Genomic DNA, 55,647 nt, shown 5'->3' with positions numbered 1-55,647 from the left:
TTCCTTAGCATGAGGGTTGAGATGTACGCCTCGCCGGTACCAGCGGCCATGACCATCCATCATGCAAATCCCCCGTGATGCTTTGCGTTAATCCACCAGACCCGCTTTAATCGCCGCACCGCCCCCTTCAAGGAACTGCAATGCGCCACACGGACGGCAAATCCCACCTACTTCGTGGACCAATTTTGATGCTACTGGCCGGCCTGGCGCTGGTCGGCTGCTCGCCCAGTGACTCTTCGCGCGCGAGGGTGATCAACGGCGAACAAAGCCGTGCCGGCGCTCAATTGGCCTACGAACACGAACTGAGCCTGGCCCTGCCCGGCGCCCTGCTCGCACCGCGCATGCAGGCCACCCGCGAAGCCTGCGAAACCGCGCGCTTTGGCGCCTGCAATATCCTCGGCATCACCGAAGACGGCAGTGGCGGTCAGATCATCCTGCGCATCGCGCCCACCGGTGTTGAGCCGATGGTCGCGATGGCCGCTGAAGGTGGCACGCTCGGCCAGCGCATTACCACCGCCGAAGACCTGGCCGATGCCGTTGCCGATGTGCGCCGTCGCCAGGATCGGCTGCAATCCCAGCAACTGCGCCTCGACGAACTGGCCAAGCGCAAAGACATCACCGTCAGTGACCTGATTGCCTTGAGCAAGGAACAGGCGGGCATTGAAAACGAACTGCAGGAACTGGCGCAGGTCGCCGCCGGCCAGCAACGCCGCCTCGACACTAACCGTGTGACCCTGAATTTCCGCTCCTCCGATGGTGCGAACCAGCAGTCACGGTTCAGCCGGATGTTCAACAACCTGGGCGACAACTTGGTGGAAGGCACCGCCGACGCCCTGGAGCGGTCAAGCTATGTGCTGCCGTTCGTGATCCTGGCATTCCCGGTGGTGTGGTTGTGGGTATGGCTGTGGCGGCGCTTTGTAGTGAGGAGCCGTCCTGTGGTGAGCGGGCAAGCCCGCTCACCACAGGAGCCCCGCTCGAACAAAAATTGATCAGCGTTTCAGGCAACGCTGATACCGCTCATCCACCCGCTTGGCGAACCAGGCGGTGGTGAGGTTGCGGGTGATCTTGGGACTCTTGAGCGCGATGCCCGGCAGGATCGCCCGTGGCATCGGCTTGCCCGCCGCCTTGTCGGCCAGGGCAAACACGCGTTTGTAGAGCGTGGTGTCCTCGAAATCCAGCTGCTCGCCCTGCTCCAGCTGGCTGCGGATGCTGGGGTTGCGCATGTCCAGCTTGGCGCCCAATGAACGCACCGCCAGCTCAGTAGTGCCCGGCAACAGTGAACCGTAGCGAATCAAATCTCCATCCAACGCCAACTCTTTGCCCGCCGCACGGCTGACGGCAGCCTGGAACGCGGCATTGCGACTGGCGTACCAGCCAGCATTGAAGTCGGCAAAGCGGTACAACGGCTGGTCATAGTTCACTGGGTAGCCGAGCAAATGCGCGATGCCAAAGTACATACCCCCCCGGCGGGTAAAGACTTCGCGGCGAATGGTGCCGTCCACCGTATAGGGATAACCCCGCGCCTGTTTTTGCGCAAAGTCGATACTCACCTGCATCGGGCCTGCGGTATGCACCGGGTTGAAACCACCAAACAGCGTATTGCCCAGGGGCACCATGCTGATGAAGTCATCAAAGATGGCGCTCAGGTCTTTCTCCGTGCGCGCGGCACTCAGGCGGTCAGCGTACGTCTTGCCGGTGGGCGAGCGCAGTTGCAGTGCGCTGCGTACGACGAACGCCGGTACGTGGACTTTTCCGGCACGCCGCAGGATTTCATCCTGGGCGATCTTGCCCATGTTCGGTACCGGCGGGTCGACCTGAAAAGTGGATTCCTGCTCGGTAACCGCCAGCACGGCGCAGATGTTTTCTGTGCTGGGGTAGATTTTTTGGGTGTCGAAGGCGGTGTAGATATCCTCGGCCCAACCTTTGCGGTCAGGCACCTGGGCCGGTAGCAGGCGCACGATCTGCGCCTTCACCTCGGCCTCGCTGCGCTCCGGCTGTTGCGGGTTGCGCGTGGTAGAGCAACCGGCCAGCACCAGCAAAGTGGCAAGGCAGAGGAACAGGCGGCTTGAATACATTGGGCTTCCTTGGATAGCGACGGGCCAGGCGTTGCAGATATCGACCGGCAAGTCTAACCAGGGTTCGCCCACCTTGTGCACTCGCCAGTGACCCGTAAAACGTGACAGGATCGGTCATCGACCATTCGTACACGGAGTTTGAATGCCATGCTCAGCCTGAACTTCCTGATTACCTGCCTGATTGTCGTATTGATCCCCGGCACCGGTGTGATATTCACGGTGTCCACCGGCCTCACCGCCGGCAAGCGCGCCAGTGTATTCGCAGCGCTGGGCTGTACCGCCGGGATCATCCCGCATTTGCTCGCGTCGGTACTCGGCCTTTCCGCCCTGCTGCACACCAGCGCATTGGCGTTCGATATGCTCAAGTACGCAGGCGTTGCCTACCTGCTCTACGTGTCATACGCCACCTGGAGGGACCGCTCGGCCTTTGCGGTCAGCGAAACCCCTACGCTGTCCAGTGCACGAAGCCTGATGTTGCGCGGACTGTTGATGAACATTCTCAACCCTAAGCTGACGATTTTTTTCCTGGCCTTCCTGCCCCAGTTCGTCACGCCTGGCAGCACTGCGCCGGCCCTGCAAATGCTGGTGCTGAGTGCTGTCTTCATGGGGATGACGTTTGCGGTGTTCGTGGTGTATGGCCTGCTGGCCAATGTATTTCGCCGCGCAGTGATCGAATCGCCACGGGTTCAGAATTGGTTGCGGCGCAGCTTTGCGGCGGCCTTTGCGGGGCTGGGGTTGAACCTGGCGTTTGCGCAGCGCTGACACACCGAAAAAACGGTAGGCGCTGGTTTGCCAGCGCCTACCGTGGGGATGGAGTTAGATCCCGGCCAGCGCCAGGTCCATCGCGAAGTAGGTGAAAATCAGGTCCGCACCTGCACGCTTGATCGATCCCAACGTCTCGCGCACCACGCGGTCCTCATCAATCGCACCCGCCTGGGCGCCGAATTTGATCATCGCGTACTCTCCGCTGACCTGATACGCCGCCACCGGCAGGCGCGAGGCTTCGCGGATGTCGCGGATGATGTCGAGGTAGGCACCGGCAGGCTTGACCATCAGCGCGTCCGCGCCTTCCTGCTCGTCCAGCAGCGACTCGCGCACCGCTTCGCGGCGGTTCATCGGGTTCATCTGGTAGCTTTTGCGGTCGCCCTTGAGCGCGCTGCCCCCGGCTTCGCGGAACGGGCCGTATAGGGCCGAGGCGAATTTGGTCGAGTACGCCATGATCGGGATATGGGTGAAACCGGCATCATCCAACGCGCGGCGGATCGCCTGGACCTGGCCGTCCATCGCTGCAGAAGGCGCAATAACGTCAGCACCGGCGCGGGCGGCAGCCACGGCTTGCTTGCCGAGGTTGACCAGGGTTGCATCGTTGTCGACATGGGCACCGTGCATCACACCACAGTGGCCGTGGTCGGTGTATTCACAGAAGCAGGTGTCGGACATCACGATCATTTCCGGCACGGCGTCCTTGATGATCGAGGACATGCGCGAGACCAGGCCACGCTCCTTCCAGGTGTCGCTGCCGCTGGCATCCAGGTGATGTGACACGCCAAAGGTCATGACCGACTTGATGCCGGCACGGGCATAGCGTTCGACTTCACCGGCCAGTTTTTTCTCAGGGATGCGCAATACACCGGGCATGCTGGTGATGGGCACGAAGTCGTCGATTTCTTCTTCGACGAAGATCGGCAACACCAGGTCGTTGAGGGTGAATTCACTTTCCTGAAACAAACCACGCAGCTCCGGAGAGCGGCGCAGGCGGCGTGGGCGGGCTTGGGGGAACTGGCTGGTCATGGCTTTCCTATCAGAAGGCAGAAATCTTTGGGGCGAAAGCTTATGCCCCTTCGCCCCGGCAGCACAAACGCCGAGGGGCCAATAGTGTATTGCGCCGCCCGTAACAATTCATTGATCTAGAGCTGCAGTCGCCCTTCGATACAGACGGCCACCGCGCCGCCAACCCAGATTTCATCGCCCTGACGCTCGACGCGAATCCGCCCCGCCCGTCCAATGGCCGTGCCCTGGCTGACCACATAACACTCAGGCGCCAGGCCCTCGGCCAGCAGCCATTGGGCGACGCCAGCGTTCAGGCTGCCGGTGGCCGGGTCCTCCGGGGCGCCATCACCCGCGATGAAGGCGCGGACCTCAAACTGCGCGTCCACATCGTCGTGAGCAGGGTCGCACGGTGCAATCACCCCCACTGCCAAACCGAGCAGTTGCGAATAGTCCGGTTGTAGAGCCAGTACCTGATTGCGGTCAGCCAGCATCACCGCCAGCCAGCCCGCGCCGTTGTCGACCCATTGGCTGCGCACGATGGCCTCGGGTGCAAGGCCCAGCGCCAAGCGCACGCGTTCAACCAACGAGGCCTCCAGCGGCCCGGAGCGCAATAACGGTGGCGCGATAAATGCCAGTTCTTCGCCCTGGCGACGGATACGCACCAGGCCGATTTCGCACTCCTGGATGATCTCCTCGCCTTTTGAGACCCCGCCGGCCTGCAGCCACGCGTAGCAACTGCCCAGCGTCGGGTGCCCGGCGAACGGCAGCTCCGTCAAGGTGGTGAAAATTCGCACCCGATAGTCAGCCCTTGGATCACGCGGTGTCAGCAAAAACGTGGTTTCACTGAGGTTGGTCCAATTGGCGAAGTCCGCCATCTGCTGGTCAGTCAGGCTGTCTGCACCGAACACCACCGCCAGCGGGTTGCCTTTGAGCGCCACACGGCTGAAGACGTCCAGCTGTTTGAAATCGAAAGTCGGCATGCTTTAACTCGGAATATTGAGGCCACGGATCACTGCCGGCCGTGCGACGAAACCGTCCAGCGCGCGCAGCACGTTAGGGAAGTCGGCAATGCCCACGAGGTCACCGGACTCGTAGAAGCCGATCAGGTTGCGGATCCACGGGAAGGTCGCGATGTCAGCGATGCTGTACTCGTCTCCCATGATCCAGGTACGGCCCAGCAGGCGTTTCTCCAGCACGTCGAGCAAGCGCCGGGATTCGGCGGCGTAACGATCGCGGGGACGCTTGTCTTCGTAGGCCTTGCCGGCGAATTTATTGAAAAAACCCAACTGGCCAAACATCGGGCCGATACCGCCCATTTGGAACATCAGCCATTGGATCGTTTCATAGCGGGTGGCCGGGTCTTCGGGGAGCAGTTGGCTGGTTTTTTCCGCCAGGTAGATCAGGATCGCGCCGGACTCGAACAGCGCCAGTGGCGAACCGCCGGGGCCATTGGGGTCGATGATCGCGGGGATCTTGTTGTTGGGGTTCAGGGACAGGAACTCGGGAGACAACTGGTCCTGTGTCTCGAAGCTGACTTTGTGCGCTTCATAGGGCAGGCCCAGCTCTTCGAGCATGATTGAGACTTTCACTCCGTTGGGCGTCGGCAGTGAATAGAGTTGCAAGCGCTCGGGATGCTGAGCAGGCCATTTGCTGTTGATCGGGAAAGCGGCGAGTGGGTTCATCGCAAGTACCTGGGCAGAAAGCAACCATGATAGTCATCTACCACGCGTCCTGCATGAGTCATCAATGCGCAATAACTGCTGGCTATTATCCCGTTTGGGCGAACCAATAGGCCCGCGGGCACTCTCAAGTACGCTCAAACAGTGAATGGAGGCAACGCGTTATATCGACAGGGAACACCGCAGGACGCCGGATGCTTTACTGGGGCCGGGCTTGTCCGCCTTAACCCGATGCACTGAAGACTCGACACTAATGACCATCAAGCCTTTGTGCCTTGCGCGACATCTGAAACGATATTCATACATCATGTTGCCGCTGTTATTGGTTGGCGGCGCTCTCGGCCTGACCCTGGAATCGCGCATCAGCAGCGCCGAACCCGTGGATGGCGTGCAAACCCTGGTGTTCCTGCGCCATGGTGAAAAACCCGCCGGGGGCCTGGGGCAACTCAATTGCCAGGGCCTCAACCGGGCAATGAACCTGGCCACGGTATTGCCAGACAAATTCGGCAAGGCCGATTTCGTCTTCGCCGCCAACCCGACACGCAATGTGGAAGAAGGCGAGCTGGACAATTCCTACAGCTATATTCGACCGCTGATGACCATCAGCCCCAGCGCCATCAAGCTGGGCCTGCCGGTGAACATCAAGTTTTCCGCGAATGACACCAGCGCCCTCGCCGACGAGCTGGTGGAAGACAAGTACCACAACGCCACCATCTACACCGCATGGTCCCACGGCTACCTGCCGGAGCTGATCAACAAGGTGGCCAGTGAAGCGTCGGGCGAAAAACACACCATCACCGACGACTGGTCCGGCAGCGACTACGACACGCTGTATGTACTGACGCTGACCTGGCACAACGGCAAGGCCTCCTTGCTGAGCCGCAACTACAAGCAAGGCTTGAACGACGGCGCCGAAGGGTGCCCGGCACCGACACAAGTGAGTGCCGATAGCTGACAGCGTATGATGCGTCGCTATTGACTCACCTGCGGACTCACACCATGCCCAACGTCACTTCATCCCAGCCCAACCGAGGCTGGTCTTTCTGGTGGAAACCAGCGCTGTTCCTGCTGATTGCCTGTGTTGGCCTCTACTACGTGAAGTGGTCGCCCTACTACCTCAAGGCCTTCGTGGCCGCCGACAACCACAGCATCGGCGCTTCGATCCTCAACGATCAGCAAAGCGCGCCACTGGCCGCTGCGCTGGCCTATGCCCAAGTGTATTTCCTCGCGATCTGGAAGGCCGCCGTGCTGGCGGTGATCCTCGGTTCGCTGTTGCAAGTGCTGATACCCCGCGATTGGCTGCTGCGCCTGTTTGGCCGTGCCGGACTCGGGTCTACCTTGCGCGGCGGGCTGTTTGCCTTGCCGGGGATGATGTGCAGCTGCTGCGCGGCACCGGTTGCGGCAGGCATGCGCCGCCAGCAGGTGTCCGTGGGCGCGGCGCTGGCCTTCTGGATCGCCAACCCGGTACTCAACCCTGCCACCCTGGTATTCATGGGCTTTGTGCTGGGCTGGGGCTTTACTGCATTACGCCTGGTGGCAGGCATTGTGTTGGTGGTGGGTGTGTCGCTGGTGGCGCAGCGCATTTCGCGGCCGGATCAGGTTCCTGAGCCAGCGCTGGAGGCGATGGCCGAAGTCAGCGTTGTCGAGTCCCAACCCTTCCTGAGCCGCTGGCTGCGCACCCTGTGGCAACTGTTCTGGAGCACCATCCCGGTCTACATCCTGGCGGTGCTGATCCTGGGCGCGGCGCGGGTGTGGCTGTTCCCGCATGTGGATGGGGCCATGACCAACAGCCTGGTGTGGCTGGTGCCGTTGGCGATTGTCGGCACGTTGTTCGTGATTCCTACGGCGGCAGAGATACCTATCGTACAAACCATGATGGCCCTGGGCATGGGCACCGGCCCGGCCGTGGCCCTGTTGATGACCTTGCCCAGTGTGAGCCTGCCGTCACTGCTGATGCTGCGAAAGGACTTTGATGCGCGAGTGCTGGCAACGGTTGCCGGATTGACCATGCTGGTGGGAGTGGTGTGTGGGTTGATCGGAGCGGTGCTTCTTTAGATTTTGGATGAGCTTCAGGCGCTCATCGAAGGCACGCCAGCTTGCACGTTTGACGGTGTTCACACACCAGCCTGTGGGTGCCGGCGTGCCTGCGATGGCACCCGAAAAGTTCACCCCATTCGTTCGCGCAGATACTCCACCACCGCGCCCTGCTCCCCGGCAAACTCGATCCGCGCGCCTTTGCTTTCACGCTGGAACGCGTACATCGGGTCGTAGTACTCGCGCAGCAGCCCCTCGATCCAGACCCGATGCAAATCCACTGCGCCACTGCGCGCCTGCTCCGCCAGGGCGTCCTGCATCACCGCTTGCAGTCGCTGGAAACGTTCGCCACCGAGGCGCTTGTGAATATTGGCCAGGCTCTGGGTCAGCCGCTCGGCAAACAGCGCGTGGCCCTGCTCGCCAAATACGTCGACGAACTCCGCACACAGGTCCACGACATAATCGCGCAGGATGCGTTCGACTCGCCCCTCGACGCTGTCCTCCAGCCAAACCATGGGATAAGTCTGCATCCCCTTGTGCAACGGCAACGGCAACGCACAACTGCCAATCATGCGGCTCTCGTCCTCGACCACGAATCCCTCGATGCCGCCGGCACGTTTCTTCAGCAGGTCCACTGCCAGGCGGTTTTCAAAGTCGATGTTGGACGGCTGGCCCGTAGCACGCTTACCGAAGCTGGAACCGCGATGGTTGGCATGCCCCTCCAGGTCCAGGGCGTTATGCAACTGGCCGAGTACTTCGGTCTTGCCGGTGCCGGTCATACCGCCCAGCAACACGAAATCACATTGTGTGGCCGCTTGCTCGACGGTCTCCAGCAAAAAGGACCGCATGGCCTTATAGCCGCCGCCGACACGCGGGTATTCAATGCCCGCCTCGGTCTTGAGCCATTGCTGCACGATCTGCGAACGCAGACCGCCGCGAAAGCAGTACAGGTAGCCCTCGGGATTGGCCTGGGCGAACTGCGCCCACTGTTCGATGCGTTGCGCCTTGATCGCGCCGGACACCAGTTCGTGCCCGAGCACGATTGCCGCTTGCTGGCCCTGCTGCTTGTAGCAGGTGCCGACACGCTGGCGTTCATCGTCGGTCATCAGCGGCAAGTTGACGGTCCCAGGGAACGCGCCTTTGACGAATTCGACCGGCGCGCGGGTGTCCATCATCGGCCGGTCATTGAGGAAGATGTCGCGGTAGTCAGTGATGTCAGTCGCCATTAAAACACCTCTACCGCGTGGCGCTGTCGCTCAACCAATGCGCCGATAGGCTCAAGGCTCAGGCCCAGTTCCGCGGCCACTGAATGGAACTCGGCATCGCCCTCGGGGGTGACCGCTATCAAAAGCCCGCCACTGGTCTGCGGATCGCACAGCACGCGCTTATGCAGCTCCTGCAGACGCCCGAGCTTGCTGGAATAACTGTCAAAGTTGCGCAGGGTCCCCCCCGGCATACAGCCCTGCTCCAAGTAGTCCTCAATCCCAGGCAGGCGTGGGACTTTTGCGTATTCGATGCGTGCCGACACCCCGCTGCCGTCAGCCATTTCCACCAAATGGCCCAAGAGGCCGAAGCCAGTGACGTCGGTCATGGCCGTTACCCCCGCCAGTTTGCCGAAACGGCTGCCAGGCTTGTTAAGGGTACACATCCAGTCACGTGCCAGGCCGATGTCTGCCTCGCGCAACTTGCCCTTCTTCTCAGCGGTGGTCAGGATGCCGATGCCAATGGGCTTGGTGAGATACAGGCGGCAACCGACGGTAGCGGTATCATTGCGCTTCATATGGCGCTTTTGCACGATGCCGGTCACCGCCAGCCCGAAGATCGGCTCCGGGGCGTCGATGGAGTGACCGCCCGCCAGGGGAATACCGGCTTCATCGCACACCGAACGGCCGCCACGGATCACCTCCCGGGCAATCTCCGGTGCCAGCACATTGACCGGCCAGCCGAGAATGGCGATGGCCATCAGCGGGTCGCCGCCCATAGCGTAGATGTCGCTGATTGCGTTGGTGGCAGCAATCCGGCCGAAATCGAAGGGGTCATCGACAATCGGCATGAAGAAGTCAGTGGTCGAGACCACGCCGCGCTCGTCATCAATCGCGTACACCGCCGCGTCATCGCGCGACGCGTTGCCCACCCACAGGTTGGGATCGAGGTTCTGTGCGCCGCTACCGGCGAGGATCACCTCCAATACCTGGGGCGATATCTTGCAACCGCATCCCGCGCCATGGCTGTACTGGGTAAGACGAATCGGCTCGTTCATGGTGGACCTCACGCTATCAAGTGCGCGAATTCTAACAGACAGCAAAAGCCGGCTGGGCTCTTGTGAGCGCAGCCGGCCTATTGGGTGCAGCGGTTACTGACGGGCAGCCAGCAAACGCTTGTGACGGTTACGTCGGGCGATGTTCAGGCACTCGATCGCCGCCGAGAACGCCATGGCCGCATACACGTAGCCTTTAGGCACATGGGCGCCGAAGCCTTCGGCGATCAACGTCATACCGATCATGATCAGGAAGCCCAGGGCCAGCATTACCACGGTCGGGTTGTCGTTGATGAACTTGGCCAACGGCTCGGCCGCCACCAGCATCACGATCACCGAGGTCACGACGGCAATGATCATGATCGGCAAGTGCTCGGTCATGCCCACGGCGGTGATGATGCTGTCGATGGAGAACACCAGGTCGAGCAACAGGATCTGGCCGATGGCCGCGGCGAAACCGATGGCCACGACGTTGCCAGCGCTGGTTTCCTTCTCTTCCGGCTCCGGGTCCATGCTGTGATGGATCTCGGTGGTCGCCTTCCACACCAGGAACAGGCCACCGGCGATCAGGATCATGTCCTTCCACGAAAACGCCTGGCCAAACACTTCGAATACCGGCGCGGTCAACTGCACGATGAACGCGATGGTACTCAACAGGCCCAGACGCAACACCAACGCCATGCTGATACCGATGCGCCGCGCCTTGGCTCGATGCTGCTCCGGCAGCTTGTTGGTGAGGATCGAGATGAAGATCAGGTTATCGATGCCCAGCACGATCTCCATGACGATCAAGGTCGCCAGGGCAACCCAGGCGGTGGGGCTGGCGGCCAGTTGTAAAAGGTAATCCATAGGTCAGTCCTGACGTTGTGCGGGAAAATTAGGCTTCTTTGCTGTTCGATTCTGTTTCTTTCTCTTCCTGATCATCCTTCTTCTGTGGGTTGATCAGGCCATTTGTCGCTTCACTCAATGCCTGCTCGGCCGCCTTATGCGTGTCATCGATGGCTTGCTTGGCCGATTCGGTGGCCTTGCCCAGCACCTGCTGCGCGCTTTTTTCGACCTGATCGCAGCCGCTGATCACCACCAATGAAAGCGCAAGCAACGATGCCGCGCCCAGGGAATTGAGTTTCATGATGTCTTCCTCGTTAGAACCATTGGGTCCAGATAGTGGCCCCGCGATAGCGAGGCATTCTATGCAGGTGAACAGTTCAGGAAAATTCGTATTTTTCTCGCGTATACTTCGATTTTTACGAAGTGATGGTTGCCATGCTCAATTACCGACAACTGCACTACTTCTGGGTGGTGGCCAAGACTGGCAGCATCGTGCGTGCGTGTGAGCAGCTTAACCTCACGCCCCAGACCATCAGCGGGCAGATTAGCCTGTTGGAACAAACCTTTGGTATCGCGCTGTTTCAGCGCGTCGGCCGTCAGCTGGAATTGACTGAAGCCGGACGCCAGGCCCTGCCCTATGCCGAGCAGATGTTCCAGACCGGCAATGAATTGGAGGCCATGCTGCGCGCGCAGCCCAATGAACAGCAGATCCTGTTCCGCGTCGGCGTGGCGGATGTGGTGCCCAAGTCCATCGTCTACCGGCTGATTGCGCCGACCATGGAGTTGAGCGAGGCGATCCGCATTACCTGCCGCGAAGACAAGCTCGAACGCCTGCTGGCCGACCTGGCCATCCAGCGCCTGGACCTGGTGATTTCCGACAGCCCCATGCCGACACACTTGGACATCAAGGGCTACAGCCAGAAGTTGGGCGAGTGTGGCATCAGCTTTTTCGCCACCCAGGCGTTGGCTGACACATACGGCGGGGATTTCCCACAATGCCTGCACGGCGCGCCACTATTGATTCCAGGGGCGGAAACCGTGGTCCGCAGTCGTTTGCAGCGCTGGTTTGCCGAACAGCAGATCCAACCAAAAATCATCGGTGAATTCGACGACAGCGCCTTGATGCAGGCATTCGGCCAATCCGGCAGCGGGATCTTTATCGCCCCCAGCGTGATTGCCGATGAAGTGGTGCGCCAGTACGGCGTGGCGCTGATTGGCCAGACCGTGGCGGTGACCGAGTCGTTCTACGCGATCTCGGTGGAACGCAAGGTCAAGCACCCCGGCATCGTGGCGATTACCGAAGGCGCTCGACGGGAGCTGTTCACCACCCTGCCCTGACGGCTCAGGCCTGGGAGGCGACCGGTTGCTTGGCGGTCATCAGCCACAACGCCAGCAGGATCGACACGAGGATAAACCCGGACGCGGCAAAGCCCAGGCTGCCCAAGCCGAGGGTGTCGATCACATGGCCACCCACCATGGCGCCCAGGCCGATTCCCAGGTTGGCCCCGGCGATGTTGAGTGACGCCGCAAATGCCGGTGCATGAGGCGCGGCCTTCATCAAGCGCACATGGCTGACCAGAAACATCGCCGCCTGGGTCACGCCCCACACGGCCATCGCCGCCGCCAGGCCAATGGTGGAATGGATCGCTGGCACCAGCGCGACCATGCCCGCAATCATGAAGCCACAGAACACCATCGACGCGATCAACGGATGGCGATCCACCGCACGCCCGCCCAACGAATTGCCAATCAGCCCGACGGCACCGAAGCCCATCAGGCACCAGCCCACCAACGTACCGTCGAAACCGGCCAGGCGCTCCAGGATGTCCGCTAAGTAGGTGTATGCCGTGAACATGCCGCTGAACACCAAAATCGACAGCAGGATATGCCCCTGCATCAGCGGGTTACGCAGGATCTTGAACTGCGAGCGCAACGTCACTTCATCATTCTTGGGCTGGGTCACCGGCAGGTAGATAAACAGCAGCAAGGCCTTGGCCAACGCCACCACCGCGAGGATGGCAAACGCGGCGCGCCAGCCGAACATATCGGCAATCAAGGTACCCACCGGAATGCCGAAGACCGTGGCGCAGACGATACCAAAGCCGATCTTCTCGATGGCACGCCCGGCGAATTCCGGGCCGACGATGTCCACCGCCGTCTCGCTGGCCAACGCCCAGAACACCGGCAGCCCCAGCGCCGGGATCAACCGCGCCAATGCCATCACCCAGATATTCGGTGCCAGCGCCGCCACCGTATTGGCCACGCCGAACAGGATCAGGATGCTGATGAACAGCCGTTTGCGTGGGAAACGCGCGCAATAGGCTGTCAGAAACGGACCAAAGGCCGCCACGGTAAACGCGAACAAGGTCACCAGCAGCCCAGCCTGGGACACACTCACATTCAGGTCCCGCGCGATGGAGGGCAGCAGGCCGACAATGACGAATTCCGTGGTCAGCACCGTAAAGCCGGCGGCTGACAGCAGCAGGATGGGAAACAACATGAAAACTCCAGAAACGACGACATCAACGACAGCCCGAAGGGCCCGCTGACGGAAGGAAAGATGAGAGGACGGAATCTTAACAGGATTTTGCAAAGACTGGGACGGGCGGGTGACGCAATGCCGCACAGGCGAGGACATTTCCTACAGCGTGCTAGACTTCGCGATCCGCGTCCTACAGCCATTTCTGCGTACGCCGCTGTGCCTCCAAAAACTAGAGACAAGTGTTATGACTGCTGCCCCATCCCTCCTGCAACGACTGGCGCGCGTCAGCCTGGTCACGCAAATCGTCATCGGCCTGATCGCCGGCATCCTGCTCGCCCTGCTGCTGCCCGAGGCGGCCAAGGCCACCGGGTTTATCGGCAAGGTGTTCGTCACGGCGCTCAAAGCCGTGGCACCGATCCTGGTGTTTGTGCTGGTGATGGCGTCGATCGCCAACCATAAGCACGGCCAGGAAACCCATATCAAGCCGATCCTGTTCCTGTACCTGCTGGGCACCTTTGCTGCCGCCGTCGTCGCGGTAATTGCCAGCATGTGGTTCCCCTCCTCGCTGGTGCTGGCAACCCATGATGCAACGGTCAGCGCACCGGGCGGCATTGGTGAGGTGTTGCAAAGCCTGCTGTTGAGCGTGGTGGACAACCCGGTCAGCGCGCTGATGAACGCCAACTTCATCGGCATCCTGGCCTGGGCCATCGGTATGGGCGTAGCCATCCGTCATGCCGGCGAGACCACGCGCACCGTACTCGACGACCTGTCCAACGGCGTCACGCTGATCGTGCGTGTGGTGATCCGCTTTGCGCCGTTGGGCATTTTCGGCCTGGTAGCCTCGACCCTGGCCACTTCCGGCTTTGGCGCCCTGCTCGGCTACGCCCACCTGCTGGTGGTGCTGATCGGCTGCATGTTGTTCGTGGCGCTGGTGGTCAACCCGGCCATTGTGTTCTGGAAACTGCGCCGCAATCCGTATCCATTGGTGCTGATGTGCCTGCGTGAAAGCGGTATCACCGCGTTCTTCACCCGCAGTTCGGCGGCGAACATCCCGGTCAACCTGGCCTTGAGCAAACGCCTGGGCCTGCATGAAGACACCTACTCGGTGTCGATCCCACTCGGTGCCACCATCAACATGGCCGGTGCTGCGATCACCATCACCGTGCTGACCCTGGCCGCCGTGCACACCTTGGGCATCGCCGTCGACCTGCCAACTGCCGTGCTGCTCAGTGTGGTCGCGGCCATCTGCGCCTGCGGTGCTTCCGGCGTGGCGGGCGGCTCGCTGTTGCTGATCCCGCTGGCGTGCAGCTTGTTTGGCATTCCCAGTGACATCGCCATGCAAGTAGTCGCCGTGGGTTTCATCATCGGTGTGCTACAGGATTCGGCGGAAACCGCGCTGAACTCGTCCACCGATGTACTGTTCACTGCCGCCGCTTGCCTGGGCAAGGAAGAACAGCCGGCTTAATCGCCAGCCACAAAAAAGCCCGGGGCCGTTCACTGAAGAACGACCCCGGGCTTTTTTGTGGCTGGATGCTTAGAAAGCGCCCATGTAGTCGCGCTTGCCCACTTCCACGCCATTGTGACGCAGCAGAGCGTAGGCGGTGGTGACGTGGAAGAAGAACTGCGGCAGGCCGTAGGTCAGCAGGTAGGACTGGCCGCTGAAGCGCTTTTCTTTCGGCGTGCCTGGGCGAGTGATGATCTCGATGCCTTCCTTGCCGTCGATCTGCTCGGGCTTGATGGTGTCGACAAAGGCCAACACTTTGGCGATCAGGGCTTGCAGGTCGGCAAAGGTGACTTCGGTATCTTCATATTTCGGCACTTCGATCTCTGCCAGGCGTGCGGAAACGCCCTTGGCGAAGTCGACAGCGATCTGCACCTGGCGAACCAGTTGGAACATGTCCGGGAACAGGCGTGCCTGCAGCAAGGCGTTCGGCTCGATGTTCTTGGCGGTGGCGTGGGCTTCGGCTTTGGTCAACACACCGCTCAGGGCGGTGAGCATTTGCTTGAAGACCGGGATGGAGGCGGCGTACAGGGAAATAGTCATGGCAGTCTCTGGGTAATGTCACGGTTTGAACCAGCGGCGATTATAGACATGCCGGGCGCTTGTCTTTTATTTTTTCCGGCTTACGCTAGTGAGCTCACTGCATAGGGAAAGCGCGATGACCGCCGAGCACGACACCGAGACCCCTGAGCCGCGCCTGAACAGCACGGAAATCCGCATCCTGGGCTGCCTGATCGAAAAACAGGCGACCAACCCGGAAACCTATCCCCTGACCCTCAATGCCCTGGTACTGGCCTGCAACCAGAAGACCAGTCGCGAACCCGTCATGAACCTCAGTCAGGGCCAGGTCGGCCAAAGCCTGCGCGCATTGGAGGGCCAGGGTTTTACCCGCCTGGTGATGGGCAGCCGCGCCGACCGTTGGGAACATCGGGTGGACAAGGCGCTGGAACTGGTGCCAGCCCAGGTCATCCTGATTGGCTTGTTATTCCTGCGAGGGCCGCAGACGGTCAACGAACTGCTCACCCGCAGCGGGCGCATGCATGATTTTGAAGATACTGAGCAGGTGGTGCACCAGCTTGAGCGTTTGATTGCGCGAGGGTTGGCGCTGCTGGTGCCGCGTCAGGCCGGGCAACGGGAAGATCGGTATACCCATGCGCTGGGTGACCCGGCGGACATCGAGACGATTATTGCGGCGCGGGGTAGCCCGGCAGAGCGTGGGGTTGGGGTTTCCGTGGACCGGATTGAAGAGCTGGAAGCGCGGATTGCAGCGTTGGAAGAGCGGTTGGCGCTACTGGAACAGGCCTAAAACAGTCAACGTGTGGGAGCGGGCTTGCTCGCTCCCACGTTCGTTCCAGGCAAGGCTTCAGTTTCGGGCGAAGGCCACTGCCGCCTGAAACTGCTCATCGGTCGGCCGCACGCCGGTATAGAGCACAAACTGCTCCAGCGCTTGGATGGCAATGACTTCCAAGCCGGTAATCACCCGCTTGCCCTGGGCCCTTCCACGCACGATCAATGGTGTTTCCGAGGGGATCGCAACCACATCGAACACAGTCTCCGCGACATCCACCGCATCAGCGTCAAACGCCAACGCGTCTGCCTCAGCCCCGCCGGTCATGCCGATGGGCGTCACGTTGATCAGCATCTGCGGACGCATGTCCGCCAATTCGGCTCGCCACTCATATCCCAGGTTCTGCGCCAGCGCCCGGCCTGCTGCTTCGTTGCGCGCAACGATTACGCCATTGGCGTAACCACCGTCACGCAAGGCACTGGCCACGGCCTTGGCCATACCGCCGCTGCCACGCAGAGCGAAGGTCGAGTCCTTAGGCACGGCATGCTTCTTCAGCAGTTGCTCGATGGCGATGTAGTCGGTGTTATAGGCCTTGAGGTGCCCGTCGGTGTTGACGATGGTGTTCAGGGAGTCGATGGCTTGAACCGAATCGTCCAATTCATCCACTAAGGCAATGGCAGCCTCCTTGAAGGGCATGGAAACCCCGCAACCCCGTACGCCCAGCGCGCGGATACCACCGATCGCGCCGGGCAAATCCTGGCTGCTGAAAGCTTTATAGTAGAAGTTCAGACCCAACTGCTCGTACAGGTGGTTATGAAACCGCAGGCCGAAATTCCCGGGGCGCGCCGACAGAGACATGCACAGTTGGGTGTCCTTGTTGGGGTGCATCTGCATGGATAACTCCTTTGAGTAAGCAATTGGGTACAGACCTTACACAACCTTTACCTAGCGGCTGTGCTGTTTTTCAGAAATACGTTGTCTTAAAAGTATCCCCGCGACATTACTTGAGTCTATTGATTGCAGACCACAAGCGCTGGGGCTAACCGAGGAATGACCATGATTCGTACAATCCCCAAGATCGCCTTGCTGGTTGGCGCACTCGCGATGGCAGGCCAAGCCTCCGCCCATGGTGGTGGTTGGGGTGGCCCGGCCGTATTGGGTGCTTTAGTCGGCGCAGCCGTCGTGGGCTCCGTGGTTGCAAGCCAGCCGCGTGACGTCTACGTGCAGCAGCCGGTGTATGTGCAACCGCAGCCGGTGTACGCCGCGCCGCCACCGGTCTACTACGCACCGCCGCCACCGGTGTATGTGCAACAGCAGGTTTATTATCGTCCGGCGCCGGTGTATTACGGCCCACCGCGTGGCTATTACGGTCCACCACGCGGCTACTACGGCCCTCCCCACGGCTATTACGGTCGCGGCTGGTAAGCGGATCGTCTGAAACAGGCCTCGCCGGATTGCGGGGCCTTTTTTTGCCTGGAAAGTCCGGATTCATGCCGTCAAGGTCGCTCTGAGGACAATGCCCGGTGCGCAATCGCACATCATCGACACCAATGTCTACTTGCTCGAACCGGCCTTGCGCTGTCATGTTTGTGTCACGACAGCCTTCCACTATCGATCCTGTCCACCCAATAACAACAAGGACGACTGACCATGCCCACGCAAAACCCGCACCGCACCGCTGGCCTCTGCACATCCAGCAAAGTCTACAGCGCCCTCACCGAACTCAAGCACCTGGAGGGCCACCGCAGCGCCAAATTCCTCGCGCTGCTGGCGGAAAACCTGGTGCGCAAGGGTCTGCTCAGCGAGCAGGAAGTGGTGAACATGCTCGATCAAGTGGTGGACTGACGTCTCGCGTCGATGTCGACTATCGAGCCAGGTGATTTTTCCTAGATCAGCCTGCCCCGTACAGTGACCTCCATAGCAATCGGAGGTCCTTATGGCCACTATTCAGATCATGTCCGTCATCGGCAGCGCCGTCCCCGCCCCTCTTCGCCAGCTGGGCTTGCTCGCCTGCTGGTACCTGGTACGCGATGGCGAAGCCATCAGTGGTCCTTTTATAAGCAGCCGTGAAGCAGCTGCAAGCCTCAAGCTTGAAGCTGCCTTTTAGGGCAACGGCAATTTGACTCGCGGCTTGCTCTCCACGAACAACGCCCAACTGGACATGAACAAGGCCGCCACCAGCGGCCCGATCACGAAGCCGTTCAAGCCAAAGACCGACAAACCGCCCAGGGTCGAGATCAGGATCAGGTAATCCGGCATCTTGGTGTCCTTGCCCACCAGGATCGGCCGCAACACATTGTCCACCAGGCCGATCACAAACACGCCAAACAGCGCCAGCACCACGCCCTGCCAGATTGCGCCGCTCAATAAGAAGTAGGCGGCTACCGGCCCCCAGACAATCCCCGCGCCCACCGCCGGCAACAACGACAGAAACGCCATCAGTACCGCCCAGAGCAATGCACTGGGAATATCCAGGAACCAGAAGATCAACCCGCCGAGCGCACCCTGGGTCACGGCCACCAGCACGTTGCCCTTGACCGTGGCACGCACCACCCGATTGAACTTGAGTTGCAACCGGCGCTTTTGTGGCTCGGCCAACGGCACCGCGGTGCGCACCTTACGTACCAGTTCAGGGCCATCGCGCAGCAGGAAATACAGCAGATACAACATGATGAAAAAGCTCACCAGGAAATCAAACGTACCCTGGCCGAAGCTGAATGCCTGAGTGGCAAAGAACTGACTGCCTTGCATTGCGCTCTTGACGATTTTCTCGCGCAACCCTTCAAGGTTGCCCATGCCGAAACGGTCCAGCAGGTGCTGGAAGTACGGCGGCAACACATTCTTGAACTGCTCGATATACCCGGCCACGTCCAGCTTGCCGCTTTCGATGTTCTTGTAGAGCGTCGCGCCCTCTTGCACCAGCAAGGCGCTGGTGATGATCACCGGCAGGATCGCGATGATCAGGCAGGCACTCAAGGTGGCCAGGGAAGTGAGGTTGCGGTTCCAGCCAAAGCGCTGCTGCAGGCGCCGCTGCATCGGGGCAAAGATGATGCCGAGGATCACCGCCCAGAACACCGCGCCGTAGAACGGCAGCAATATCCAGATAAACGCGATGGTCACCAGGCCCAGCAACAACAGCAGGGTCTTGAATTGCAGATTGGTTTGATTCATGTCCGGTCCATGTCAGAAAAGCAGAGGTCCCTTGTAGACCCTGTTGCTTAGTCCGCAGCGAAACCTGGGAGTGCCCTCGGTTATTGAACAAGCATAGACCGCATCACTGAATGGCCTTGGCTTCGCTCAACAACGTCTGGATCATCTGCTCCTGCGCGTCATAACGGCCTTCGCCGAAGTGGGTGTAACGCACTTGCCCCTTGGCATCGATCAGGTAATGGGCGGGCCAGTACTGGTTGTCGAAGTTGCGCCAGATCGCGTAGTTGTTGTCGATGGCCACCGGGTAGGTGATACCCAGCTTGCGCACCTGGTCCTTGACGTTGCCGATGATGCGTTCATAGCCGTATTCCGGGGTGTGCACGCCGATCACCACCAAGCCGTCCTTCTCGTACTTCTTCGCCCATTGCTTCACATACGGCAGCGTGTGCTGGCAGTTGATGCAGTCATAGGTCCAGAAGTCCACCAGCACCACTTTGCCTTTCAAGGATTCGCGGGTGAGTTCAGGTGAGTTGAGCCACTCGACCGCGCCGGCCAGCGACGGCATGGCACCGTTGGCATTGTCCTGGCCAGGGTCGGCCTTGACCTTGCTCACCACGTAATCCACAACTTTGGGCACGTTTTCCAGTACGCCCTTTTCCAGGCTGCTGACACCTTCGGACGACGTACCGGCGAGTAAGGTTTTGTCCGCACCGGTGGAGATCACCACTGCTGCAGCCAGTACCGCCACACCTGCCCCACGGCGCAGCCAACCGGTCACCGGAATCGAGGCCTTGAGTCGATTGACCAAGCCGCGCCCGGCAAAGATCAGCGTGCCCAGGGACAAGGCGCTGCCCAGGCCGTAGGCCACCAGCAACAGGCTGGTCTGTGCATTGGCGCCTTGCAGCATCGCGCTGGTCAGGATCACGCCCAGGATCGGCCCGGCGCACGGCGCCCACAGCAGGCCTGTGGCGACGCCGATCAGGACCGACTTCAGCGGGCCGGACAGCGTGCGGCTGTCAGGATCGAGACGGTTGCCCAACACCACAAAGGGGCGTGCCAGCCATCCACCGACCCGTGCCGAGATCAGCGACAGCGCAAACAGCCCCATCACGATCAGCGCCACATGGCGACCGGTGTTATTGGCCTGTATTACCCACTCCGTACTGACCACAGCCAAGCTGGAAATCAGCGCGAAGGTCAGGACCATGCCGCCGAGGGTCAGCAGGATCGAACGGCGGGTGCGGTCGACGCCGGCGAACAGAAACGGCACCACCGGCAGGATACAAGGACTGAGGACGGTCAGGACGCCGCCCAGGAATGCGATGAGTAGCATGGTGTTCACCTTATCGAGTGGGGAGACGGCTTCACGCCGTCTGGTGGTCCAGCGCCTGGCCAAGCGGTGTGCGACGGCTGCCGTCCTCCACCAGCAGGTCTTGGCCGGCGCCGTGTTGCACCGGGGTCAGTTGGAAACACGTGCTGGCGGCGCAGCTGCTTTTCTCCACCGCGGCGTTGGCGTGCACGGCAGTGCCGGCGAGGGCAAAGGCGGTGGCGGTCAAAAAGCGGGTCAGATGGTTCATGGCGGTTTTCCTGTGGCAAAAAATGGGAGAGGTCAGCGCGACTCAGTTGTCGCCGATGCAGCCGTCGCCGAACTTGAGGTAATCCAGCACCTGGGTCTTGTCGTGGGAGTCCAGGTAGGTCATGCGCGCATTCACCACGCCACAGGCGGGCTTGGAGTCCTGGCTCATCGACACCACTTGCTTGATGTCCAGGTGGGTGCCGTAGGTGTAGGTTTGCGCGGCAGTGGCGGCTTCGGCGCGGGCCGACAAGGTGCAGATGTTCAGGGCGGCAAACAGGCAGGCGGCGTAGATGGCTTTGGTGTTCATGGCGGTTGACTCCAGGTTTTCAGGGTTGGAGGCGGTGTGCCTCGTTGGAATCAATTAGAAGCCCCTGAGGTAGCGCGCCTGTGTCGGAAAACCGCGCGGATAAATCGATACGTATCCACAGCCCCCGCCGATACACAGCGATACAAAAAGCCCAAAGGACGACCTGGATCAATAAACCGCCCTCGCCGCTCGGCTACCTTCGCGACCTTTTGCGACCCGTGCCCATGCCTCCCATCCTCGCCCCCGAACTGCTCGCGCCCGCCGGCACCCTGAAAAACATGCGTTACGCCTTTGCCTACGGCGCCGATGCCGTCTACGCCGGCCAGCCGCGCTACAGCCTGCGGGTGCGCAATAACGAGTTCGATCACGCCAACCTGGCACTCGGCATCCAGGAAGCCCACGTGTTGGGCAAGCGTTTTTATGTGGTGGTGAACATCGCGCCGCACAACGCCAAGTTGAAGACCTTCCTCAAGGACCTGGCCCCGGTGATCGCCATGAGGCCGGACGCGCTGATCATGTCCGACCCTGGATTGATCATGCTGGTGCGCCGGCACTTCCCGCAGATGCCGATCCACTTGTCGGTGCAGGCCAATACGGTGAACTGGGCCAGTGTGGAGTTCTGGCAGCAGCAAGGCATCTGCCGAGTGATTCTGTCGCGGGAGTTATCTCTGGAAGAAATCGATGAGATCCGCCAGCAAGTGCCGGCCATGGAGCTGGAAGTGTTTGTGCACGGCGCGTTGTGCATGGCCTATTCCGGACGCTGCCTGCTCTCGGGCTATATGAACAAGCGCGATGCCAACCAGGGCACCTGCACCAATGCCTGTCGCTGGAAATATCAGGCGACCCCGGCTGTGGAAAACGCCACGGGGGATATCGTTCAGCAATGCCAACCCACCCTGGGCACTGGCGCGCCCACCGATCAGGTGTTCCTGCTGCAAGAGGCCAACCGCCCCGATGAACAGATGCCCGCCTTCGAAGACGAGCACGGCACCTACATCATGAACGCCAAGGACCTGCGCGCCGTGCAGCACGTGGAGCGCCTGACCCGGATGGGCGTGCACTCACTGAAGATCGAAGGCCGCACCAAGTCGCACTTTTACTGCGCGCGCACCACCCAGGTGTATCGCCAGGCCATTGATGATGCGGTGGCCGGTCGCGCCTTCGACCGCAACCTGATGACCGACCTCGAATCCCTGGCCCAGCGTGGCTACACCGAAGGTTTCTTGCGCCGCCATGTGCACGATGAATACCAGAACTACCAGAACGGCAGCTCAGTGTCCGAACGCCAGCAGTTCGTTGGCGAGCTGACTGGCGAGCGCCGGGGCGGGCTGGCCGAGGTCAAGGTGAAAAACCGCTTCGCCCTTGGCAATCACCTGGAATTGATGACCCCTGCCGGCAACTTCCACTTTGACCTGGAGAGGATGCACAACAGCCAGGGCGAGGCTGTGAAGGTCGCGCCGGGGGATGGGCACACGGTGTACGTGCCGGTCCCGGCGGAGATGGATGTGCGCTTCGGCCTGCTGATGCGCGACCTATAACGGTCTCGCGTTCAACCAGACACTGAAGCGGGTCGGCCCGTGACAGGAGATGAGCCCTCTTATGGTTGATCAGATCCGGAACTGGCCGACCAACTGCCCCAGGCGCTGACCCAGCTCCGCCAAGCTGCGGGACGTCTGGGCGCCCAATTGGGTTTCGTCGGCGACGCTGTCCACCGCCACAGCGATCTGATGCACGCTGCGGTTGATTTCCTCGGCAACGGCGGTCTGCTCTTCGGCGGCGCTGGCGATCTGGGCGTTCATCGAATTGATGGTGCCGATCAACTGCGCCATGGTGTCCAGGGAGGCTCCGGCTTCGTTGGCCTGGGCCGAGGTGCCGTCGCCGGCATCGCTGGAACGGCGCATGGCCTCCACCGCGGCCTCGGTGCCTTTTTGCAGGCGGTCGATCATGCCCTGGATTTCCTGGGTGCTGGTCTGGGTGCGGCTGGCCAGGGCGCGTACTTCGTCGGCCACTACCGCAAAACCACGCCCGGCCTCGCCTGCCCTTGCGGCTTCGATGGCGGCGTTGAGTGCCAGCAGGTTGGTCTGTTCGGCGATGGAACGGATCACGCTGAGCACACTGACGATGGAAGACACGTCCTGCTGCAGGCTGTCGAGGGACACGCCGCTGCTGCGGATGTCGTTCACCAGCGCGTGGATCTGCGCAATGCTGCCGTCCACCACACGCTTGGCGGCCTGGCCTTCGGCATCGGTTTGCTGGGCAGCGACCGAGGCACCCTGGGCACTGCGCGCCACTTCTTGCGCAGCCGACGACATCTGGTTAATCGCGGTGGCAACCTGGTCGGTCTCGTGGCGCTGGCGTTCCATGGCCTGTTCGGAACGCTGGGCCTGGTCGGAAACCTGACTGACCAGGCCGGTGAGTTGGCTGGTCATCTCGGTGATCTGGCGCACCAGGCCGTGGATCTTGTCAACAAAACGGTTGAACGCCCCCGCCAGATCGCCCAGTTCGTCCTGGCTGGTGATGGCCAGGCGGCGGGTCAAGTCACCTTCGCCGGCCGCGATGTCGTCGAGGTTGGCTTTCATCAAGTGCAGTGGACGCAGGATAGTATTGGCCAGCAGCATGCCAACGGCAGCGATCACCAACAGCAGCACCACGGCCACGCCGAGAATGCTCAGCAGCACGCCCTCCATGCGTTTCTGCACCTTGGCTTCGACCACCGCGACCTGGGCTTCAATACCGTCCAGGTTTACCGACGTACCGATGACCATGTCCCATTTCGGCAGGTATTCGGTGTAGCCCATCTTGGGCACCAATTCGGTCTGGCCCGGCTGGGTCGAGCTGTATTGCAGGTAGTGGGTGCCGTCCTTGCCGACCTTGACCAGGTCTCGGTTGACGTACACGCCATTGGGGTCTCGGTTGTCCTTGAAGCTCTTGCCCACGCCGTCGGGGCTGTTGCCCTTGAACAGGCGGATGGTCTCGGAGTCGTAGCCGAAGAAGTAGCCGTCCTTGCCGTAGCTCGTGTTGGACAGCAGTTTGACCACCTGCGCACGCGCAGCGGTATCGCCAGGCGCGGCCGCGTCGTAGAGCGGCTTGATGGTGCTCATGGCCACTTCGACATAACTTTGCAGGGTGGCCTTGGCGTCGTTGAGCAGGCGCTGGCGGGTTTCTTCCACCTCGTTGCGCGCCTGGCCCTGCAAAATCCACACGGTGGTCAGGCTGATGACCACGGCAAACAGCAGCACCGGCACTACGGCGAGGGACAGGACTTTGGCCTTGAGGCTCAGACGCATGGCTTTTCTCTCTCTTATTAGTGGCGACTTGAGAGGTTAACGGCCAATCGCGCGGATTCTGTAGGACCCCAACGTCTGATGGCGCGCGCACTTACTGCTCCAGCTCGGCCATTGCGGCGTTCAGGACAGATATTTTTCCACCAGGGCCAATGCAACGGCCTCGGTCTCGGCATCAGGGATACCCGAGATACCCGCAGGCCGGAAATGCATCTGGAACGCCCGGATGACCTGGCGGGTTTCGTCGTCCAACACGCCGCTCTGCGGGATCGTGTAGCCATAAGTGGCAAGGGCGCGTTGCACAATGCTCACGTCAACCGTTTGAGATTCAGGACGCCCGGCCAGGTGCTTGTGTACCGTGACTGCGTCTGGCCATGCGCCGATACCGTGTTCGGAAAGCGCCTGCCAGGGAAACAACGGACCGGGGTCGGATTTACGCAAAGGAGCAATGTCACTGTGACCGACAACGTTTTGCGGCTCGATGGCGTAGCGCTTGATCACGTCCGCGGCGAGGTGCTTGACCAGCGCCAGTTGCGCTTCAGTGTAGGGGAACCACAGCCGCCCGGTGGGGCCTTCAATGAAGCCAGCGTTGACGATCTCGATGCCGATGGAGGTGTCATTGAGGTTGGCCCGGTTTCCCCAATGACTGACGCCGGCGTGCCAGGCGCGTTTTGCCTCCGGCACCAACTGCAAAACCACCGGTAGGTTGTGGTGCTTGTGCGGAGTGCTATAGGCGAGGTAATGCGCGCTGGCGGTGCCGTTGGTCAGCGCATCCAGGGAGTTTTTGTCGTCAAAGACCGTGTAATGCAGGACTAAAAAACGAATCCGCTCGTTCTGGTTTGGGGAGGTGTGTGTGGTGTCAACGGCATAGCCGTTTTTTACAATCAGATTTTCCGGCGCCGTGACGCAGGCTGTCATCATCAGAATGGCGAGCAAAAGGACGGCTTTTTTCATCGGAGTACGTCAACGTCGGGTAAGAAGCTCCGGAATATAAAGACCATCGACAGTCCAACGATCTTCCCCTGCCGAGTGCAGGTCGATTTCAGAAAATCACTACCCAAGCCCGAGACTCTTCCGACAAAAGGCGGCGGCAGGCGCCGCCACCGAGACGAATCTGCAGATATGCGCGGCGAGGCTGTTAGAGCGTCATCGCCGCCAACCAGCCAAACGCCAGCAACGGGAGGTTGTAATGCAGGAACGTCGGTACCACCGTGTCCCAGATATGGTGGTGCTGGCCGTCGACATTCAGGCCGGAGGTCGGGCCGAGGGTGGAGTCCGAGGCCGGCGAACCGGCATCACCCAGTGCACCGGCGGTGCCGACGATGCACACAATGGCCACCGGGCTGAAGCCGAGTTGCACGCACAGCGGCACAAAAATCGCGGCCAGGATCGGCACCGTGGAAAACGAAGAACCAATGCCCATGGTCACCAGCAGCCCCACCAGCAACATCAGCAACGCGCCCACGCCACGGTTATGGCCGATGAACGCCGCCGAGGTTTCCACCAGCGAGCGCACGTCGCCGGTGGCCTTGAGCACTTCGGCAAAGCCCGACGAGGCAATCATGATGAAGCCGATCATCGCCATCATCTTCATGCCTTCGGTGAACAGATCGTCGGTATCGCGCCAGCGCACGATGCCCGACACCGAGAAAATCAGGAACCCGGCCAGGGCGCCGATGATCATCGAGTCCAGCCACAGCTGGATGATGAACGCCGAGGCAATCGCCAGGCCGGCCACCAGCAGCGTCAGCGGGTTGTATTGCACCGCCACTTGCTCGACCCGCTCGATTTTCTCCAGGTCGTACACGCGCTTCTTGCGGTAACTGATAAACACCGCCACCAGCAAGCCCACCACCATGCCGAGTGCCGGCAGGCTCATGGCGTGGGTGACGTTGACCTGGCTGATATCCACGCCGCTCTTGGCCACGTTGGCCAGCAGGATCTGGTTGAGGAAGATATTGCCGAAGCCCACCGGCAAAAACATGTAGGGCGTGATCAGGCCGAAGGTCATCACGCAGGCGATCAGGCGGCGGTCCAATTGCAGCTTGGTCAGCACGTAGAGCAGCGGCGGCACCAGCAACGGAATGAACGCGATGTGGATCGGCAGGATGTTCTGCGAGGCAATCGCCACCACCCACAGCAGGCCGATCAGCAGCCATTTGACGTGGCCGCCGCCACTGGCGTCCTGGCGGTCCACCAGCAGCAGCGCCTTGTCAGCCAGGGCGTGGGCCAGGCCGGATTTGGCAATTGCCACGGCGAAAGCGCCGAGCAAGGCGTAGGACAACGCCACGGTCGCACCACCGCCCAAACCGCCATTGAAGGCTTTGAGCGTGGCGTCTATGCCCAGGCCACCGGTCAAACCACCCACCAGGGCGCCGACGATGATGGCGATGACCACATGCACGCGGGACAAACTGAGCACCAGCATGGTGCCGACCGCGGCAATGACTGCGTTAATCATGGTTACCTCAAGCAGAAAAACATAAAAAACAGGCATGCCCGCGCCCAGGCGACCATCGGGTGGCAACCAGCGTGCAGGCGTGAAGGAGGTCTTATTAGAGGGCGCGCACTGTGCAGCAGGTGGGCGCTCATGTCAAAAGCAGGGAGTGAACAAGGCGTTTTTGTGGTGAGCGAGCACCTCATCACAAAGCAAGTTTAAATTGATCGTTTGAATAAAGAAAAGTTGAAATCAGCCGATAACCGAGCTCTATGTGTTTTCAGGTAAGGACGTACCGATGTCGCTTAGGCAGCTCTCCATTCAATGGAAAATCACCCTGCTCGCTGGCCTCTGCCTGCTGGGAATCGTGACCCTGCTGGTGGGTCTGTCGCTGTATCGCATGGAGCAGAGTTCGCAGCAGGTCAAGGCGTCCAGCATGCAGATGCTGGATGAAGCCGCCCAGGCGCGCATCGAGGCCCAAGGCGAAGTGCAGGCGCTGGGCATCCGCCGCCAGTTCATGGACGCCTATCAGTATGGCCATGGTTTTTCCCGCCAGGTGCTGTTCCTGCGTGAACAGGCCGAGAAGCGCTTTCTCGATGCCTTCGACACCCGCGAAGACCTGACCCGCCAGGTCAAGGCCGCGCTGCAGGCCAACCCGGATCTGCTCGGCCTGTCCCTGGTGTTCGAAGCCAATGCCCTGGACGGCAAGGATGAGTTGTTCGCCGGCCAGGCTGAACTCGGCAGTAACGACAAGGGCCGCTTCGCCCTGTACTGGTCGCAGCCGACACCCGGCAAGTTGGAGTCGATGGCGCTGCCGGAAAGCGACATGTCCGACACCAGCGTCGGCCCCAGCGGTGAAAAGGCCAACGCCTGGTTCACCTGCCCACGCACCCTGCTCAAGCCGTGCGTCATCGAGCCATACTTCTACAGGATCAACGGGCAAAACGTGCTGATGACCAGCATCGTCTTCCCGTTGATGGCCAACGGCAAAGTCATTGCCTCGCTGTCGGTGGACATCAACCTCAACAGCCTGCAGGCCGTGAGCCAACAGGCCAGCCAGAAGCTGTATGACGGTCAGACCCAGGTCAGCATCCTCAGCCCCACCGGTTTGCTCGCCGGCTATAGCCCGGACGCGAGCAAGCTCAGCCAGCGCCTGGATCAGGTCGATACCGCCAACGGCGCGCAATTGATCGACGCTTTGGCCAGCAGCACGCATATTCGTAGCCTGCGCACCGATCATCAACTGAAGGTATTGGCACCCTTTGCGCCCATCCCGGAGGGCAAGCCGTGGGGCGTGCTGCTGGATGTGCCGGAGAAAGTCCTGGTAGGCCCGGCTGAAGCGCTGAAAGCCCAAATGGACGCCGAGAACACCCGTGGCACCTTGCTGGAATTGGGCCTGGGCCTGCTGGCTGCGGTGGTCGGCTTGATCCTGGTGTGGTTGATGGCACGCAGCGTGACCCGCCCGATCCTCGGTGTGGCGCACATGCTCGAAGACATCGCCAGCGGCGAAGGCGACCTTACCCGCCGCCTGGCCTACGACAAACAGGACGAATTGGGCCAGTTGGCCGGCTGGTTCAACCGCTTCCTCGACAAACTGCAACCGATCATTGCCGAGGTGAAACGCTCGGTTCAGGACGCCCGTGGTACTGCGGACCAATCCGCCGCCATTGCCACTCAAACCAGCGCCGGCATGGAGCAGCAGTACCGCCAGGTCGACCAGGTGGCCACGGCGTCTCACGAAATGAGCGCCACCGCCCAGGATGTGGCACGCAGCGCTGCGCAGGCCGCACAAGCCGCTCGCGACGCCGACCAAGCCACCCGTGATGGCCTGACAGTGATTGAGCACACCACTCACAATATCGGGGCGTTGGCGTCGGACATGAGCACGGCCATGACCCAGGTCGAAGGCCTGGCTGCCAACAGCGAAAAAATCGGTTCGGTGCTCGAAGTGATTCGCGGCATCGCCGAGCAGACCAACCTGCTGGCCCTCAACGCCGCCATCGAGGCCGCCCGCGCCGGTGAGGCCGGCCGTGGGTTTGCAGTGGTGGCCGACGAGGTACGCAACCTGGCGCAGCGGACCCAGGAGTCGGTGGAAGAAACCCGCCTGGTCATCGAGCACCTGCAAAACGGCACCGAAGCGGTTGTCGGGTCCATGGGTAACAGCTATCGCCAGGCCCAGGGCAGTGTCGAACAGGTCGGGCAAGCCGTGACGGCCCTGCGCCAGATTGGTGATGCCGTCACGGTGATCAGCGACATGAACCTGCAGATCGCAAGCGCCGCCGAAGAGCAAAGTGCCGTCGCCGAGGAAATCAACAACAACGTGGCGACTATTCGCGATGTGACCGAGTCGCTGTCGGAACAGGCGAATGAATCGGCACGGGTGAGCCAGGCGTTGAACAGCCTGGCGAATCAGCAACAAGGGTTGATGGATCAGTTCAGGGTCTAACCAGACAATTGTCGAGGCGCCAGGTTTATCCTTGGCGCTTCGGCAATTCGATCAGCACTTTCAACCCACCCAGCTCGCTTTCCTGCAACTGCAACACCCCGCCCCACACCTCGACGATGTCCCGCACGATCCCCAACCCCAAGCCATGACCATGGATCTGTTCATCCAGGCGCGTGCCACGGCTGAACACCTGGTCACGCTGGGTTTCGGGAATGCCGGGACCGTCATCCTCCACCGCCAACAGGTAGTTGCGGCCAGTCTCCGTGACGGTCAGGCGCACCTCGGCATCCGCCCATTTGCAGGCGTTGTCCAATAGATTGCCGAGCAGCTCCAACAGGTCTTCACGGTCCCAAGGCAGTTGCAGGCCGGACGCGGCGTGGTAGTTCAGGTCCAGGTGTTCGCCATGGATCATGCTGAGGGTGGCGAGCAGGCCGGGCAGTTCTTTTTCGCAGTCAAACAGCACGCCCGGCAGGGTTTCCCCGGCCAGGCGCGCGCGGTTGAGTTCACGGTTGAGGCGTTGTTGCACGTGCTCCAATTGATCGCGCAACAGCTTGCTCAGCTCGGGGCGATCCTTGAGCGCGTCGCTCGACGCGGCACTCAACAGCACGGCTAACGGGGTCTTGAGGGCATGGCCGAGGTTGCCCAAGGCATTGCGTGAACGCTTGAGGCTGTCTTCGGTGTGAGCCAGCAGGTGGTTGATCTGCGCCACCAACGGTTCCAGTTCCAGCGGTACCTGGGTATCGAGCTGTGAACGCTGGCCCTGTTGCAGTTGGGCGATCTGGTTGCGCGCGGTTTCCAGCGGGCGCAAGGCGCGCCGTACGGTGATCCGTTGCAGGATCAGCACCAGCAGCAGCGCCGCCAGCCCTAGCACCAGACCGATCTGACGCATGAGACGGAAGCTTTCCCGCACCGGGGTGTAGTCCTGGGCCACGCTGATGGAAATCGGCTGGCCAAAGCGTTTGTAGTCCGAGCGCAGCACCAGCAGTTGCTGGCCTTCCGGTCCCAGTTGCAGATTGCCCTTGATCCCGACTTCGGGCAGGCGCGGCAGTTCCTGGTCCCACAGCGAGCGGGACCGCCAGTGGGTGTCGGCAAAGTCGATGCGGAAGTAGTGCCCGGAAAACGGACGCTGATAGGCTGGCGACAGGCGTTGTTCATCCAACTGCACACCGTTAGGACCACGCACCAGCGCCACCAGCAGGTTCTCGGCGTCGTTGCGCAACCCGGCTTCCAGGTAACGCTGCAAACCGGCTTCAAACAACCACAAGCTGGTTTGTGCCAGCACCACGCCGACGATCACCATGACACTGACCAGGCCCAGGCTCAGGCGTCGCTGGATCGACTTCATGCAGGGCTGGCGCCAAACCGGTAACCCTGGCCGCGGCGGGTCTCGATCACGCTGCGGCCCAACTTGCGCCGCAGGTGGTTGACGTGGACTTCCAACACATTCGAATCGCGCTCGGTTTCGCCGTCATACAAATGCTCGGCCAAATGGCTTTTCGACAGGATCTGTTCGGGGTGCAGCATGAAGTAGCGCAACAGGCGGAACTCGGCGGCGGTCAGCGGGATCTCTGCGCCATCGCGCAGCACGCACTGGCGGCCTTCATCCAGGTGCAGACCGGCGGATTGCAAGGTGGGCTGGTTGGCCTGGCCGTGGGAGCGACGCACCAGCGCTTGAATGCGCAGGTACAGCTCCTCGGGGTGAAACGGCTTGCTCAGGTAATCATCGGCGCCGGCCTTGAGCCCTTCGATGCGCTCGGCCCAGGAATCGCGGGCGGTGAGGATCAGCACCGGGGTGGCCAGCGCGGCGGCACGCCATTGCGCCAATACCTCAAGCCCAGGCAAACCGGGCAGCCCGAGGTCGAGGATGATCAAGTCATAGGGTTCGCTACGCCCCTGGTACGCGGCGTCGCGACCATCGGCGAGCCAATCGACGGCATAGCCCTGGCGTTGCAGCCCGGCCAGCAGTTCATCGGCCAGGGGGACGTTGTCTTCCACCAAGAGCAGGCGCATCAGTCTTCCTCATCTTTGATCAGCACACCGGTGCTGGCGTCCAGCTTGATCTCGCGCACCACGCCTTCGGTGGTCACCAGCTCCACTTCATAGGCATATTGGCCGTGCTTCTTTTCCAGTTCGGCTTCCAGCAGGCGGGAACCCGGATACCGCGCCATGGCCTGGTGCAACAGCTGCTCCAGCGGCAGGATCACCCCCTGCTGGCGCAGCGACAAGGCTTCATCCTGATTGAGGTCGCGGGCCGCCAGGCTGGAGCAGAATGCCATGAGCACCAGCGCGGCACGACTGCTGGCGCATAGATTAACCTTCATTACGTTTCCTGATGATTCTTGAGAACCTGCCCGGTGAGCGCGTCCAATTCAACGTCCCATTCGATGCCCTGGGCATCTTCCAATTCGACCTCGTAGACGTACTTGCCGTAGGCCTCGTCCAGGTCGGTATCCAGCAGCGTCGAGCCGGGGTGCAGGGCCAGGGCCGCGGCTTCCAGTTTATCGAAGGCGACAATAGTAACAGTGGCAGGCACTTTCAGTGGCTTGTCGGGGTCCACGGCTCGGGCCTGGGTCGCCATGAGGGCGATCATACCGGCGGCGACCAGAGCGGTGAGGCGCTTCATGATATGTCTCCGTTACAGGATGTTTTCCTACGCCGGTCACCGTACGCGCTGCAACTTAACTGAAACTGAATTGCCACCATGGCAATTCCCGGCAAGGCCTTTTCACACATTCCGCGAGATTTTCTATAATGTCCCGCTCGCTCGAACAGAGACCGGTATGACAGCTATCCACATCAAGTTTCCCGCCCTGACCCTCAAGGCCGGCAAACGCGCCTTTGCTCGTATTCGTGCGCAAGGCCTCACACCGGCCGACGTCGGCATCCTGCCCGGCGCGGCCGGCGGCCCCAAGGCATTGGGTATCCAGGGCCTGGACCTGGCGCTGTTCGGTGACTGGTTGCCCCGCGCGCCACGGGAACGGGCGCTGATCGGGGCTTCCATCGGCTCCTGGCGGTTTGCCAGCGCGTGCCTGCCTGACCCGGTGCAAGGCCTGCTGGACCTCGGTCGTCTGTACAACGAGCAACGTTTTGCCAAAGGCGTGACCATGGCCGAGGTCAGCCAGAGCTGCCAACGCATGCTCGACGACCTGCTGGCCGGTCGCGATGCACAGCTACTGGATAACCCGAACTATCGTCTGAACATCATGGTGGTCAAGAGCCACGGCCTGCTCGCCGATGACCACCGTGGGCGCCTCGGGCTGGGCCTGTCGTCGGTGATCGCCGACAACCTGCGCGGCCGCGCGCGGCTGTCGCGGCACTTTGAGCGGCTGATCATCCACGACCCGCGCCAGGCGCCACCGGTGCACCCACTGAAGGATTTCCCGTCGCGCTTCCTGGCCCTGGAACTGGGTAACCTGCGCCAGGCCCTGCTAGCTTCGGGCTCGATCCCCATGGTAATGCAAGGCGTGCGCGACCTGCCGGGCGCAGGCGCCGGCACCTACCGCGACGGCGGCCTGCTGGACTACCACCTCGACCTGCCCTACCACGGCGACGACATCGTGCTGTACCCGCATTTCACCGACCGGGTCATCCCCGGCTGGTTCGACAAGGGCCTGCCGTGGCGGCGCAGCAACCCGCAAGGTCTGCAGGACGTGTTGCTGCTGGCACCGTCCAAGGACTACCTCGCCCGCCTGCCCCACGGCAAACTGCCAGACCGCAGCGACTTCAAGCGCTTCATGGGTGACGATCCTAGCCGCAACAAATACTGGCAGACCGCGATGAGCGAAAGCCAGCGGCTGGGCGATGAGTTTCTGGCATTGGCGGACAACGGCCGATTGGGCGAGAGCCTACAGCCCCTGTAGGTGCCACCTCACCGCTAACCACGATGCGAAGCGAGCGGCTCTTGCTCTTGCTCTTGCTCTTGCTTTTGATCTTAGGCGCCCCATCAAACACGCTGGCCGGAATTCGACAGGGATTTGGGGGGTAAACCGGCAGGGATGCCGGTTTAGCCGCCCCGCGCCATGGATGGCGCGTGGCGGCGGCCCCGCAAATCCCTGTCGGATTACGGGCACACCGAGCCTAGGCGAGGTGCCGAGTGTTGGGGCAAGAGCGCTTTGGTTACTTTCGCGCTTTTCGAAAGTGACCCGCCGTAAGGGCGGAACCAATAGCAGCCTTTACCTAAATAACGGATATATACCCGGTCAGACTCAACATCCAGGCCGGCTGTCAGGCCGCCTTCGCAGGCAAGCCAGCTCCCACATTTGGAGTGCGGGGTAACACTTAGATTGTGGTCGTCTGTCAGGCCGCTTTCGCGAGCAAGCCCGCTCCCACATTTGGTTTGCGGCGTAATAGTTAGATTGTGGTCGGCTGTCAGGCCGTCTTCGCAGGCAAGCCAGCTCCCACATTTGGAGTGCGGGGTAGCAGTTAGATTGTGGTCGTCTGTCAGGCCGCCTTCGCAGGCAAGCCCGCTCCCACATTTTGGATCGCGGGATAACAGGTAGATCGCGACCGGCTGTCAGGCCTCCATCGGTAGCAAGCTCCCTCGCCACCTGCACTCTACATTTCGCCCGCAAGCCGCGCCCTACAGAGGGACGGTATGCGCAGCGACGGATCAAGCTGTTAAACTCGCCGCCTGCCAGACACCGACCGAGCTGAAAACACTGTGGAAATCTTCAAGGAATTTACATTCGAATCCGCCCACCGCCTGCCCCACGTACCGGAAGGCCATAAATGCGGGCGCCTGCATGGGCATTCGTTCAAGGTGGCGATCCACCTGAGCGGCGACCTGGATCCCCATACCGGCTGGATTCGCGACTTCTCGGAGATCAAGGCGATTTTCAAGCCGCTTTATGAACGCCTCGACCACAACTACCTCAACGACATCCCTGGCCTGGAAAACCCGACCAGCGAAGTGCTCGCCAAGTGGATCTGGAATGAGTTGAAACCTCTGCTGCCTGAGCTCAGTGCGATTCGCATCCACGAGACCTGCACCAGCGGCTGCATCTATCGCGGCGAGTAATCGACTGCGTCCATAAAAACCACCTTCGGGTGGTTTTTTTGCGCCTGGCATTTATCCATGTAAAGCGACCTTGACACCTTAATGGCCCGCACTTAATGTAAAGCACCCTTTACTTACGGAGATGGCTATGTCGGTCAAACGCTTCTTGGTGGAATTCGCGGTGACAATGCTGGCGTATATGCTGTGCGTGGTGGTTTCCAGCGCCTACATGTCGTCCATGCCCAACGGCGCCGCCCGAGTTGCCCTGGCTTTGCTGCCGGTCATTCCGATGATCGCGATGGCAATTGCGATCATCCGCCGGCTCAACGCCATGGATGAAATGGGCCGCAAGATCCAGTTGGACGCACTGGCCGTGGCCTTTGTGTGCACGGCCCTGACGACCTTCAGTTACGGCTTCCTGGAAACCGCTGGCTTCCCACGGTTGTCGGCCTTTATGGTGTGGCCGATCATGGGCGGCGTCTGGTGCGTCGCCACGATCATCGGCACAAGGCGCTACCAATGAACAACCTGATGCGCCAGTTGCGCTCGGGACTGGGTTGGTCCCAGGCCGACCTCGCCGAACGCCTGGGTGTGTCACGCCAAACCGTCAACGCCATCGAGACCGGCCGCTACGATCCGAGCTTGCCCTTGGCGTTCAAGATCGCCAAGGTGTTCGAACGACCTATCGAAGACATCTTCGAAGCGCCGGCAGACTGATCGACTGTCCAGAGGAGCCCGCTGCAATTTTGCCGAACACCAGGCGCTGGATGCCGGCTTCGCGGCCATTCGTCTATACACCAACGCAGCCATGCACGAGAACATCACGCTGTACACCCGTCGTGGCTGTATCGAGACCCACCGGGCCGAAAAACATGGCCTGCGGCGGGTGTACATGACCAAGCAACTCCGGGAGTAACCCATGGAAAACACCTGGCTGGCCCAGGCCAAACGCTTGCAGGCGTTGGCGTCCACAGGGCTGCACTTTTGTACCGATGATTTCGAGCGCGAGCGCCTGGAAGAAATTGCCGAGATTGCCCACAGCATGCTCGCGCAGCTGGGCAATGTGCCCTTGGAGCGCATCACCGGGCTGGTCACGGATTTTGCCCAACGCTACTCGACGCCGATGATCGACGTGCGCGGGGCGGTCATCCAAGACGATCGAATTCTGTTGGTACGGGAGTTGACCGATGGCTGCTGGGCGTTGCCGGGAGGTTATGCGGATATCGGTTTGTCGGCGGCGGAAAATATCGTCAAGGAGATTCGCGAGGAAGCCGGGCTGACGGTGACGGCGCGCGCCCTATACAGCGTGACGCACAAGGCCAAGGGCTTGTATCGGCCGGATGTGCGCGACTTCTATAAGCTGTACTTCCTCTGTGAACCGGTAGATCAGTCGGCTCCGATGGCAGGGTTCGAGACCACCGAAGTGGGCTTTTTCCGGCTGAATGACCTGCCGCCACTGTCTCGTGGGCGCACCATCGAAAGTGATCTGGAGGCTGCATTTGCCTTCCACCGTGGCGAGATCACCCAGACGCTGTTCGACTGATCCAATTTGTATCACGGCTGCACCGCTTTCGTGCCCGATTGGGCACGCCGAACACTCTTTCCCGCGCTCCTTCCCGTTTTGGCTATAAATACTGTGCACAGTGCACAAACCCTACCGTGCGTGTGTCACTGCTGCCCGATGTGGCACGCGCGGTGCAATAGGCCTGCGTCACTCATTCAGGAGCAAGGCACATGACGCAGCAAGAACCGGGCAACGATTACCCCCTCAGCGAAGTCCCGATGCATGCGCGCAAGGGCCTGGCGTCTACTGCCATGGTGCTGCTGGGTTTTACCTTTTTTACCGCGACCATGTTTGCCGGCGGCAAGCTGGGAGTGGCGTTCAGCTTTACCGACATGCTCGGCGTCGTCGCCCTGGGTAACCTGCTGCTGGGTATCTACGCCGCAGGCCTGGGTTACATCGCCTTCAAGAGTGGGCTGAATTCGGTGCTGATGGGACGCTTCTGCTTCGGCGAAATGGGCAGCAAGCTCAGCGACTTGATCCTCGGCTTCACCCAGATAGGCTGGTACGCCTGGGGCACCGCCACTGCCGCCGTGGTGCTGGGCAAATATTTCGAGCTGGGCCAGGGCAGCGTACTGGCGTTGATGGTGCTGTTCGGCCTGGTGTTCTGCGCCACGGCCTACGTTGGTTATCGCGGGCTGGAAATCCTGTCCTACATCGCGGTGCCGGCCATGGGCATCCTGCTGTTTCTGTCGATGTGGGTCGCCACGGTCAAAGTCGGCGGGCTGGATGGGCTGCTGGCGGTGGTGCCGAGCGGTGAGCTGGACCTGTCCACCGCGATCACCCTGGTGTTCGGCACCTTTGTCAGCGGCGCGACCCAGGCCACCAACTGGACGCGTTTTTCGCGCTCGGCCAAAGTGGCGGTACTGGCGAGCCTGATCGGCTTCTTCATCGGCAATGGATTGATGGTGCTGATTGGCGCCTACGGTGCCATCGTCTATCAGCAACCGGACGTGGTTGAAGTGTTGCTGCTGCAAGGCTTTGCCATGGCGGCGATGGCCATGTTGCTGCTCAATATCTGGAGCACCCAGGACAACACGATCTACAACTTCGCTGTGGCCGGCTGCAACCTGTTGCGCACCAAACGCCGCAAGACAGTCACCCTGGCCGGCGCCGTGATCGGCACCCTGCTGGCGTTGCTCGGCATGTACGACATGCTGGTGCCTTACCTGATTCTGCTGGGCACGGTGATCCCACCGATTGGTGGGGTGATCATGGCGGACTTCTTCTATCGCTATCGCGGCCGCTACCCGCGCCTGGCGGATGCGCGCCTGCCGGCATTCAACTGGCCGGGGCTGGCGGCCTATGGCGTTGGCACCGTGCTGGCGTTCAATTCGCCCTGGGTCGCGCCGTTGGTGGGTATCGTTGCAGCGTCGCTGACCTACATCGTGCTCACCGCCGTCCTACGCGTGCGTGCGCCTCTGGCTGATGCCCAGGCATGAGCTTGACCATTGCCGATGTATTGGCGCTGCCGGGCCTGGAATCCATGCGCCTGCGCGCTGGCGAGACCGGGTTGGATAACGGTGTGCGCTGGCCCTATGTGGCGGAAAACAGCGGGATTGCGGAATGGGTGCTCGGTGGCGAGCTCGTGTTCGTCACCGGGATCAATCACCCGCGCGACGAAACCAACCTGTTGCAATTGCTTGAGGAAGCCTGCGAGCGTCAAGTGGCTGGCTTGGTAGTGCTGACCGGGCCTGCGTATATCCAGGCGATTCCCCAGCGTTTACTCGATGCCGCCGAAGCCGCCGGCATGCCGTTGATCGAACAGCCCTACTCGCTGAAAATGGTGCTGGTAACCCAGGCCATTGGTTCGGCGCTGATCCAGTCCGAACAACTGGGGCGCTCGCGGCATGATGTGCTTGAGCGCTTGCTGACCGGCGACTACCAATCCCTGGAACTGTTGCTGCACCGGGCCACGCAATTGGGCATGCCATTGGCCGGGTATTGGCAAGTGGTGCAACTGCAGTTGGAAGGCAACGAGTTGCTGTTTGCCCAGGGTGATGCGGCTTCGGTGGAAGCGCAACTGGCGCGACAACACGACGTTATCAGCCGTCGACTGCGGCAATTCTCGGCCGGTTTGCCGGTGCAGGGACGAGCCGGCCAATGGACAGTCCTGCTGCCCGCGCCGGATGCCGTGGCGGCGTTGACCAACCGCCAACAGCTAGCCCATTGGCTTAATCCGCTGAATCTACGCTTGGCGCCGCTCAAACTGTTTATCGGCCTCAGCGCCGCAGCGCACCCACCGGCACACCTGGCCCAGGCGCAGGATGAAGCCCGCCAGGCACTGGCGGCTGCGCGGCGCTTCAGTGAGCGTGCCGGGCTGTGCGTGTACGACGAATTGGGCGTGCTCAAGCTGCTCAGCGGCGTGCGTGATCGCGCCCTCCTCGATCAATTCCTGAATGAACGCCTCGGCCCATTGCTGCGCCACGACTTGCACCATGGCCCCAACCTGATGCCCACCCTGGAAGCCTGGTTCCATGAGAATGGTAACCTTGTGGCCGCCGCCCAGCGGCTGGCCGTGCACCGCAATACATTAACGCACCGTGTCCAGCGCATCGAAGCCCTGTGCGGGCTGACGCTGGATAACGCTTATGATCGCCTGGACATCGGTATAGCGCTGATGATCTGGCGACTGTCTGCCTGATTGTTTTTAGCCAAGAGGAACTTGCCCATGCACATCATCAACGCCCGCCTGCGCAACCGTGAAGGCCTGCATGATCTGCACCTGGAACATGGCCGGATCGCCAGCATCACGCCACAAACGACAGCGCCCGTACTGGCATCTGGTGACCTGGACGCCGCCGGCAACCTGGTGATTCCACCCTTCGTTGAACCGCATATCCACCTGGACGCCACCCTGACGGCCGGCGAGCCCCGCTGGAACATGAGCGGCACCCTGTTCGAAGGCATCGAGTGCTGGGGCGAGCGCAAAGCCACCATCACCCAGGAAGACACCAAGACCCGCGCCAAGAAGACGATCCAGGCCCTCGCCGCCCACGGTATCCAACACGTGCGCACCCACGTCGACGTCACCGATCCGGACCTCACCGCGCTCAAGGCGATGCTGCAAGTGCGCGAAGAGAGCAAGCACCTGATCGACCTGCAAATCGTCGCCTTCCCCCAGGAAGGCATCGAGTCGTACCGCAACGGCCGCGAACTGATGGAAGAAGCCATCCGCCTGGGGGCCGACGTAATCGGCGGTATCCCTCACTTTGAATACACCCGCGACCAGGGCGTGAGTTCGGTGAAGTTCCTGATGGACCTGGCCGAACGTACCGGCTGCCTGGTGGACGTGCACTGCGACGAAACCGACGACCCCCATTCACGTTTTCTCGAAGTGCTGGCCGAAGAAGCCCGCAGCCGCGATATGGGTGCCCGCGTCACCGCCAGCCACACCACGGCCATGGGCTCCTACGACAATGCCTACTGCGCCAAACTCTTCCGCCTGCTGGGGCATTCGGGGATCAGCTTCGTCTCTTGCCCCACCGAAAGTATCCACCTGCAAGGACGCTTCGACAGCTTCCCGAAACGCCGTGGCGTCACCCGGGTCAATGAACTGCTGGAGGCCGGCATGAACGTGTGTTTCGGCCAGGATTCCATCGTCGACCCTTGGTACCCCTTGGGCAACGGCAACATCCTGCGGGTGCTGGAGGCCGGTTTGCATATCTGCCACATGCTCGGCTACCGCAACCTGCAAAGCGCCCTCGACCTGGTGACCGACAACAGTGCCAAGGCCATGGCCCTGGGTGACCGCTACGGTCTGGAACCCGGACGCCCCGCCAACCTGTTGATCCTTTCGGCGGACAGCGACTATGAGGTCATCCGCAGTCAGGGCTTGCCGCTGTACTCGATCCGCAACGGCAAAGTGCTGATGCGGCGTCAGCCGGCGCAGGTTGAGTTTGTGTAAAACCGGGTTCAGACAATTGAGTCGATATCCAGCGTTTGCGCCCTCCCCCATGCGTGAAGCTGCGCGGGGGGGATGCTGGCGACTTGCGACGGCTCACGGTTTTCACGGTGGCTGAACCAGCGCTTGAGGCTGGGTTGCACGTTGGCGCTATGGGCTTGACTGCCGTAGACATCACGGGCTTCCAGGCGGCGCCAGCGCAGAGTCGCAAGGCGCTCACGGCTGGTGTGCAAGCGGTCGATCTCGCTATTCAGGGCTTCGTTGTGTTCATAGCCTCGGTCGTTGGCAGACCTTAGGCGGGCCAGTTCCCGGCGCTTGTTGCGCAGTTGTTGGCGCATGGTCTCCAGGGCCAGGTCGAGCAGCTCGAACTCGCTTGGCGTGACCAGTGGGCCGTTGCTTTCCTGGGTTTGCTGCCAGCGACGTAGCGTTGCCCACGCCGCCGGAATGTAGCTGGCAGTCATGAAGTGCTGGTTGGCCTGGAACAGCTGTCTCAGCAGGTTATCCCGCTCGGGCATGTCGCCACGCAGTTGCAAGGTTCGGTTGCAACCGGCCTCTTGGATGGATTCACAACCGGGTTTCCACAACACCGAAGACTGTGTGCCATCCGGCAGCATGATCGGCATGAAATGGTGCTGTTCGCCGTGGTGTTGGTAAGGGTTTGCGCCAAAACGCACCAACCCGGCGGCGAACAGCAGGCCGCCCGGTGCAGGGGCGCTGAACAGTGTGACGGCGCCTGGGATCCAGAGTTTGGCGGTGGTGTTCATCCAAGGGGCCGGGACGCTGGGGACGGGATCGTTGTGGTTGACGATACGGTGGTGGACCAGGGTTGAAGCACCTTGGGTGAATTCAGAGTCGGCGGCGCGGGGGGCGCCGTAGGTGTAGAGGAGGATGTTGTAGTTGCACTCCGGAGCCCTGCGCAGACCTTCTGCGAGGAGTAAAGCGATTGCGCCGCCCAGGCTGTGGCCGCAGATGATAATTCGTTGGCCGGTATGGAATTGGTCGAGGTAGTGCAATACGAAATCGCGCACTGCCCGGTAAGCCTGATAAAAACCTTGGTGGGCCTTGCCGACTCCTTCCGTGTAAGGGACCTGATGAGCGTTTGCATCTCGCATCCCGTCCGCACCACTGGCGGTACCACGCACCGCGATCAGGATTACTTCATCGTGATGGGTAATAAACGCCTGAGTATCCGTACCAAGCGCTTCATCATCGAAAAAGTGCACATTCGCTGGATGTTCCTGCTTTTCCTGCAGCTCCGGTTGGTTTTGTGGGTATAGCTCTGGATCGAAGGGCAAAATCTCAAAACGCTGGGAGTAAGGGACCTCTTCGTAAAGGGGGAAAAAACGGTCGACTTGTTCTGCATCAAATCGCCAGGCCTCATGGAAACCCGAAAGCTCTTCGGCAAATAGATGCCCGATGCTGGGATCAAGGGGAAAGCGAACGTGGTCGTGGGGCTTTTCAGGTGGCACTTGGCCGAAGTTGCAATAACTCAAGGTGGCCATCAATGCCAACTGATAAAGGTTCAAGGCGCAGAAACCGTCGTCGGTTGAAAGCATCGGGCGAAAGGCCCTGAGTGGTCGAACTTCCAGAGCGGTGTGGTTGTTGGGAAACAACACGACTCCTACCAAGTTTGATTGAGGTGGTCCAAATCCCAGCTCACCCATCATGTTCAACGCGTGTCGCAGGGGTTGATGACTCCGCTGCGCAACCGGTGGCAAATGGGCGACATGGCGGACCAAATCACGCACTTCCACTTGATAGAACCGGTTGGCCTTGTGCTGAGCAGGATTACTGTCGAGGCGCTGGCCATCAGAGGCGGCAAACCGAGTCTGTTCAGCCCGAACTTGAAGCTCGGTGATAGGAAGTTTGTAGGTGGGGCGCAACATCAGTTGTAGATAGGGGGGCTCTGTTCCTGAATACAGATCGTCGAGAACAAGTACCACAGGCCCACAGAAAATATTGTCTAGCTTGGCAAACCCTTCTCCATTCAGCCTGCCTTTGTACTCCTGCCCTGCACTATCGTGGACGGTGTATGGCAGTCCCCCATACGCCGCTCCCACGCCCAGTTCGTCGACCAGGCAAAAGCTCACCCAATGCCCGCGCAGTGAACAGGCTGGCTTGCTATCACTGAAAAAAGATTGCTTCCATGCATCCTGCTTCATGACCTTGCTCCTTGTTATTGACACGATGGATAAACATCACAAACGCGACCATCCGGCATTTTTATCGGTTTAAAGTCGGAGGTGTTGCCGTTACAAAACGCATAAAGGTCTTCAAAGCTTTTACCTTTACAACGCTTCCAGCCACCCGGAACGACCACCCAGTTATCACCAACAGCCGGTTCTTCCTTGTCCGTGACCGTCAGCACCAGCCTGAGCGTTTTCCCCGCTAACTGATCACGTTGAGCAGCACCACCGGCCAGGGACTCCTGCAACGGCCCTATTGCATTATTCGAACGACATTGCAGAAGTTTCCTGATCGCATGAAACGGCCCCACCGTCCTGAAGCGCCACTGACATTGCCCAATCAGTTCCTGCACACCTGACTCGGGCATGCCAGGTTGATCATTCCAGCGATCTCGAATGGCGATGCCTGCACGATCGCCTCCCACATCCGTATCTCGCTTACCCCACTTCGCATACATATCAAAATCGACACTTCGCAAAACCGTAGGGCAACCTTCAATCACCTCACTCAACGGCAGTTCAACACTCACGCGTTCGGCCACAGGCTTGTAACGTGCAATAAAAATCTTCCGCTCCGGCCTCTTGCCCCGACGCCTTGGCAGCGTGCAGGTTTCCCCAGTCGCAGGCCCGTAGTTGGCTCCCCCGATGAAGCGGAACTCCGCCGGCAGATCCACCTCCAGCGTAAAGTGGTCAACCGGCTTGCCCGCACAGCCTGTCAGCGTCAGCATTCCCACCACAACCCACGCACCAAGCCTTCGCCTATTCATCCTTTCCCTCCATTGATCGCCACTGCTCCACCACCCGTTCAAAATGATCACCTGGCGCTTCCCCAACCAGCGGTTGCCACCGAATGAGACTGTTGCGTGTGGCCTCCTCCAACCGTCGCACCACCAGAAACTCCAATTGTTCCGGCCCTCTCCATTGCCAGACACGCGCCAGCTCCAAGACTTGGCCCAGCCAGATTCTCGGGTCCTGGAATTCCACCAAAGCGACCAGTTCTTCGCTGTGTACAGCCAACAGGTAACGCAGAATATTGGCGTGCAGGATGGCTTCGGCGTTCGGGTTGGGCGTGTTCAGCCAAGGAACCGGGTCAGGCAGCGGATACTCGCCGACAGCCGGGTTGTCAGCCGTGCGCCAGCGGTCTTCGTGCCAGTAGCACACGCTGATCAAGGGGCCAAGAAAGACCGGCCAGTGGTCCGCACCCAGATAGTCCAGCGCACGTGCCAGGGTACGGTTGTCGTGAAAGCGGTACAGCGATTGCTCGCCCTCCGGTCCCGTCAGCAAACGGTCGCGCCAGTGCCGAGTCACGCCAGTCAGGTCCTTGCACGACAAACTGCCCAGCCAGCCCCAGTTATTCTCAGGCTGTAGCAAGAGGTCTCGTAATGCAGGCTCGCTCATCTGTTTCAACAGCAGGATCACGGGGCCCTCCCTCATGAGATCCGCCAGCGCAGTCTCGGCATAGAGGCTGCGATAGTCTGACAAACTGCGCACCGCCAGCAGTGGCTGACACGCGGCATTCTGCCCATCGAGGATCAGACACAGGCTTCGCCCTGCCTGCTGCTGTTGGTTTATCCATTGACTTGGCGAGTTCTGCATCAGGCCGCCCTCCCTGGCAGATCACACAGGCCTTCGCGACAATGCTCACACACCGGGCAATAGTCCGCTCCCAGTTGCCTGGCCAAGTTCATGATCGTGCCTTGTACCTTGGAGACCTCAGGCATACCGGCCACCCTGAAAGCGCCCGCCAATTGGGTAACAGACGCCGAACCGCCCAGCGCGATGGGACGACTGCTGAAAATGCCACCCGCCTGGATGACCAGATGCTCTCCACCCGCCTTGAGGCTCAGTTCTGCCCCGGCATCAATCACCAGGCTGGCACCCGATTTAAGGTGGAGCTGCTGCCCTGCCTCAATGACCAACGTCTGTGCCACGTGGGTCCGGCTATCGCCATGCACATCAAGGTAGTCGCTCGCCTTGAGCAGCACTTTGCGGTCGCCGGTGACCTGACGATGCTCTTCGCTTTTCAAGTGAGTCGTGCTGATCCCGTGGATGACTTCTTGCCGTTCCCCTGCGACCTCCAGCCGACTGTCATGGCCGATCCGTTGCTCCAGGTCCCGCTGCGCACGCAGGTAGACAAGTTCCTCGCCCCGACGATCTTCCAGGTACAGCTCGTTGGAGCCTTCGCCGCCAAGGGAACTGCTGCTGCGCAAAACGCTGCGAGTCTTGTGCAGTGGCAAGGGATAGGTCGGCCGATGCAATGCATTCGGCAGGCAGCCGTTGATCAGGGGGCGGTCGGGATCCCCGTCCAGGAAGGTCACCAGCACTTCCATGCCCACACGCGGGATCATCGTTGCACCGAACCTGTCACCGGCCCATCCGGACGCCACCCGCAACCAACAACTGCTTTTATCATCCGCCTCGTCCAGGCGGTCCCAGTGAAAGCGCACCTTCACTCGGCCATACACATCGCAATGCACGTCCTCACCGGCGGGCCCGGTCACGGTTGCGGTCTGGCTGCCATTGATGGTCGGCTTGGTATGCCTGAGAGAGGGTCGATGCACGGCCTGCCAGGGTGTTGCGGTAAAACGATTGCGATAGCCCTGGAATACGTCGGTTGCCGGCGTCGCTTCCTCCAGCACCTGGGGTTGATAACCCTCATGACGCACCGACGTGATCAGCCACAGGTCGTTGCAGGAGGGGTCGGGATGATCGCGTATCTCAAGGAAGTGCCCACTGCGCAGCACTGGCTGATCACTCTTGCCCAATGCCCGATACCGGTCGCGCTGGTGAAGCTCCAGACTCCGCCGTGCCAACTGCTTGCCACGGGTATGACCGGTGAATCCTGCGGGATACTGATAGTCCTCAAGTGGGAGTGTCGACGCGGCGCCCGCGCTGTCGTGCAGGTGCACGGAAGGATGTTCGAAGTCGTAATCACGACGCACCGTCTTCTGGCTGCGGATGCCCAGGCGCACGTCGAAACGCTGGATAACCGGCGTATCGGCGTGCGGCCCGCCAGGAGCGCTATAGCATTGCACGGGCAAACGCGGGAACACCGTTTGGTCATCGCCAAATACCAGCAGGTGGGCGTCCACGCTGTGACGGAAATGATAGTGAATGCCCTCCTCTTCACACAGCCGCTGGATGAAGTGAAGATCACTCTCAGCGTACTGAACACAGAACGTACGCGGCGGATAAACCACGGGGCCAAGTTCGAAGGCGTAAGCATCCGCCAGGATGCCATGCTGCTCAAGGACCTCGGCGATGATCTGGGGCACGCTGCGCTGCTGGAAAATCCTCTGATCGCGTCGGTGCGCAAGGTAAGCCAGGCGGGGCGCCAGGGTCAGGTGATAGCGCGTGGTGCGCCGACCTGGGTCATCCCGGCCAACGGCGTAGACCTGCCCATGCAAACCGTCGTCCGCTTCGCCGAAAGCCAGGTAGGCGGGTTGGTGGAGCAGCGCTTCCAGATCAAGGGAAGGGTTTTCGCTGACCACCTGTATGTGAATGAAAAACGGTTGATCGAGGACTTCACTGCCTTTGAATGCCAGGACTTGCAAGTCGATATCTATATGTGGAAGAACCAGATTGAAACGTGACAAAACAAACGCGTTAACCATCCGTTGTTACCCGCCGTTAATAAATGAACACCCGGAGACAGGCCCTCTCGCCAAACAGAGAATTAGTTATCGAGAAAAGGCGCTGGAACGTCTCAAAGCTTAGTCATTTCGGGGAGGAATCGACCGTTTTCAAATAAAAAAGAAGTTTCGTACAACTAAGCTGGAAGTGTCTTTTACACAATAATAAAACGAGCCAGCGTGCCATTTCTTAATAACAAGAAATGCCCTACACCGACTTACATCGGCATGACTAACTGACATAGAAATGGCTGACACCGGTTAACAGTGTCAGCCGTTAAACAACTTCATGCTTGCAACTGCGCAGTGCCGAACAGACTGACGCTCAGCAACGTTTCGGCCTGGGTGTGCAAGCGAACTTGCGCAATGCCACCCGGCATCACCACTGCAACCTCACCACTCTCCACCCAGCCCGCCCGCCAAGCGGCACAAGCCACCGCACTGGCGCTGGTTCCGGAAGACGCGGTGGGCCCCTCCCCCCGTTCGAACACGCGCGCGATGATTCGATTGCCGGGCTGGCGCGCCGCCCATTGCAAGTTGACCCCTGCCGGACAGGGCCGACCACCACCCGCCGGGGGAGCAAACGCAATGGTCTTCAAGGGCTCGTACAGTGCGGGTTGCTGCATCTGAGTGTTGTCCGGCAATGCCGACACCTGCTCGACCAGTGTCACGCAATGGGGGTTGCCCACCCGCACAAATTGGCTGGCCGCCCACTGAGGGTTGATCGCCGCCAACTCGCTCACATGACTCAGTTCAGTTTCATCCACCTCCATCTGCGCCCCCACCACCTCGGGCCCGAAACCAGGTACCCCCAACTCAAGCCAGAACCCCGCAACCTGTTCACGGATTGCCGGTTCAACCCATGTCGACACGGGTGATACCGCGTCCGATTTGTCGTGGTGCACCCTCAACTCACAGGCCCCGCTTAGCAGGCCCTGGTCAGTGAGTGCCTGGGCAAAAATCGTCAGGCCATTGCCACTGCGCTCGGCCAAGGAACCGTCGGTGTTGACAATCATCAAGTCAAAGGGCGGCTCGGCCTGAAACGGCCCGACCAGCAAGCCATCGCAGCGATGAGACTTGGCACTGGCTGGACGCGGCAGCGAGCCCCAACTACATTCGGAGGCGATGGCCGCCGACGTCCAGTTGCTGCGCGTACGCGCAGCCAGCTCAGCGCTCTCGGGTACAGCAATGCCCGCGTCTCTCAACGAGGCCGGGCTGACCACGCCATACATATTGCCGCGGGCGTCGTAGAACAGGGTCATGGGGGTCGTCCACCTGTGCATGCGCTGAAGAAGGGGCAGATTGTGTGGGATCTCGACGCTGCACACCATCCTGCAAGCACTACACGTTCAATCCCCTGAACGGACGTTTTCATCAGGCCGAAGTCCGCGCGCCGTCGCCATGGTCTTTTGCGACAGTGTGCGCCGAGGAGGTTGAAGTCAGCGTCGATAGGCAAACGCCTGCCTGATAGGGTTTCGGAGGCGGCCTGGAAGGTGGTAATCCGCCGCGAGGGCCCAGGGGTTCAAAAGCCCCCACGGGGATTACGCACCTTCCAGACCGCCTCGTACACACTCGATACCGTTTGTGTGGCGACGAACCCTCCTGACGTTCCGGGTTTGTAAAAATAAAATTCACGACCACGACTTCCCCCAGGGAACCCGGCTCGCGCACCACGACCTGATGTGCAAGGATGTCACGCCGGACATCGTTCGTAGAACGCAAAACCAAGGATTTTTCATGACTGCCATTCCCACCTCAGCGCCCGTGGTTCCCGGGCGGTTAGAGCAAATGTCGACCCGTATCGCTTTCTTCATTGCTGGCTTCGGCATCGCAGCCTGGGCGCCGCTGGTGCCCTATGCCAAGGCCCGTGCCGATCTGAGCGAAGGCACCCTGGGCCTGCTGCTGTTGTGCCTGGGCGTCGGTTCGATCATCGCCATGCCCGCCGCCGGTGCGTTGGCGTCGCGCTTTGGCTGCCGACGCGTGCTGAGTGCCGGAACGATCATGATCTGCCTGGCGTTGCCAACGCTGGCGACGGTCAGTTCGATTCCGCTATTGATGGCGGGGTTGTTCCTGTTTGGCGCTGGCCTCGGCACCGTGGATTCTACGGTCAACCTGCAGGCGGTGATCGTCGAGCGAGCCAGCGGCAAGACCATGATGTCGGGCTTTCACGGGCTGTTCAGCCTGGGCGGGATTGTCGGTGCAGCGGGCATTTCGGGGCTGCTGGGGCTGGGACTGTCGCCATTGCAGGCGACGCTGGTGGTGATTGTGATCACGCTGGCGGCGCTGCTCAAGGCTGCACCGCATTTGCTGCCTTACGGCAGTGAGAGTTCCGGTCCGGCGTTTGCCGTGCCCCACGGCGTGGTGCTGTTCATCGGTTGCCTGTGCTTTGTCGTGTTCCTGGCCGAAGGTGCGGTGCTCGACTGGAGTGCGGTGTTCCTCAGTGCCGAGCGCGGCCTGGACGAAGCCTATGCTGGCCTGGGTTACGCAGCCTTTGCCTTGACCATGACGGCCGGGCGCTTGACCGGTGATGCCATCGTGCGCCGGCTGGGGGCTACCCGGGTGATCGTGGCCGGTGGCGCACTGGCTGCGGCCGGTACATTCCTCGCCACATTGTCCCCGGCCTGGGAAGTGGCGTTGTTGGGTTATGCGCTTGTAGGCGCCGGGTGCTCCAATATCGTCCCGGTACTCTATACCGCTGTGGGCAAACAGAACGTCATGCCAGAGCACATTGCCGTGCCGGCCATTACCACCTTGGGCTATGCGGGGATTTTGGCAGGGCCTGCCGTGATCGGGTTCATCGCCCATGGCAGCAGCCTGGCCACTGCCTTTCTGTTAATTGGAGGGTTGCTTGCGGCGGTGGCGGTCAGTGGAAAAATCCTGCGCGTCTGAACACAGGGCGGCATCGCCGGCTTGATGCTTTCAAGCCGCTGATGCGCGCCTGCCTACGTTATTTCCCCTTCTCTTCCTTGTCGTTCTCCAGCCAGCGGTCAATGCTGTAGTTCTTCAACCAGCCATCATCGTTATGACTGCCAAAGAGGTTGTAGCCATTGGCTTTATAACTGTCCAGAGAGGCCATCAAACCCGGCCGCTCCATCAGGTTCTTGGCCAGGTATACCTGTTGTTCGCTGTACATTTTCAACGGAAACCCGGTGCGCACATCCCGTAAAGGCTCGCCGTTCTTATCCGTCTGGTTCGGATCCTTACTGATCTCGATGAGTGTGTCTTTTTTGACGTACCGATGTTTTTCGAAAAAGAATGAGCGGTCTTCCGACTTATCCCGCAAGTCATCAAACATGCCTCTGAATGCCTGGACGACCTGAGCGTCGGTTTTCGCATGGAACGGATCCGCGCTTTGCGTGTTGGGGTTCGTATTGCCGATCTCTGAGTCACCAGCCCTGGTCAAACTGTCATGCGTGATTTCACCGCCCTTCGCAATTATCGCTTCGTTCAGTCGGGGTCGGTTGAGTATCTCTCGCGCCAACATGATGGTGCGTTCCGAGACTTTGCTGCTGCTGGGTTCCTCTTTGGCGATCTCCTGTAAAGAACCCTGGGTCAGCCGGCCATCTTTCTTGAAAGCGTCCAGCAATGACAGGTTGTTCTTCAAGTCGGTCGCCAGCAGATGGTCGTCGGAACTGACGAAGGGGTTGCCAACTTTCGTCATGCCTCCGTACAGATTCTGGCCGTCGAAGTGCCGGTCGGCGCCGTTCGCGAAACGGGTGTTGATTGGCTGCGCGGCCGGCAGCGGCTTACCCAATGCGCGGGCATCGACCTCATAGCGAGACTGACCACTCCCCGTTGGCCCTGGTGCGTTGGACCCAGCCGTTTGCGTATAGCTCGGATTATTGACACGACCAATCATGATTCACCTCCACCCTAATCTAGATTCCGTAGCCTGGGCCTTGATTGCCTGATCCTCGAAAGGGCCTCGAAATCAAGATGGCACAAGCAGCGATTGAGTGGCCCGCAGGAAACAACGGTTCCGAAGAAGCTCGTCCAAAACGCTGGATAGACCCTGGGGAATCTTAAGCGCTTGTAACCAGCTCACCTGCCGCGCATCCATGCGTTGGAAAATCCTGCCGTGTAAAACGGCATTACTCAGCGGCGGGACAACTTGTTCCAAAGACTCGCTAACAGGGAAGTCACAGCGCTGGGCGCCGACTCCTCCGTGAACACCCGAGAACCTTTGTCAAAGTCTTCGGCGGTGGGCGCCTTGAAGCTGAACCTCGGCGAGGATGTGAGGTTGAGACCCTGCGGCTCTCGTGGATTTTTTGCCTCCTGTGTCAGTGCCGCCAAATTCGAGGGGTTGTACTGGGAGTGACGGGGTTCAAATGATGTCGAGTTCATGGTCCAGACCTAATCCGGTAGATGAAGGCCCCCAGCGGCACTCAATGGCCGCTGGATATTTTCTTTGTGGTAGATCTTCGCAATCAGTTCCATGTGATTGGGGTGCAGGGTTACGTCAAGCGCTTGCCGCCCCCTGCCGCCTAGCGCACGGCAGGGAGCCCCAGGTCTAACCCAGCAATGTGTACAATTCCTGGCGAGAAATCCTGCCATCGCGCTGCCAGCTGTAAATATTATCCATCGCTGATCTCAGATCAGAACGTGCCATGACCTCCCGCGAAAGCTGGATGAGATGGTCGTTGTAGGGATTGCCGGACAACGGTTGCGTTGCACGTGCATTGAGCTCCCTGAGCTTAATCGTGCTGCTGAAGTACCCGCCCTTCAGCGCATTGAAATTATTCAGCATGTCTTGAACGATTTGCTTGTCGTCACTCAGTTTCAACGGATTGTCCGAACGAACAAAACTGGTGATATCGTCCCTGGACAAGCGGCCATCCAACGCACCGGTGCTGCCGTTGCGATCGAGCGATTGCAGCAACCCGGGACGCCGCAGCACCTCGTTCGCCAATCGAATATTCGGGTCCTTGTAAGGGTTGCCAGTCAACGGCTGCTTGGCCACTTTCTGCAGACTTTGTTCCGTGACATAACGTGAAGGCCAGCGCCCTTTGAACGCGCCATAATTATTCAAAAGGCCTTGTGCCAATTGCTCGTTACTTTGTTTCGAGTAATAGGGGTCTGGCAACGAGGGGTTCGGACGTGGTGGCGGGCCGGGATTCGGGCGTAAGTTTTCCGGCAGTGGACGCGGCGGCGGGCCACCGAATACCGGGCCGGCGTGATTGGACTGCGCAGTGAAATTGACGCCTACCGTAAGCTGGACACTTGATGCGGCAGCAGATCGCTCGGCACCGGGCTTAGCATCTCCGAGGGAGGCGTTATCGAGGGAAGGAGCGACGCTCTGATTGTATGCTGATACCGACATTCCAGTTCTCCAGTTCGGTGTATTCAGGTGCCTGACTTTGAGTCGTCAAGGAAGCCAGCAAAGGCAGGCATCTTCTGTGTGGCAGAACAGTAGGAACCGGTTCCTGAGACCGCTGAAAGTTTCCAGAATCGAAGTAGGAAGAGCATCTGATCGAGTGAGAGACAAGACGGTCTGTCGGCAGGCAGCGCCGCTCGACCTGAGCAGGAAGAGCGGCAATGTGTCGATCAGAACCCGACGCTGGCCTGTACGAAGAACGTGCGGGGCTCCCCCAGGTACAGCCCGGAGTTGTTGTCGCTGGAGCGGGTGTAGTGCTGCTGGTCGAAGACGTTTTTCACGCCCACGCCCAGTTTCAAGTTGGACAACTGCTCGCCAAAGTCGTAACCGCTGCGCACGTTGACTGAGACATAGCCTGGGATATCACCGTACTGACCGTCAGCCGTGCCTTGAGTGATGTAGGTACTGGTCGTGCCGGGGGCGCGCTGGCCGGACTGGGCGTACACATCCAGGTTGTGGGTCCAGCGGTTGACGTCATAGCGCAGGCCCAGTGTGGCGACCTCACGGGAGTACAGCGGCAGGTCGCGCCCCTTGAACGGTACGTCGCCTTCCGAGGTGGCCTTGGTGTAGGTGAAGCCGGCATTGGCGGTCAGGCCGTCCAGGCGTGGGTCCAGGTTCGACAAGTCGTAATGGGCCGACGCTTCGATGCCGGTGTGCTTGGTCGCGCCGAGGTTGGTCCAGCCCACGTCGTTGCTGACGTATTGCAGCTCATCCGAGAAGTCGATGTAGAAGAACGTCAGCTCACCGCCCCACACATTGTCGTTATAGCGCGTCCCCACTTCGTAGGTCTTGGCCTTTTCCGGGTTCAGACCATTGGCCGTCTGGTCGCCGGTGCCGCCCTGACCCAGTTGGAAGTATTGCAGGCTGCCAAACGAGGTCTCGTAGTTGGCGAAGAGTTTCCAGGCGTCGGATACGTGGTACATCACGCTCAAGGCCGGCAGCGGTTCGTTGTTGTGGACTTCGCGGCGTTTTTCCTGGGTACGGGTGCCATTCAATGCAACCACCGGGCGATCGTGCCATTCGGTACGGATGTCCTCGAAGCGGATGCCCGGCGTGATGGTCCACTTGCCGATATCAACCTTGTTGTCGATATAGAACGCGTTGGCCTCGGTGCCCCCCGTACGGTCCTGATACACGTGACCGTCGCTCTGCCCACCCGGCGTCGGCACATTGTTGACCAGGTTCAGGCTGGTGGCCTGCTCATGCATGCCTTCCTTGAGGTAGCGATAGCCCACACTGACTTCCTGGGTACTCGGGCCCACATCGAACACATGGGACACCCGCGGCTCGATGCCAAAGGTGTAGTAGGTGCGCGGGTAAGAGCCAATCGTCCTGAGGTCGCGGTTGGCGATGTTACTGCCGCGGAAACTGTCGGAATAGTAAGTCAGCACTTCGGCCTGGGTACGGTCATCGATCTGGCGGATGTACTTGAAGGACACGTCCTTGCGGCGCCCGCTGAAGTTGTCCCAATCACGCACCGATTGGTACGGGTTGGCATCGAATTGCTTCTGGGTCAGGCCGCCGGGCATATCGGCGCTGGCGTCGTAGTAGTGGAAGTTCAGCGAGAAGTCGTCTTGATCGGTCGGTGCCCAGTGCGTCTTGAAGATGACGTCGTCGATGTCGTTGGCGTTATTGCTGTTGCGGTAACCGTTGCCATTGACCCCGGAGTACAGCAAAGCGGCGCCTATACCGTTGTCGGCGGTACCGCCGATAAAGGCGTTGTCCACGTGCTTCCAGCCGCCGTGGGCAGAGGTTTGCAGGGTGGTGCCGACTTCGCCGGAGAATTTCTCGGGGATGGCACGGGTCACGAAGTTGATCACGCCACCGACGTTTTGTGGCCCATAACGCACGGAGCCAGCACCGCGCACCACGTCGATGCTGTCCAGGTTGCCGGCGGAAATCGGTGCCATCGACAGTTGTGGTTGGCCGTAGGGTGCGAACGCAGCCGGCACACCGTCGATCAGCACGGTGGAGCGTGGCGACAGCCGTGACGTCAAGCCACGTACGCCGACGTTGAGGGAAATATCGCTGCCGCCGGTGCCATTCGATTCCTGCACCTGTACACCTGGCACACGGCGCAGCACGTCGCCGACGTTCATTGCGCCCTGCTCCACCATGGTTTCGCGGCGGATCACGGTACGGGCGCCAGCATGGTTCTGCACCACTTCAGCGTTGGCATCGCCGAGCCAGTCGCCGACCACCTTGATATCAGTGGCACCCAGCTCCAGGGGCGAGCCGGCTTCACCGGTGCCGCTGTTCAGCGGGCGCAGGGTCACGGAACCGGCGTCGATCTGGTAGTCCAGGCCGCTGCCTTGCAGCAATTGGCGCAGGGCTTGTTCAGGGGAAAGGTTGCCGTCTACGGCCGGCGCCTGCTTGCCCGCGACCAGATCGGGGCTGAAGAACACTTGCAGGGAAGTTTGCTGGCCCAGTTGGCTCAGCGCCGCGCCCAGGGGCTGGGCCTGGATATGAATGGCGTCGGCGGCGTAGGCCGCAGGGAGCGTGGCACTGACTGCGAGCGCCAGGACGAGCGGCGCCCAGCGGGAAGTTTTATTGTTGTGGATGGCGAGTTTTTTCACGTCGAACCTAATCCTGTGATCGCAAGAGTATGCGGCTGTTAATGCAAACCAGTTGCAGTTGCAGGAGAAGACGAAGAACTCGAAAAAAACCTGAATGTCAGCGTGAAATAATTTCCTGGCTGCCGTCCGGCAAGGTCCGCAAGGCCACCGGCAGGATGTGCGGCAAGGCCTTGAGCAAGGCGTCAGTGTCGTTGGCCTTGAACACGCTGGTCAGGCGCAGGTTACCCACCGCAGGTGTACTGACCCGCAACGGACGCTCGCGGTAGCGCGAAACCTCGCGTGCCACTTCGCCCAGCAAAGCGTTGTTGAAGACCAGCTTGCCCGTGCGCCAGGCGGTCAATTCTTCAGTGTTCACCGTGTAGGCCGCTGCCACCGATCCTTTGTTGTCGACGTGGGTGCCCAGGCCAGCCGTCAGCGTCACCAGGTTGTCCGGTGAATCACCCTGTACCTTCACGGTTCCGGCCTCGACCATCACGCGAGTCTGGCCTTCATCACGGCGCACATCAAAGCGCGTGCCGGTCACCGTCACCTGCCCTGCCCCGGCAGCCACGACAAAGGGTCGGCTGGTGTCATGCTCGACGCTGAACAGGGCTTCGCCCTGCTTGAGTTCCACGCCACGCCGGCCTTTTTCATACTGCACCGCGACCACGGTGCGGCTGTTGAGGTCCATCACCGAGCCATCGGGCAACGCCACCTGGCGATGTTCACCCACACCTGTACTGAACTCGGCGCTGTAGGGTTTCGGATGATCGAGCCCACTGAACAGACCCAAGCCCAGGGCCACCGCGATCACACCGGCGGCCACCGCATAACGCAACACGGCACGCCGCTTGGGCCGCTCCACCGGGGCTTCGCACAACGCCTGCAAGCGCGCTTTAGGCAGCAAGCCGGTGGCACTCCAAAGGCCTTGCAGCACATCAAATTCATATTGGTGATCGGGATGCTCATTACGCCATGCGTCGAAGCGCTGGCGTTCGGCAATGCTCAACTCGGCGTCCTGCAGGCGCACAAACCATTGCGCGGCTTCGTCTCGGGCACGGTTGTCCATCGTGGAAGATCCTTGGGTCATGGCGCCATCGCGTCCAGGCGGTCGCGCAGATGCCGCAGGGTGCGGATCATATACTTTTCCACCATGTTTTTAGACAGGCCCAGGCGTTCGGCGATTTCCTGCTGGGTCAGGCCCTCGATTTTCTGCCAGATGAAAATCTTGCGGCAGTTGAGCGGTAACTCAGACAAGGCCCGCTCGATAGAGTCCGCCAACTGGATCGCGTGCATGAAATGCTCCGGGTCGCCACTGTTGGGCGAACGCTGATCAAAGGCTTCCAGCGTGATAGCTTCGCGACGGTCTTCACGTCGATAGGCATCCACTGCGATGTTGCGCGCGGTTTGATGCAGATAAGCGCGCGGTTGCTCAACCTCGCTGGATTTTGACTCCAGCACCCGCACAAAGGTGTCATGGGCCAGGTCTTCGGCCTGTTGACGGTTTCTCAGGCGGCGCGTCCAGGTTCCGATCAACTCTTCGTAATGTTCGAAAAAGCCTGTTCTGCGGGGCGGCTGAGGGATCATCGCGGGTGCACTGGGGAGGCGGGGCGTGAATAGTAATGCTTCCTATTAAGCGGAGCAATTGCTACCCGTCATATCACCTCGAAACTAGTGTGTGCTGCCCACCTGCCTCAGACGACTGAGTTTTTCACGGCTGCCGCACACGCTCATCTGACACCATTTGCGCTGCTTGTTCTTGGAGATGTCGAGGAACACCCAATCGCAATCAGTGGCGCTGCAACTGCGCAATGCGTGCAGTTCACCGGACACCAGTAACTGCGTGGCCTCGATGGCCAGGCGCCCGAGCACCATGGTCGTCAGCTCCTGCGTCGTGGTGCAGGGCTTCCACGCCCAGGCAGGTTTGCCATCGACAGAACACAGCACCCGCCAGGCAACGCCTTGCTGGAAGGCCCGGTTGATATGCTGCAACGCGTCATCGGGCGCGGCCCCTTGTAACGACAACGGATAGAACGCCGCGTACAGGCATTCCCTGAACGCGATGATCGCATCCAGGTCCGGCTGGTAGGCCATCGAAGACTCGAACACCATCGGCTTGTAGTCGTCAAACTCTCGGGCCGAGATCAACGACGCGTGCACTGCCCACTCGAAGAAGAACTGGAGACTGGTGAGCCGTTCTTCCATGACCTTGAGCGAAGTGCCAGGACGACGGCCGTTGGTGGTATTGATAAAATCCAACACCCGGGCCCCACCAATCAAACGGATCGATTTTGCAGTGCCCGTAAAATGTGTCATGCCTACTCC

54 protein-coding genes and 4 pseudogenes are annotated in these 55,647 nt (G+C 60.6%); 23 read left to right on the top strand and 35 right to left on the bottom strand.

Annotated features, from left to right (window positions below; translation table 11 throughout):
• Positions 1 to 140: 140 nt before the first annotated feature.
• Complete coding sequence (locus tag PF1751_RS10025) at positions 141 to 989, top strand: DUF4349 domain-containing protein (protein ID WP_044286962.1); 849 nt, start codon at positions 141 to 143, stop codon at positions 987 to 989.
• On the opposite strand, the gene PF1751_RS10020 is transcribed toward PF1751_RS10025, so the two are convergent.
• The gene (locus tag PF1751_RS10020) at positions 990 to 2,075 is read right to left on the bottom strand and encodes a DUF1615 domain-containing protein (protein WP_042571482.1); all 1,086 of its coding nucleotides are present in this window, start codon (positions 2,073 to 2,075) and stop codon (positions 990 to 992) included.
• 147 nt (positions 2,076 to 2,222) lie between these two features.
• On the opposite strand from PF1751_RS10020, the gene PF1751_RS10015 reads away from it, so the two are divergent.
• On the top strand, positions 2,223 to 2,837 hold the full coding sequence (locus PF1751_RS10015; RefSeq protein WP_010211325.1) for a LysE family translocator: 615 nt from the start codon (positions 2,223 to 2,225) through the stop codon (positions 2,835 to 2,837).
• Between the two features lie 54 nt (positions 2,838 to 2,891).
• Here the strand turns inward: PF1751_RS10015 and hemB are convergent, their stop codons facing one another.
• The 3 genes from hemB to PF1751_RS10000 all read right to left on the bottom strand — a co-directional run bounded on the left by hemB (position 2,892) and on the right by PF1751_RS10000 (position 5,527).
• On the bottom strand, positions 2,892 to 3,866 hold the full coding sequence (gene hemB / locus PF1751_RS10010) for a porphobilinogen synthase (RefSeq protein ID WP_010211326.1): 975 nt from the start codon (positions 3,864 to 3,866) through the stop codon (positions 2,892 to 2,894).
• Between the two features lie 116 nt (positions 3,867 to 3,982).
• Positions 3,983 to 4,825, bottom strand: coding sequence for a PhzF family phenazine biosynthesis protein (locus tag PF1751_RS10005; protein WP_044286961.1), 843 nt, complete (start codon positions 4,823 to 4,825; stop codon positions 3,983 to 3,985).
• Positions 4,826 to 4,828: 3 nt separating this feature from the next.
• Positions 4,829 to 5,527 carry a glutathione S-transferase N-terminal domain-containing protein gene (locus PF1751_RS10000; RefSeq protein WP_042571481.1) on the bottom strand — a complete coding sequence of 233 codons (699 nt, stop codon included), beginning with the start codon at positions 5,525 to 5,527 and terminating at the stop codon, positions 4,829 to 4,831.
• A gap of 250 nt (positions 5,528 to 5,777) precedes the next feature.
• On the opposite strand from PF1751_RS10000, the gene PF1751_RS09995 reads away from it, so the two are divergent.
• The gene (locus PF1751_RS09995) at positions 5,778 to 6,479 is read left to right on the top strand and encodes a hypothetical protein (protein WP_021492025.1); all 702 of its coding nucleotides are present in this window, start codon (positions 5,778 to 5,780) and stop codon (positions 6,477 to 6,479) included.
• A gap of 44 nt (positions 6,480 to 6,523) precedes the next feature.
• Entirely contained in the window at positions 6,524 to 7,579 is a 1,056-nt protein-coding gene (locus PF1751_RS09990; RefSeq protein ID WP_010211330.1) for a permease, read from the top strand.
• A gap of 110 nt (positions 7,580 to 7,689) precedes the next feature.
• Here the strand turns inward: PF1751_RS09990 and mnmH are convergent, their stop codons facing one another.
• The 4 genes from mnmH to PF1751_RS09970 form a co-directional block, all read right to left on the bottom strand.
• Positions 7,690 to 8,784 (bottom strand): tRNA 2-selenouridine(34) synthase MnmH, encoded by a 1,095-nt coding sequence (gene mnmH, locus PF1751_RS09985; RefSeq protein WP_044286960.1) that lies wholly within the window; start codon positions 8,782 to 8,784, stop codon positions 7,690 to 7,692.
• Complete coding sequence (selD, locus tag PF1751_RS09980; RefSeq protein WP_010211332.1) at positions 8,784 to 9,818, bottom strand: selenide, water dikinase SelD; 1,035 nt, start codon at positions 9,816 to 9,818, stop codon at positions 8,784 to 8,786. Before selD ends, mnmH begins: the two co-directional genes overlap by 1 nt.
• Positions 9,819 to 9,911: 93 nt before the next feature.
• The gene (locus PF1751_RS09975) at positions 9,912 to 10,664 is read right to left on the bottom strand and encodes a TerC family protein (RefSeq protein WP_010211333.1); all 753 of its coding nucleotides are present in this window, start codon (positions 10,662 to 10,664) and stop codon (positions 9,912 to 9,914) included.
• A gap of 28 nt (positions 10,665 to 10,692) precedes the next feature.
• Entirely contained in the window at positions 10,693 to 10,944 is a 252-nt protein-coding gene (locus PF1751_RS09970; protein WP_010211334.1) for a hypothetical protein, read from the bottom strand.
• Positions 10,945 to 11,078: 134 nt separating this feature from the next.
• On the opposite strand from PF1751_RS09970, the gene nhaR reads away from it, so the two are divergent.
• Positions 11,079 to 11,981 carry a transcriptional activator NhaR gene (nhaR, locus tag PF1751_RS09965; protein WP_010211336.1) on the top strand — a complete coding sequence of 301 codons (903 nt, stop codon included), beginning with the start codon at positions 11,079 to 11,081 and terminating at the stop codon, positions 11,979 to 11,981.
• A gap of 4 nt (positions 11,982 to 11,985) precedes the next feature.
• On the opposite strand, the gene PF1751_RS09960 is transcribed toward nhaR, so the two are convergent.
• Entirely contained in the window at positions 11,986 to 13,143 is a 1,158-nt protein-coding gene (locus PF1751_RS09960) for an MFS transporter (RefSeq protein WP_010211338.1), read from the bottom strand.
• A 226-nt stretch (positions 13,144 to 13,369) separates the two neighbouring features.
• On the opposite strand from PF1751_RS09960, the gene sstT reads away from it, so the two are divergent.
• Positions 13,370 to 14,590, top strand: a complete 1,221-nt coding sequence (gene sstT / locus PF1751_RS09955; RefSeq protein WP_021492028.1) for a serine/threonine transporter SstT — start codon at positions 13,370 to 13,372, stop codon at positions 14,588 to 14,590.
• A gap of 69 nt (positions 14,591 to 14,659) precedes the next feature.
• Here the strand turns inward: sstT and PF1751_RS09950 are convergent, their stop codons facing one another.
• A complete protein-coding gene (locus tag PF1751_RS09950; protein ID WP_010211342.1) occupies positions 14,660 to 15,169 on the bottom strand; it encodes a DUF1993 domain-containing protein in 510 nt (169 codons plus the stop codon).
• Positions 15,170 to 15,284: 115 nt separating this feature from the next.
• Here PF1751_RS09950 and PF1751_RS09945 point away from each other — a divergent pair, with 115 nt between their 5' ends.
• Positions 15,285 to 15,932, top strand: a complete 648-nt coding sequence (locus PF1751_RS09945) for a YceH family protein (protein WP_010211343.1) — start codon at positions 15,285 to 15,287, stop codon at positions 15,930 to 15,932.
• 57 nt (positions 15,933 to 15,989) lie between these two features.
• Here PF1751_RS09945 and PF1751_RS09940 read toward each other — a convergent pair whose 3' ends face one another.
• Positions 15,990 to 16,808, bottom strand: coding sequence for a shikimate 5-dehydrogenase (locus tag PF1751_RS09940; protein WP_044286959.1), 819 nt, complete (start codon positions 16,806 to 16,808; stop codon positions 15,990 to 15,992).
• Positions 16,809 to 16,964: 156 nt separating this feature from the next.
• Here PF1751_RS09940 and PF1751_RS09935 point away from each other — a divergent pair, with 156 nt between their 5' ends.
• The 3 genes from PF1751_RS09935 to PF1751_RS29220 all read left to right on the top strand — a co-directional run bounded on the left by PF1751_RS09935 (position 16,965) and on the right by PF1751_RS29220 (position 18,021).
• Entirely contained in the window at positions 16,965 to 17,339 is a 375-nt protein-coding gene (locus PF1751_RS09935) for a hypothetical protein (protein WP_021492030.1), read from the top strand.
• Positions 17,340 to 17,564: 225 nt separating this feature from the next.
• Positions 17,565 to 17,759: a hypothetical protein gene (locus tag PF1751_RS09930; RefSeq protein ID WP_010211349.1), complete on the top strand. Its 195-nt coding sequence runs from the start codon at positions 17,565 to 17,567 to the stop codon at positions 17,757 to 17,759.
• Between the two features lie 91 nt (positions 17,760 to 17,850).
• A complete protein-coding gene (locus PF1751_RS29220; RefSeq protein WP_010211350.1) occupies positions 17,851 to 18,021 on the top strand; it encodes a hypothetical protein in 171 nt (56 codons plus the stop codon).
• Here the strand turns inward: PF1751_RS29220 and PF1751_RS09920 are convergent.
• From PF1751_RS09920 to PF1751_RS09905, 4 genes are all read right to left on the bottom strand, one after another.
• The gene (locus tag PF1751_RS09920; RefSeq protein WP_010211353.1) at positions 18,018 to 19,085 is read right to left on the bottom strand and encodes an AI-2E family transporter; all 1,068 of its coding nucleotides are present in this window, start codon (positions 19,083 to 19,085) and stop codon (positions 18,018 to 18,020) included. The genes PF1751_RS29220 and PF1751_RS09920 overlap by 4 nt on opposite strands.
• Positions 19,086 to 19,188: 103 nt before the next feature.
• Positions 19,189 to 20,397 carry a cytochrome c biogenesis protein DipZ gene (locus PF1751_RS09915; protein ID WP_044286957.1) on the bottom strand — a complete coding sequence of 403 codons (1,209 nt, stop codon included), beginning with the start codon at positions 20,395 to 20,397 and terminating at the stop codon, positions 19,189 to 19,191.
• A gap of 31 nt (positions 20,398 to 20,428) precedes the next feature.
• Complete coding sequence (locus PF1751_RS09910; protein ID WP_044286956.1) at positions 20,429 to 20,641, bottom strand: hypothetical protein; 213 nt, start codon at positions 20,639 to 20,641, stop codon at positions 20,429 to 20,431.
• Between the two features lie 42 nt (positions 20,642 to 20,683).
• Positions 20,684 to 20,947 (bottom strand): DUF2790 domain-containing protein, encoded by a 264-nt coding sequence (locus PF1751_RS09905; protein WP_010211377.1) that lies wholly within the window; start codon positions 20,945 to 20,947, stop codon positions 20,684 to 20,686.
• Positions 20,948 to 21,171: 224 nt separating this feature from the next.
• On the opposite strand from PF1751_RS09905, the gene trhP reads away from it, so the two are divergent.
• Positions 21,172 to 22,485, top strand: a complete 1,314-nt coding sequence (gene trhP / locus PF1751_RS09900) for a prephenate-dependent tRNA uridine(34) hydroxylase TrhP (RefSeq protein ID WP_044286955.1) — start codon at positions 21,172 to 21,174, stop codon at positions 22,483 to 22,485.
• A 69-nt stretch (positions 22,486 to 22,554) separates the two neighbouring features.
• Here trhP and PF1751_RS29830 read toward each other — a convergent pair whose 3' ends face one another.
• The 4 genes and pseudogenes from PF1751_RS29830 to PF1751_RS09885 all read right to left on the bottom strand — a co-directional run bounded on the left by PF1751_RS29830 (position 22,555) and on the right by PF1751_RS09885 (position 26,689).
• Positions 22,555 to 23,310, bottom strand: a complete 756-nt coding sequence (locus PF1751_RS29830; RefSeq protein WP_413469128.1) for a methyl-accepting chemotaxis protein — start codon at positions 23,308 to 23,310, stop codon at positions 22,555 to 22,557.
• A gap of 102 nt (positions 23,311 to 23,412) precedes the next feature.
• Positions 23,413 to 24,234 (bottom strand): annotated as a pseudogene (locus PF1751_RS29825) (cache domain-containing protein); the annotation flags it as partial.
• 120 nt (positions 24,235 to 24,354) lie between these two features.
• Positions 24,355 to 25,185, bottom strand: a complete 831-nt coding sequence (locus PF1751_RS09890; RefSeq protein WP_021492040.1) for an N-acetylmuramoyl-L-alanine amidase — start codon at positions 25,183 to 25,185, stop codon at positions 24,355 to 24,357.
• A 184-nt stretch (positions 25,186 to 25,369) separates the two neighbouring features.
• On the bottom strand, positions 25,370 to 26,689 hold the full coding sequence (locus PF1751_RS09885; RefSeq protein WP_162098524.1) for a Na+/H+ antiporter family protein: 1,320 nt from the start codon (positions 26,687 to 26,689) through the stop codon (positions 25,370 to 25,372).
• A gap of 277 nt (positions 26,690 to 26,966) precedes the next feature.
• Between PF1751_RS09885 and PF1751_RS29820 the strand changes: the two are divergent.
• Positions 26,967 to 28,256: pseudogene (locus PF1751_RS29820) on the top strand (PDC sensor domain-containing protein); the annotation flags it as partial.
• A gap of 348 nt (positions 28,257 to 28,604) precedes the next feature.
• A pseudogene (locus PF1751_RS29815) lies at positions 28,605 to 29,114 on the top strand (methyl-accepting chemotaxis protein); the annotation flags it as partial.
• Positions 29,115 to 29,139: 25 nt separating this feature from the next.
• On the opposite strand, the gene PF1751_RS09875 reads toward PF1751_RS29815, so the two are convergent.
• The 4 genes from PF1751_RS09875 to PF1751_RS09860 are packed head-to-tail and all read right to left on the bottom strand — an operon-like array spanning position 29,140 to position 31,737.
• Positions 29,140 to 30,459: a sensor histidine kinase gene (locus tag PF1751_RS09875; protein ID WP_010211383.1), complete on the bottom strand. Its 1,320-nt coding sequence runs from the start codon at positions 30,457 to 30,459 to the stop codon at positions 29,140 to 29,142.
• Positions 30,456 to 31,124 (bottom strand): response regulator transcription factor, encoded by a 669-nt coding sequence (locus PF1751_RS09870; RefSeq protein ID WP_010211385.1) that lies wholly within the window; start codon positions 31,122 to 31,124, stop codon positions 30,456 to 30,458. Before PF1751_RS09870 ends, PF1751_RS09875 begins: the two co-directional genes overlap by 4 nt.
• Positions 31,124 to 31,435, bottom strand: a complete 312-nt coding sequence (locus PF1751_RS09865; protein ID WP_010211387.1) for a PepSY domain-containing protein — start codon at positions 31,433 to 31,435, stop codon at positions 31,124 to 31,126. The genes PF1751_RS09870 and PF1751_RS09865 overlap by 1 nt, the downstream gene beginning before the upstream one ends.
• A complete protein-coding gene (locus PF1751_RS09860; protein WP_010211388.1) occupies positions 31,435 to 31,737 on the bottom strand; it encodes a PepSY domain-containing protein in 303 nt (100 codons plus the stop codon). The genes PF1751_RS09865 and PF1751_RS09860 overlap by 1 nt, the downstream gene beginning before the upstream one ends.
• 157 nt (positions 31,738 to 31,894) lie before the next feature.
• Here PF1751_RS09860 and PF1751_RS09855 point away from each other — a divergent pair, with 157 nt between their 5' ends.
• The 9 genes and pseudogenes from PF1751_RS09855 to codA all read left to right on the top strand — a co-directional run bounded on the left by PF1751_RS09855 (position 31,895) and on the right by codA (position 39,578).
• Positions 31,895 to 32,974, top strand: coding sequence for a hypothetical protein (locus PF1751_RS09855; RefSeq protein WP_010211389.1), 1,080 nt, complete (start codon positions 31,895 to 31,897; stop codon positions 32,972 to 32,974).
• Positions 32,975 to 33,774: 800 nt separating this feature from the next.
• Entirely contained in the window at positions 33,775 to 34,131 is a 357-nt protein-coding gene (gene queD / locus PF1751_RS09850; protein ID WP_003190259.1) for a 6-carboxytetrahydropterin synthase QueD, read from the top strand.
• A 127-nt stretch (positions 34,132 to 34,258) separates the two neighbouring features.
• Positions 34,259 to 34,633, top strand: coding sequence for a hypothetical protein (locus PF1751_RS09845; protein WP_021492045.1), 375 nt, complete (start codon positions 34,259 to 34,261; stop codon positions 34,631 to 34,633).
• Complete coding sequence (locus PF1751_RS09840) at positions 34,630 to 34,827, top strand: helix-turn-helix transcriptional regulator (protein WP_010211493.1); 198 nt, start codon at positions 34,630 to 34,632, stop codon at positions 34,825 to 34,827. Before PF1751_RS09845 ends, PF1751_RS09840 begins: the two co-directional genes overlap by 4 nt.
• Before the next feature lie 25 nt (positions 34,828 to 34,852).
• Positions 34,853 to 35,026 (top strand): annotated as a pseudogene (locus tag PF1751_RS29425) (N-acetyltransferase); the annotation flags it as partial.
• A 3-nt stretch (positions 35,027 to 35,029) separates the two neighbouring features.
• Positions 35,030 to 35,653 (top strand): NUDIX hydrolase, encoded by a 624-nt coding sequence (locus tag PF1751_RS09835; protein WP_010211495.1) that lies wholly within the window; start codon positions 35,030 to 35,032, stop codon positions 35,651 to 35,653.
• Between the two features lie 191 nt (positions 35,654 to 35,844).
• Positions 35,845 to 37,113 carry a cytosine permease gene (gene codB / locus PF1751_RS09830; protein ID WP_010211496.1) on the top strand — a complete coding sequence of 423 codons (1,269 nt, stop codon included), beginning with the start codon at positions 35,845 to 35,847 and terminating at the stop codon, positions 37,111 to 37,113.
• On the top strand, positions 37,110 to 38,315 hold the full coding sequence (locus PF1751_RS09825; protein ID WP_042570997.1) for a PucR family transcriptional regulator: 1,206 nt from the start codon (positions 37,110 to 37,112) through the stop codon (positions 38,313 to 38,315). The genes codB and PF1751_RS09825 overlap by 4 nt, the downstream gene beginning before the upstream one ends.
• A 27-nt stretch (positions 38,316 to 38,342) precedes the next feature.
• Positions 38,343 to 39,578, top strand: a complete 1,236-nt coding sequence (gene codA / locus PF1751_RS09820) for a cytosine deaminase (RefSeq protein WP_010211502.1) — start codon at positions 38,343 to 38,345, stop codon at positions 39,576 to 39,578.
• A gap of 8 nt (positions 39,579 to 39,586) precedes the next feature.
• Here codA and PF1751_RS09815 read toward each other — a convergent pair whose 3' ends face one another.
• The 5 genes from PF1751_RS09815 to PF1751_RS09795 all read right to left on the bottom strand — a co-directional run bounded on the left by PF1751_RS09815 (position 39,587) and on the right by PF1751_RS09795 (position 46,655).
• Complete coding sequence (locus tag PF1751_RS09815) at positions 39,587 to 41,737, bottom strand: lipase family protein (RefSeq protein ID WP_044286953.1); 2,151 nt, start codon at positions 41,735 to 41,737, stop codon at positions 39,587 to 39,589.
• Positions 41,738 to 41,751: 14 nt separating this feature from the next.
• Positions 41,752 to 42,528: a hypothetical protein gene (locus PF1751_RS09810; protein WP_044286952.1), complete on the bottom strand. Its 777-nt coding sequence runs from the start codon at positions 42,526 to 42,528 to the stop codon at positions 41,752 to 41,754.
• Entirely contained in the window at positions 42,521 to 43,357 is an 837-nt protein-coding gene (locus tag PF1751_RS09805) for a DUF4123 domain-containing protein (RefSeq protein WP_044286951.1), read from the bottom strand. Before PF1751_RS09805 ends, PF1751_RS09810 begins: the two co-directional genes overlap by 8 nt.
• Positions 43,357 to 45,375, bottom strand: coding sequence for a type VI secretion system tip protein TssI/VgrG (tssI, locus tag PF1751_RS09800; protein WP_044286950.1), 2,019 nt, complete (start codon positions 45,373 to 45,375; stop codon positions 43,357 to 43,359). The genes PF1751_RS09805 and tssI overlap by 1 nt, the downstream gene beginning before the upstream one ends.
• Before the next feature lie 305 nt (positions 45,376 to 45,680).
• Positions 45,681 to 46,655: a diaminopimelate epimerase gene (locus PF1751_RS09795; protein ID WP_044286949.1), complete on the bottom strand. Its 975-nt coding sequence runs from the start codon at positions 46,653 to 46,655 to the stop codon at positions 45,681 to 45,683.
• A 475-nt stretch (positions 46,656 to 47,130) separates the two neighbouring features.
• Here PF1751_RS09795 and PF1751_RS09790 point away from each other — a divergent pair, with 475 nt between their 5' ends.
• Positions 47,131 to 48,282 (top strand): MFS transporter, encoded by a 1,152-nt coding sequence (locus PF1751_RS09790; protein WP_044286948.1) that lies wholly within the window; start codon positions 47,131 to 47,133, stop codon positions 48,280 to 48,282.
• A gap of 58 nt (positions 48,283 to 48,340) precedes the next feature.
• Here PF1751_RS09790 and PF1751_RS09785 read toward each other — a convergent pair whose 3' ends face one another.
• The 7 genes from PF1751_RS09785 to PF1751_RS09760 form a co-directional block, all read right to left on the bottom strand.
• The gene (locus PF1751_RS09785; protein WP_080662772.1) at positions 48,341 to 49,252 is read right to left on the bottom strand and encodes a hypothetical protein; all 912 of its coding nucleotides are present in this window, start codon (positions 49,250 to 49,252) and stop codon (positions 48,341 to 48,343) included.
• 494 nt (positions 49,253 to 49,746) lie between these two features.
• A complete protein-coding gene (locus tag PF1751_RS29810; protein ID WP_420820064.1) occupies positions 49,747 to 49,947 on the bottom strand; it encodes a zinc finger domain-containing protein in 201 nt (66 codons plus the stop codon).
• Positions 49,904 to 50,713 (bottom strand): hypothetical protein, encoded by an 810-nt coding sequence (locus PF1751_RS09780; protein WP_137206149.1) that lies wholly within the window; start codon positions 50,711 to 50,713, stop codon positions 49,904 to 49,906. The genes PF1751_RS29810 and PF1751_RS09780 overlap by 44 nt, the downstream gene beginning before the upstream one ends.
• 224 nt (positions 50,714 to 50,937) lie before the next feature.
• Positions 50,938 to 53,343, bottom strand: a complete 2,406-nt coding sequence (locus PF1751_RS09775; protein ID WP_042571002.1) for a TonB-dependent siderophore receptor — start codon at positions 53,341 to 53,343, stop codon at positions 50,938 to 50,940.
• Positions 53,344 to 53,440: 97 nt separating this feature from the next.
• Positions 53,441 to 54,391: a FecR family protein gene (locus tag PF1751_RS09770; protein WP_042571003.1), complete on the bottom strand. Its 951-nt coding sequence runs from the start codon at positions 54,389 to 54,391 to the stop codon at positions 53,441 to 53,443.
• A gap of 17 nt (positions 54,392 to 54,408) precedes the next feature.
• The gene (locus PF1751_RS09765; protein WP_010211526.1) at positions 54,409 to 54,909 is read right to left on the bottom strand and encodes a sigma-70 family RNA polymerase sigma factor; all 501 of its coding nucleotides are present in this window, start codon (positions 54,907 to 54,909) and stop codon (positions 54,409 to 54,411) included.
• A gap of 84 nt (positions 54,910 to 54,993) precedes the next feature.
• The gene (locus PF1751_RS09760; RefSeq protein ID WP_010211527.1) at positions 54,994 to 55,638 is read right to left on the bottom strand and encodes a CGNR zinc finger domain-containing protein; all 645 of its coding nucleotides are present in this window, start codon (positions 55,636 to 55,638) and stop codon (positions 54,994 to 54,996) included.
• Between the last annotated feature and the right edge of the window lie 9 nt (positions 55,639 to 55,647).

The sequence above is a fragment of the Pseudomonas simiae genome, from assembly GCF_000934565.1.
Lineage (GTDB): Bacteria > Pseudomonadota > Gammaproteobacteria > Pseudomonadales > Pseudomonadaceae > Aquipseudomonas > Aquipseudomonas simiae.
Note: the sequence above shows the minus strand (reverse complement) of the source record. Positions and strands in the feature narration are given on the sequence as shown.

Bases quoted from the DNA above. Each gene is read 5' to 3' on its own strand.
- PF1751_RS09910 (WP_044286956.1), bottom strand. From the start codon at position 20,641: ATGAACCATCTGACCCGCTTTTTGACCGCCACCGCCTTTGCCCTCGCC.
- PF1751_RS10005 (WP_044286961.1), bottom strand. From the start codon at position 4,825: ATGCCGACTTTCGATTTCAAACAGCTGGACGTCTTCAGCCGTGTGGCG.
- PF1751_RS09915 (WP_044286957.1), bottom strand. From the start codon at position 20,397: ATGCTACTCATCGCATTCCTGGGCGGCGTCCTGACCGTCCTCAGTCCT.
- PF1751_RS09890 (WP_021492040.1), bottom strand. From the start codon at position 25,185: ATGAAAAAAGCCGTCCTTTTGCTCGCCATTCTGATGATGACAGCCTGC.
- PF1751_RS09855 (WP_010211389.1), top strand. From the start codon at position 31,895: ATGACAGCTATCCACATCAAGTTTCCCGCCCTGACCCTCAAGGCCGGC.
- PF1751_RS09945 (WP_010211343.1), top strand. From the start codon at position 15,285: ATGACCGCCGAGCACGACACCGAGACCCCTGAGCCGCGCCTGAACAGC.
- PF1751_RS09930 (WP_010211349.1), top strand. From the start codon at position 17,565: ATGCCCACGCAAAACCCGCACCGCACCGCTGGCCTCTGCACATCCAGC.
- PF1751_RS09870 (WP_010211385.1), bottom strand. From the start codon at position 31,124: ATGCGCCTGCTCTTGGTGGAAGACAACGTCCCCCTGGCCGATGAACTG.
- sstT (WP_021492028.1), top strand. From the start codon at position 13,370: ATGACTGCTGCCCCATCCCTCCTGCAACGACTGGCGCGCGTCAGCCTG.
- PF1751_RS10020 (WP_042571482.1), bottom strand. From the start codon at position 2,075: ATGTATTCAAGCCGCCTGTTCCTCTGCCTTGCCACTTTGCTGGTGCTG.
- trhP (WP_044286955.1), top strand. From the start codon at position 21,172: ATGCCTCCCATCCTCGCCCCCGAACTGCTCGCGCCCGCCGGCACCCTG.
- PF1751_RS09795 (WP_044286949.1), bottom strand. From the start codon at position 46,655: ATGACCCTGTTCTACGACGCCCGCGGCAATATGTATGGCGTGGTCAGC.
- PF1751_RS09835 (WP_010211495.1), top strand. From the start codon at position 35,030: ATGGAAAACACCTGGCTGGCCCAGGCCAAACGCTTGCAGGCGTTGGCG.
- PF1751_RS29810 (WP_420820064.1), bottom strand. From the start codon at position 49,947: ATGGCAGGATTTCTCGCCAGGAATTGTACACATTGCTGGGTTAGACCT.
- PF1751_RS09840 (WP_010211493.1), top strand. From the start codon at position 34,630: ATGAACAACCTGATGCGCCAGTTGCGCTCGGGACTGGGTTGGTCCCAG.
- PF1751_RS09790 (WP_044286948.1), top strand. From the start codon at position 47,131: ATGACTGCCATTCCCACCTCAGCGCCCGTGGTTCCCGGGCGGTTAGAG.
- PF1751_RS09815 (WP_044286953.1), bottom strand. From the start codon at position 41,737: ATGAAGCAGGATGCATGGAAGCAATCTTTTTTCAGTGATAGCAAGCCA.
- PF1751_RS09805 (WP_044286951.1), bottom strand. From the start codon at position 43,357: ATGCAGAACTCGCCAAGTCAATGGATAAACCAACAGCAGCAGGCAGGG.
- PF1751_RS09810 (WP_044286952.1), bottom strand. From the start codon at position 42,528: ATGAATAGGCGAAGGCTTGGTGCGTGGGTTGTGGTGGGAATGCTGACG.
- PF1751_RS09875 (WP_010211383.1), bottom strand. From the start codon at position 30,459: ATGAAGTCGATCCAGCGACGCCTGAGCCTGGGCCTGGTCAGTGTCATG.
- PF1751_RS09905 (WP_010211377.1), bottom strand. From the start codon at position 20,947: ATGAACACCAAAGCCATCTACGCCGCCTGCCTGTTTGCCGCCCTGAAC.
- PF1751_RS09935 (WP_021492030.1), top strand. From the start codon at position 16,965: ATGACCATGATTCGTACAATCCCCAAGATCGCCTTGCTGGTTGGCGCA.
- hemB (WP_010211326.1), bottom strand. From the start codon at position 3,866: ATGACCAGCCAGTTCCCCCAAGCCCGCCCACGCCGCCTGCGCCGCTCT.
- PF1751_RS10000 (WP_042571481.1), bottom strand. From the start codon at position 5,527: ATGAACCCACTCGCCGCTTTCCCGATCAACAGCAAATGGCCTGCTCAG.
- codA (WP_010211502.1), top strand. From the start codon at position 38,343: ATGCACATCATCAACGCCCGCCTGCGCAACCGTGAAGGCCTGCATGAT.
- PF1751_RS09920 (WP_010211353.1), bottom strand. From the start codon at position 19,085: ATGAATCAAACCAATCTGCAATTCAAGACCCTGCTGTTGTTGCTGGGC.
- PF1751_RS29220 (WP_010211350.1), top strand. From the start codon at position 17,851: ATGGCCACTATTCAGATCATGTCCGTCATCGGCAGCGCCGTCCCCGCC.
- PF1751_RS09865 (WP_010211387.1), bottom strand. From the start codon at position 31,435: ATGAAGGTTAATCTATGCGCCAGCAGTCGTGCCGCGCTGGTGCTCATG.
- mnmH (WP_044286960.1), bottom strand. From the start codon at position 8,784: ATGGCGACTGACATCACTGACTACCGCGACATCTTCCTCAATGACCGG.
- PF1751_RS09860 (WP_010211388.1), bottom strand. From the start codon at position 31,737: ATGAAGCGCCTCACCGCTCTGGTCGCCGCCGGTATGATCGCCCTCATG.
- PF1751_RS09975 (WP_010211333.1), bottom strand. From the start codon at position 10,664: ATGGATTACCTTTTACAACTGGCCGCCAGCCCCACCGCCTGGGTTGCC.
- PF1751_RS09970 (WP_010211334.1), bottom strand. From the start codon at position 10,944: ATGAAACTCAATTCCCTGGGCGCGGCATCGTTGCTTGCGCTTTCATTG.
- tssI (WP_044286950.1), bottom strand. From the start codon at position 45,375: ATGGTTAACGCGTTTGTTTTGTCACGTTTCAATCTGGTTCTTCCACAT.
- PF1751_RS09770 (WP_042571003.1), bottom strand. From the start codon at position 54,391: ATGGACAACCGTGCCCGAGACGAAGCCGCGCAATGGTTTGTGCGCCTG.
- PF1751_RS29830 (WP_413469128.1), bottom strand. From the start codon at position 23,310: ATGGAACGCCAGCGCCACGAGACCGACCAGGTTGCCACCGCGATTAAC.
- PF1751_RS09845 (WP_021492045.1), top strand. From the start codon at position 34,259: ATGTCGGTCAAACGCTTCTTGGTGGAATTCGCGGTGACAATGCTGGCG.
- PF1751_RS09940 (WP_044286959.1), bottom strand. From the start codon at position 16,808: ATGCAGATGCACCCCAACAAGGACACCCAACTGTGCATGTCTCTGTCG.
- codB (WP_010211496.1), top strand. From the start codon at position 35,845: ATGACGCAGCAAGAACCGGGCAACGATTACCCCCTCAGCGAAGTCCCG.
- PF1751_RS09765 (WP_010211526.1), bottom strand. From the start codon at position 54,909: ATGATCCCTCAGCCGCCCCGCAGAACAGGCTTTTTCGAACATTACGAA.
- PF1751_RS09960 (WP_010211338.1), bottom strand. From the start codon at position 13,143: ATGTTGTTTCCCATCCTGCTGCTGTCAGCCGCCGGCTTTACGGTGCTG.
- PF1751_RS09950 (WP_010211342.1), bottom strand. From the start codon at position 15,169: ATGACTATTTCCCTGTACGCCGCCTCCATCCCGGTCTTCAAGCAAATG.
- PF1751_RS09825 (WP_042570997.1), top strand. From the start codon at position 37,110: ATGAGCTTGACCATTGCCGATGTATTGGCGCTGCCGGGCCTGGAATCC.
- PF1751_RS09995 (WP_021492025.1), top strand. From the start codon at position 5,778: ATGACCATCAAGCCTTTGTGCCTTGCGCGACATCTGAAACGATATTCA.
- nhaR (WP_010211336.1), top strand. From the start codon at position 11,079: ATGCTCAATTACCGACAACTGCACTACTTCTGGGTGGTGGCCAAGACT.
- PF1751_RS10015 (WP_010211325.1), top strand. From the start codon at position 2,223: ATGCTCAGCCTGAACTTCCTGATTACCTGCCTGATTGTCGTATTGATC.
- selD (WP_010211332.1), bottom strand. From the start codon at position 9,818: ATGAACGAGCCGATTCGTCTTACCCAGTACAGCCATGGCGCGGGATGC.
- PF1751_RS09760 (WP_010211527.1), bottom strand. From the start codon at position 55,638: ATGACACATTTTACGGGCACTGCAAAATCGATCCGTTTGATTGGTGGG.
- PF1751_RS09990 (WP_010211330.1), top strand. From the start codon at position 6,524: ATGCCCAACGTCACTTCATCCCAGCCCAACCGAGGCTGGTCTTTCTGG.
- PF1751_RS09780 (WP_137206149.1), bottom strand. From the start codon at position 50,713: ATGTCGGTATCAGCATACAATCAGAGCGTCGCTCCTTCCCTCGATAAC.
- PF1751_RS09785 (WP_080662772.1), bottom strand. From the start codon at position 49,252: ATGATTGGTCGTGTCAATAATCCGAGCTATACGCAAACGGCTGGGTCC.
- PF1751_RS10025 (WP_044286962.1), top strand. From the start codon at position 141: ATGCGCCACACGGACGGCAAATCCCACCTACTTCGTGGACCAATTTTG.